Here is a 56,621-nt window from a genome sequence, read left to right on the forward strand (position 1 = left end):
AGCGACAGCAGTCCACGAACAAGGCCCCGGAGGTCCGTCACCGCACCCACAACAAACCCAGCCCGCCGCAGGCGCAACGGCGAACAACAACCGCGGCGCCGCAGACAGCTACGTGCGCGGCGCCGCAAAGCGCAACGGCGAACAACACCCGCGGCGGGACGGCCAGGTACGTGGGAGGCGCAGCAGACGGGTACGTGGGAGTCAAACAGCCCGAAGCGCCGCCGCGAGGGCTTCCGCTCCTTCCTCCGCCTCGGCCACCGTCAATGTCATCGGGGGAGCGATCCGGAGTGCCGCGCCGCCCTGGCCGCCCTTGCCGATCAGGAGGCCGCGTTCGCGGGCGGCCTCCAGGACCTGGGTGGCGGCTTCCGGGGACGGGACGTCCGTGCCGGGGCGGACCAGCTCGATGCCGATCATGAGGCCCCGGCCGCGTACCTCGCGTACCACGTCGAGGCCGGCCGCGACCGCCCGTAGGCGCTCGATGAGCAGGCCGCCGACCCGCCGGGCGTTGCCCTGGAGGTCGTGTTCGAGGAGGTAGGTGAGGTTGGCCAGGCCGGCGGCCATCGTCACGGGGCTGCCGCCGAAGGTGGAGATGGAGTTGGCGGGCAGCGCGTTCATCACCTCGGCGCGGGCCACCACCCCGCCGATGGACATGCCGTTGCCGATGCCCTTGGCGAACGTGAGCAGGTCCGGCGGGCCGTTGTCCGCGTGGGCCTGCCAGCCCCAGAAGTGGTCGCCGGTGCGGCCCCAGCCGGTCTGCACCTCGTCGCTGATCCAGAGGATGCCGTGCCGGTCGAGGACCTCGCGGAAGGCCGCGAAAAGGCCGTCCGGCGGTGCGGTGAAGCCGCCGACGCCCTGGACCGGTTCGGCGATCAGCGCGGCGACGCCGCCGGCGGTCTGCTGGAGCATGTCCTCCAGGTCGGCGACGCAGGCCGCGATGTACGCCCGGTCGTCCAGGCCGGCGTACGGGCCGCGGCTGCGCACCCCGCCGTGGACGTAGAGCGTCTGGAGGGGCGAGAGGCTGGTCGGTGACCAGCTGGTGTTCCCGGTGACGCCGACGGTCGAGAAGGACCGGCCGTGGTAGCTGTTGCGCATCGCCAGGATCTGGTTGGAGCGGCGGTGGTTGGTGGCCAGCAGGAGGGCGGCGTCGTTGGCCTCGGTTCCCGAGGTGGTGAAGAAGACCCGGGCGTCGGGGATGCCGGAGAGCGCCGCGATCCGCTCCGCCAGCTCGATCATGGGCCGGGAGAGGTAGAGCGTCGAGGTGTGGATGATGCGGCCGGCCTGCTCGCTGACGGCCTTGGTGACCTCGGGCAGCGCGTGGGCCGTCATGGTGGTGAGGATGCCGCCGAAGAAGTCGAGGTAGCGGTTGCCCTCGGCGTCCCAGACGTACCGGCCCTCGCCGTGGGTGAGTTCGAGGGGCCGCTCGTAGTAGAGGCTGAGCCAGGAGGGCAGCACGGCCCGGTGGCGGGCGTGCAGTTCCGTCGCGTCATGGGGGTGGTGGGTCACGGCTGCACCAGCCCGTCGTACGCGTCGGGGCGGCGGTCGCGGTAGAACGCCCACTGCTGGCGGACCTCGTCGATCAAGGCGAAGTCCAGGTCGCGGACGACCAGTTCCTCCTTGGAGTCGCTGGCGACCTCGCCGACGAACCGGCCGCGGGGGTCGACGAAGTAGCTGGTGCCGTAGAAGTCGTTGTCGCCGTACTCCTCGACGCCGACCCGGTTGATCGCCGCGACGAAGTACTCGTTGGCGACGGCGGCCGCGGGCTGCTCCAGCTTCCACAGGTAGGCGGACAGGCCGCGGGAGGTGGCGGAGGGGTTGTAGACCAGCTGGGCGCCGTTGAGGCCCAACTGCCGCCAGCCCTCCGGGAAGTGGCGGTCGTAGCAGATGTAGACCCCGACCTTGCCCACGGCGGTGTCGAAGACCGGCCAGCCGGCGTTGCCCGGTTTGAAGTAGTACTTCTCCCAGAAGCCCTTGACCTGCGGGATGTGGTGCTTGCGGTAGCTGCCGAGAAACGTGCCGTCGGCGTCGATGACGGCCGCGGTGTTGTAGTAGAAGCCGGACTGCTCGACCTCTAAGACCGGGACGACGATGACCATGCCGGTCTCCCGGGCGAGGTCCTGCATCCGCCGTACGGTCGGGCCGTCGGGCACCGGTTCGGCCCAGCGGTAGTGCTCCGGCTCCTGGACCTGGCAGAAGTACGGAGCGTTGAAGACCTCCTGGAAGCCGATCACCTTCGCGCCCTGCGCGGCCGCCGCCCTGGCGTGTTCCTCGTGCTTCGCGATCATCGATTCGGTGTCGCCGGTCCAGGTCGCCTGGACCAGTGCGGCACGCACAACATCGGCCATGAGCTGCTCCCTTTGTCCTAAGTCAGCCTGCAGCCCACGCGGGATCTACGCGTGTGGAGGTGACCGTAGGCCCCGCCATGGGCGCTGGCAAGACCATCTCCAGCGTGGCGCGTCCGCGGCGGATCGGCGATTTCGACAGGCAACCTTGCAAGTTTGCCTGTTGATCTCTTACGGTGGAGGCATGCCGGACAAGGAACAGGAACGGCTCGCGACGGACCTGCGGGCGACTCTCTCCCAGCTGATGCGACATCTGCGCATCGCTTCGTCGGACGGCGAGTTCACGCCCTCGCAACGCGCGGTGCTCTCCCGGATCGAGACCGACGGTCCGGCCACGATCGCGGCGCTGGCCCGCGCCGAGCTGGTCCGGCCGCAGTCGATGCGGCTGACCGTCGGCGCGCTGGAGGAGCGGGGGATCCTGGCCCGCAGCCCGCATCCGACGGACGGCCGCCAGGTGGTCTTCTCGCTCACCGAGGAGGGCCGCCGGCTGATCGACGCGGTGCGCCGGGCCAAGCACAACTGGCTCGCCGTGGCCATCGCCGACCGGCTGACCCCGCAGGAGCAGCAGACCCTGACCGAGGCGACCGGGCTGATACGCCGGCTGATGCAGCAATGAGCGACTCCGCCGCCGGGGAAGGGGCCGGCGCCCGCTCGGTGGCCGCGCCGGGCCGCTCCGCCGGGCCCGCGCGACCCGAGGACCGGGCCTTCGGCGCCCGGCTGATGACGCCGCTGCTGCTCGGCTCGCTGCTCAACCCCGTCAATTCGACGATGATCGCCACGTCGTTGGTGGCCATCGGCCAGGACTTCCACGTCGGCGCCGGGGACACCGCCTGGCTCGTCTCTGCGCTCTACCTCTCCAGCGCGGTGGGCCAGCCCTGCATGGGGCGGCTGGCCGACCGGATCGGCCCGCGCCGGGTGTTCGTCGCCGGGACGCTGGCCGTCTGCGCGGCGGGGCTCATCGGGGCGCTGGCGACCGGTTTCACCCTGCTGATCGTCTCCCGGGCCGTGCTCGGCATCGGTACCGCGGCGGCCTATCCCGCCGCGATGGCCCTGCTGCGCGCCGAGTCCCGCCGGCTGGGCCGGCCCACGCCCCGGTACGTCCTGGGCCGGCTGTCGCTGGCCGCGCTGGGCAGTGCGGCGGTCGGGCCCACGCTCGGCGGGCTGCTGGTCGCCACGGCGGGCTGGCGCGCGGTGTTCGCGGTCAACGTCCCGCTGGCGCTGCTGGCCGGGGCGGGGGCGCTGGCCTGGTTGCCGGCGGACGGCCGGCGGGGTGGTGCGCGGGGCGAGGAACGGGGCGGCAACGGTGACCGGAGCGCCGTCGTCGGGAGCGCCGGGTCCGGCGCCGGTTCGCTCGACCCGCTGGGCATCGCCCTGTTCGCCACCGCGCTGACCTGCGCGATGTTCTTCCTGTTGCGGCTGCAGGACCCGCAGTGGCTGCTGCTGGCGCCGACCGCCGTCCTGGGCGCCGTCCTGGTGTGGTGGCAGCTGCGCCGTCCGGAGCCGTTCATCGATCTGCGGATGCTCGCCCGCAACCGCGCGCTGGTGCTGACGTATCTGCGGCAGGGCCTGACGTACCTGGTCGTCTACTGCGTGCTCTACGGCTTCAGCCAGTGGCTGGAGGAGGCGCACGGCTACTCGTCCTTCCACGCCGGGCTGGTCATGCTGCCGATGTCCGGCACGGCCGCGGTCTGCGCGCTCGTGGGTGCCCGGACGAAGGGCATCCGCGCGCCGCTGACCGTCGCCGCGGGCTGTCTCACCGCCGGCAGCGCGGTCTTCCTGCTGCTCCACGGGACCAGCCCGCTGCTGGTGCTGCTGTGCGCGGGGGCGCTCTTCGGCATCCCGCAGGGCCTGGCCTCGACCGGCAACCAGGCGGCGGTCTACGCCCAGGCCCCGGCCGACGGCGTGGGCGCGGCGGCCGGGCTGCAGCGCACCGCCCAGTACCTCGGCGCGATCACCGCCGCGGGCCTGATCGGGCTGCTCTACGGGCAGCAGGCCGCGGACCCCGGGCTGCACCGGATCGCGCTGATCGGCGTGGTCCTGGGCCTGTTGCTGATCGTCCTGACCGTCGCCGACCGGACGCTGCGCCGGGGCGCCTCCCCGGCCGACGGCTGAATCCGGCCACCGGTCACGCGCCTCACCGGCGCCCCATCAACCTCATCGATGTCCTCAGCCCCTCCCCACACAAGGAGCGTCATGCCCGTCACCACTCTCGACCCGAAGACCGCCCTGGTCCTGATCGACCTGCAGAAGGGGATCACCGGGCTGCCCACCGTGCCGGTTCCCGCCGCCGATGTCGTCGGGCGGGCCGCCCGGCTGGCCGCCGCATTCCGCGCCCGGGACCTGCCGGTCGTCCTGGTGAACGTCACCGGGGGCGCGCCCGGCCGTACGGAGTTCCCGTCGGCCGGCGGCACGCCGCCGGCCGACTGGGCGGAGCTGGTGCCCGAACTGGACCGGCAGCCCGGCGACCTCACCGTCAGCAAGCAGCGGTGGGGCGCCTTCCACGGCACCGGGCTGGACCAGGAGCTGCGCGACCGCGCGGTGACCCAGATCGTGCTGGCCGGCATCGCCACCAGCATCGGCGTGGAGTCCACCGCCCGCGCCGCGCACGAGCACGGCTACCACGTCACCCTCGTCACCGACGCCATGGCGGACCTGGACGAGGCGGCGCACCGCAACAGCCTGGAGAAGGTCTTCCCGCGGCTGGGCGAGACCGGCACCACCGAGGCGGTCCTCACGCTCCTCGGCTGACCACCGCGCCGTCGATCCGGGCCGGGTGAGCGGGCGGCCGGTGCTCGTACCAGCGCAGTTCGGCTTCGAGCTGGGCGGCCAGCGAGATCAGGCGCGGCTCGCCGTGGGCCGGGCCGAGGAGCTGGGCGCCCAGCGGCAGGCCGTCCGCGCTGAACCCGGCCGGGACGCTCACGCCCGGCCAGCCGAGGACGTTCCACGGCCAGGCGTACGGGCAGGCCGCGATCATGGCTTGATCCGTGCGCCAGCCGCTCATCTTGGCGAGGGTGCCGATGCGCGGCGGCGGGGTCGCCGTGGTGGGCGTCAGCAGCACGTCGTAGGGGCCGAACAGGGCGCCGATGCGCTGCTGTTGGCGTCTTTCGGCGGCCCGGGCGCGGCGCAGTACGGGCCCGCTCAGCAGCCGGCCCAGCCGCGCCGACCCGCGCGTGCGGCGGTCCAGCAGGGAGCGGTCGGGGACCCGGGCGGCCCACTCCCCCACCCCGACCGTGGCCCGCGGGACGAAGGCCAGGCCCACCAGCCCGTAGTCCGGCTCGGCCTCCTCGACGAAGTGGCCGAGCCGGGCCAGGGTGCGGGCGACGTCGGTGACCGCCGCCCGGACGTCGGGATGCAGCGGCTTGCGGGTGAAGGTGGTGGCCGCCTTCCAGGACAGCGCGATCCGCAGCCGGCCCGGGTCGCGGCGGACCGCTTCGTGGGCCGCGATGGCGGGCGGGCGGTGCAGGTCGCCGGCGTGGTTGCCGGCGGCCACGTCCAGCAGCAGCGCCGCGTCCTCGACCGTACGGGCGAGCGGGCCGATGCCGGTGATGCCCTGGAACGCCTCGGGGTCCGGCCAGGTGGAGATGCGGCCGCGCTGGGGTTTGATGCCGACGAGGTGGGACCAGGCGGCGGGGATCCGTACCGAGCCGGCGCCGTCGGTGCCGAGTGCGGCCGCCACCAGGCCGGCGGCGACCGCGGCGGCCGAGCCGCCGGAGGAACCGCCCGGGGTGTGCGCGAGGTTCCAGGGGTTGCAGGTGTTGCCGAAGGCCGGGCCCTCGGTGAACGGCCACTGCCCCAGTTCGCAGGCGTTGGTCTTGCCGACGATGACCGCGCCTGCCGCGCGCAGCCGCCGGACCACCTCCGAGTCGCGTTCCTTCGGCGGGAATTCACCGGCGCAGCCGAAGGCGGTGGGTTCGCCCGCCACGTCGGTGTCGTCCTTGACGGCGACCGGCACGCCGAGCAGCGGCAGCCGCTCGCCGGCGGCGAGTCTGCGGTCGGCCTCGGCGGCCTCCGTGAGCGCCGCCTCGGCGCGTACCCGCCGGAAGGCGTTGACGGTGCCCTGGGTGGCCTCGATGCGCTCCAGGGAGCGCCGGACCAGCGCGGTGGAGGTCACGCTGCCGTCGGCCAGCGCCCGGGACTGCTCGGCGAGTCCCTCCAGTTCCCCGGCCGCGGTCGCGGTGTGCCGGTCCGGGGCTCCGGTCGCACTGTCCTGGCTCTCGTCAACGCTCACGCTGCGTGCCCTCCCTGGGACCGCCCATTCGAACGAACGGTCCCAGGAGGCTAATCGGCGTGGCCGTGCCCATCAACGCCGCCGCGCGGGACGGTACATCGACGACACACGGACGGCACACAGCGGCCGCGGGACGGGGGTGACGTGACGTTCCGGACATCCGGCGGGCGTCGCGGGCGGTGGCGTACGACGGGCCGACGGCGGGCCGGCCAAGCCGTTCCGCGGCCGTCCGGCGCCCCGCCCTCGAACGCACGGCCGGGCAGCCGCTACGCTCCCCGGCCATGGATGACACCCTGCTGCTCCTGACCGTGGCGGCCGCGGCCCTCGTCGTGGGGCTGGTGGCGGGCTGGGCCGGCCAGACGGCCGCGGCCCGCCGGAAGCTGGCCCGCGAACAGAGCTTCTTCGGGCTGCCGGGCGGTTCGGAGTGCGTACTGGTCACCCACCGCGACAGCTCCTCGCCGCACTGGTCCATCCCGCGGCATGACGCGCTGGCGCTGCTGGGGCTGGCCGCGGTGATCGAGAACTGCGGTGCGCACCCGGAGGTGGCCCCGCACGACACCGGGCTCCAGGGGTTCGGGGCGCGCACCGAGTTCTGCGTCGGCGATCCCACCGCGCACCGCCGGCTGGCGGCCCATGTGGCCAGTCTGCTGCCGGGGGTCGCGGTGCACCCGGGCGACGAGTCCGGGGCCGGCCGGGGCACCTTCACCATCGGCGGTACGGCGTACCGGGTGGAGCCGGGGGCGGTGGAGTACGTGCTGCTGGCCCGGCTGACGGCGGGTGAGGGCGGCCGTCCGGTGTTCCTGGCGGCCGGGCAGCGTCCGGTCACCCACCGGGCCGCGGTCCGCCATCTCGTCCGCAATCGGGCCCGGCTGGCCCGCCGGCACGGTGCCGACGGTCAGTTCTGCCTGCTGCTGAAGGTGGTCAACTCGCAGGCGTACGGGCCGGACGTGGTCGAGCTGGTCGCGGACGTCACCAAGGCCGCGACCGCGCCGGCGGAGCCGAAGGGGCATCGGGCGGCGGCCTGAGCGCGGTACGGCGGTCGGCCGGAGCGCGGTGCTTTGCCGGGAATTGTCCGGCTGGTCTGCGAAGCTCGTCGGCATGATCGCATCTCTCCGTTCGCCCTTCCTGCACTGGACGACGGTGGTGCCGGTGCTGGCGGTGGTGCTGCTCGGCCTGACGTGGGGGCGGTCGCTGCCGCCGCCGCTGGTCGGGCTGGTGTCGTACTTCCTGGCCGCCGCGGTGCTGTCCGCGGTGCACCATGCGGAGGTGATCGCGCACCGGGTGGGCGAGCCGTTCGGGTCACTGGTGCTGGCGGTCGCGGTGACCGTCATCGAGGTGGCGCTGATCGTCACGTTGATGGTGGACGGCGGGGAGAAGAGCGCCGCGCTGGCCCGGGACACCGTCTTCGCGGCGGTGATGATCACCTGCAACGGGATCGTCGGGCTGTGCCTGCTGGTCGGTTCGCTCCGGCGCAGGGTGGCCGTCTTCAACGCCGAGGGGACCGGGGCGGCGCTGGCGACGGTCGCGACGGTGGCCGGGCTGAGCCTGGTGCTGCCGACGTTCACCACGACCACGCCGGGCCCGCGGTTCTCCACCCCGCAGCTGGTCTTCGCGGCGCTGGCCGCGCTGGTGCTCTACGGGTTGTTCGTGGCCACCCAGACGGTCCGGCACCGGGACTACTTCCTGCCGGTGACCCCGTCCGGCGAGGTGATCGACACCGAGGACCACGCCGACCCGCCGACCGCGCGGGCCGCGCTGGTCAGCCTGGGCCTGCTGGCGCTGGGCCTGATCGCGGTGGTCGGGCTGGCCAAGGGCGTCTCGCCGGCCATCGAGTCCGGGGTGGCCGCGGCCGGTCTGCCGTCGTCGGTCGTGGGCATCGTCATCGCGCTGCTGGTGCTGCTGCCGGAGACCATCGCGGCGGTCCGCGCGGCCGGCCGCGACCGGGTGCAGACGAGCCTGAACCTCGGCCTCGGCTCGGCGATGGCCAGCATCGGCCTGACCATCCCCGTGGTCGCGCTGGCCACGGTCTGGCTGCCGGTGCCGCTGGTCCTGGGCCTCGGCGCCAGCCACATGGTGCTGCTCGCGCTGACCGTGATCGTGGGCACCCTGACGGTCGTCCCCGGCCGCGCCACCCCGCTGCAGGGCGGCGTCCACCTCACCCTGCTGGCCGCCTACATCGTGCTGGCGGTCAGCCCGTAGAACCGTCCCGGCGCCCCTGCTTCGGGGCTCCCTGGGCGAGCGGCGGCCCCGCGCCCGTAGGCCCGTGGGACGAACGCCCCGCGCCGGCCAGCCGATCGGGTACGGAACCCGCCGCCCCCGGTGTCGCTCCCGCTCACGCGGAAACCCGCGTGAGAGCACATGAAGGATGTCATCGGACCATCACATCAACACGAGGCGGAGGTTGCTTCAGGCCGCGCTCGCAGTGGGCGCGCTCTCCGCCGGGCGCTTCTTCTTCCCTCCCGCGGACGGCACGCCGGGGGCGGCCGGGGGCCGGCCGGACCGGCACCGGCCGCCGCCCCACGACGCCTCCCGCCGCCCCGACCCGGCGAGCACCTCGGAGGCCTACCGGCTCCGCCCCATGGCCGGTGAGACCTCGCTCTCCGGACCGGGGGCCTCCCCGCCGCACCCGAACGTCGCCTACACGCTGGGCACCGACCGGCGGGAGATCTTCCTGACCTTCGACGACGGCCCGCACCCGCACTACACCCCGGAGATCCTGCGGATCCTGCGCCGCAACGAGGCCCGGGCGACCTTCTTCGTCATCGGGGAGAACGCCGACGCCTTCCCGGAGCTGCTGCAGGACATCGCCGACGACGGCCATGCCGTCGGCAACCACACCTGGACCCATCCGCAGCTCACCAAGCTGGCGCCGGGCGCGGTACGCAGTGAACTCAGCCGCACCAGCAGCCTGATCGACGACGTCCTGGGCAGCGCCCCGAACCTGGCCCGGGCCCCGTACGGTGTCTGGGACGATCCCTCGCTGAGCATCTGCAACGAGCTGGGCATGTCGCCGGTCGGCTGGGCGATCGATTCGCGGGACTGGACGACCCCGGGGGTGGACAGCATCGTCGACGCGGTCATGGAGGAGATGCGGCCGGGCGCCATCGTGCTCTCGCACGACGGCGGCGGCGAGCGCGGCCAGACCGTCGATGCGCTGGACCGGTACCTGCCGCGTCTGATGGACGACGGTTACCGGCCGGCCCGCATCGAACCGTGAGCCGCGCGGACGCAGGCGCGGACCGCAGCCGGGGCCGACGGCCAGGGGCGGCGACCGGCGGCGGCATCGGCCCCGTCACCGAACAATCACAAACAGGTACCAATGGGTGAGAACGGTCACTCCTCAGCGCATTGCTCACCCCTATGGTTTATCGTTCAATTGGAAGCGGCGCCGAGCGCGCCCTCCCCCAAGCTGCCCCGGCCGAATTCCCCCGTTCGGCCGGGGCTTCCCCTTTTCCGGGCTCACCTCAGGTGCGAGGCCCCTCCGCCGGGCTCACCTCAGGTGCGAAGCACCGTTCACGTCCAGGACAGCGCCCGAGGACCAGACCGCCTCCGGCGAGGCGAGGTAGTGGACGGCCGACGCCACGTCCAGGGGCGCGGCCACCCGCCCGAACGGGCTCTGCTGCCGCACCTCCTCCGTCAGCCGGTCCGCGACCCGCTCGGTGGTCACGAACCCCGGCGCCACCGACGCCACCGCGATCCCGTACGGGGCGAGGTGCACCGCCAGCGACTGGCCCATCGCGTGCAGCGCCGCCTTCGTCGCGCCGTACGCCGGATGGTCCGGCTCGCCGCGGTACGCGCCGCGCGAGCCGATGTTGACGATCCGGCCCTCCACCTCGCGCTCGATCATGTTCCGCGCCGCGCAGTAGCTCACGTGCGCCGCGCCGAGCAGGTTGACGTCCACGATCCGCCGCCAGGCCCGCTGCCAGTCCTCGAACGAGGTGCGGTCCAGCGGATGCGCCTGGTTCGCCGCGGCGTTGTTGACCAGTACGTCGACGCCGCCCAGCCCCTCCACGGCGGCCGCGACCACCGCCTCGGCCCCCTCCGGCGTGCTCACGTCCCCGTGCACCAGCACGTGCCCGCTCCCCGCCAGCCCGGCGAAGGCCTCCTCCGCCGCCTCCCGCCGGGACGCGTAGTGCAGCGCGACCCGGTCCCCGCCCGCGGCGAACCGCTCGGCAACCGCCCGCCCGATCCCCCGCGAGGCTCCCGTGACCAGCACTCCCCGGCTCATCGACACCCCTCCGTCGCTTCCGTCGCCCGCTCGGCCCACGCCTCTCGGCATACCGCAAACGATCTTAAGGAACGAGGGGGGCCGGCGGTGGCCGGGGTCGTCCGCGCCTCGGGGCAGCACCACCGCCGCGGGAGCCCCCTACAGTCACCCCATGCCGTTCGATCACAACGACCACTACCACCGCCTGCTGCTACGGCAGCTGCCCCCGCACTGCCGTACGGCCCTCGACGTGGGGTGCGGCACGGGGCGGTTCGCGCGGCGGCTGGCCGGGCGGGGCATCGACGTCCACGCGGTCGATCCGTCGGCCGAGACGCTCGCCCGGGCCCGCGCCGCGACCGCGGAAACGCCCGGCGGACCGCCGGTGCGCTACCAGCAGGCGGACGCGGCCCGGCTCCAACTCCCGCCCGGCCATTACGACTTCATCTCCTGCCTGGCGAGCCTGCACCACATGCCCTTCGAGACGGTGAGCACACTGCGGGCGGCGCTCGCGCCCGGTGGTGTCCTGGCCGTCCTCGGCTGCTATCCGGAGCGGTCGCCGGCCGACTACGCCTGGAGTCTGGCCGCCGTTCCGGCGAACGCCGCCGCCCGGCTCGCCGTGGGCGCGGTGGAGGCGGTCCGGCCGTCCGGTGCCGCGGATCCGGTGCGGGCGCCGACCGCCCCGCCGACCGTGCCGCTCCCCCGGATCCGTCAGCAGGCCGCGGAGCTGCTCCCCGGGTGCCGCATCCGACGGCTGCTCTTCTGGCGCTATCTGCTGGTCTTCCGCCGGCCCGACAGCTGATCCGGCCGGCCGCCGGAGGGCCCCGCTCGGACCGCCCGGCGTCGATCTGCGAACCCCCGCCCGGCGGCCGATGATCGAACCATGGCCCCCACCACCGGGCGCGGCCCGGCCCCGTACCCCGTGATCGAGCCGATGCTGGCCTCGGTCGGGCCGCTGCCCGCTCCGCACGAGGAGGCGGCCTGGGCGTTCGAGGCCAAATGGGACGGCGCGCGGTGCATCATCAGCACCCCGGGCGACGGCACGATCCGACTGGTCACCCGGGCGGGCAACGACGCCACGGCGACGTACCCGGAGCTGGCGCCGCTCGGGGAGCAGCTGCGGGGCCGGATCGCGGTGCTGGACGGTGAGGTCGTGGTCCTCGATGCGCGCGGCCGGCCGGACTTCGGGCTGCTGCAGCGCCGGATGGGCGTGACCAATCCGCGCCGCACCGCCCGGCTGGCCATGGAGCACCCGGTCCACCTGGTCCTCTTCGACCTCATGTATCTGGAGGGGTCGCTGCTGGGCGCGCCGTATGTCGAACGCCGCACCGCGCTGGCCGGGCTGGGGCTGCGCGGCCCCAACTGGTCGGTGCCCGGCTATGTGGAGGGTCACGGTCAGCAGGCCTGGGAGGCCTCGCTGCAGGGCGGTCTCGAAGGCGTGGTGGCCAAGCGGCTCACCTCGGTGTACCTGCCCGGGGTCCGGTCACCCGAGTGGCGCAAGACCAAGCATCTGGAGACCCTCGACGTGGTCATCGGCGGCTGGCTGGAGGGCCACGGCACGCTGGCCGGACTGCCCGGGTCCGTGCTCGCTGGGGTGGCGGAACCGTCCGGGCTGCGGTACGTCGGTTCGGTCGGCTCGGGACTGTCCGACCGGGAGCGCCACGAACTGGCGCAGTACCTGGGGGTGATCCCGCTCGACCGCTCCCCGTTCGTCAACCCGGTGGACGCGTCGGGCGCCCACTGGGCCGAGCCCCGGCTCGTCGCCGAGATCGCCTTCAGCGGCTGGACCTCGGCCGGCCGGCTACGCCACCCGATCTGGCACCGACTGCGGCCGGACTTGACGCACTTGGGGTGAGGCGGGGGGGAAGGGGAGGGGTGTGGGGGTGGGCGGGGTGTGGGAGCAGTGGGTGTGGGAGTGGGGGGAGTGGGGCGAGTGGGGGGCAGGGACGGCTGCCCCGTAGCGCCGTTACGGACGACGGAACCTCAGCCCGTCACGGGTGGCAGAAGGTCGCCTCGGTGATCGAGCCGCCGGCGTTCTCGTCGTCCGAGCCGAGGACGCCCTGGTGGGACTTCGGCAGACAGGCCAGCGCCTCTATCTTGTGCCCGGAGAAGGTGGCGAGCCGCTTCGGTGCGTCGGACACCTTCAGCCGGACGGCGCCGTGCTTGCCGACGGAGAGGCGCCCGGCGGCGTAGAGCGCGGAGTCGAACGGCCCGTCGTCGCCCGGGTCCGAGGTGGACGACACGGTGAGCGCACCATCGGCGGAGAGCTTCACGTCGGAGATCTGCCGGACGTCCTTCTTCGGGTACGGTGCCCGGAATTTCGCGGAATCCCGGGAGCCGAATGCGTTGGTGGCCGGGTTCCATTCCGCCGCGGTGAGTTTCCCGGGGTGATCATCGCTTCCCCGGTCCGCCCAGACCGCGGCTATTTTCCCGTGTCCGACGGCGGCCAGCGCAAATCCTTCGTAGTTTCCGTCAGGCGAGACGCCGGGCAGCCGGAAGGTGCGCAGTACGCGGACGGTGGTGTTCTCGCGGCGGATGCGGTACGCCGTTCCGTCGCTCGCCAGGGCCACGTACTCATGGGCCCGGCCCGGTACGGCGTCGATCGCCTCCAGGTCGACGGGCAGGGTGCCGCGCCAGGTCACGGGGGTCACCCGGGGTGCGGCGCCGGGGCGGTAGGCGACCGCGACCAGGCGGTTCTCGCCGGGCTTCTTGTTGTCGCGGACGGCGAGGGTGTCCACCGTGTCGCCGTGCCGGCCGTCGACCACGATGCCGCTGAGACCGGCCGTGATGCCGTCCCCGACGCGCTGCCAGCCCTGCGCCGCGCCGGCGGTCGCGGACGGTGCCAGGAATGCGGCGCCCACCAGGGCGACGCTGAATGCTTTCTTGATCATCGGGCGATGGTAGGCAGCGCTCCGGGGCACTGAACAGGTCCCGTAGGACACCTCTCTTACATTCCATCCCGCATTTCTCCTACATTCCATCCGGCATTCCGGAGGAATTCCACCGCAAGACACCCGAGCTGCCATAAGGCGCACGACCGGTCGTAAGGCACGCGGTTTGCGGTACGGCGCACGGCTTGCCGTCCAGCGCACGGCCCGGGTCCCCGCCATGAGGTCCGGGCCCCGAGGGCACACGATGGAGAACACGAGGGGCACGCAATGGCCCGGGGGTCCGCGCCACCGCAGACGGAAGGAGCCGATGATGCCCGGCAAGCACAAGGGAAGTGGCAACGACAGCGGGAACAGCAACGGCAACGGCAACGGCAACGGCAACGGCAAGAACGACAGCAATGCCGCGTACGGCAGCAAGCCCTTCAAGCGTTCCAAGAGCCACTTCGCCGACCGTGTCACGGCGGACGGCCGCGACGGGTGGCCGGTCGAGGCCGGCCGCTACCGCCTGGTGGTCAGCCGCGCCTGCCCGTGGGCGAGCCGCGCCGTGGTCTCCCGTCGGCTGCTCGGGCTGGAGGACGCACTCTCGCTCGCCATCGCCGACCCCATCCAGGACGACCGCAGCTGGCGCTTCACCCTGGACCCGGACGGCCGCGACCCCGTGCTGGGCATCCGCTACCTCAGCGAGGCGTACGACGCCCGCGAGAAGGACTACCCCGGCGGGGTCAGCGTGCCCGCCGTCGTGGACATCCCCAGCGGCCAGCTGGTCACCAACGACTTCCAGCAGATCACCCTGGACTTCGCCACCGAATGGACGGCACTGCACCGGCCCGGCGCGCCCGACCTGTATCCGGAGCCGTTGCGCGAGGAGATCGACGTGGTCATGGCGGGCGTCTACCGCGACGTCAACAACGGGGTCTACCGGGCCGGATTCGCCACCGGGCAGAGCGAGTACGAGTCCGCCTTCCACGATCTCTTCCGGCGCCTGGACCTGCTGTCCGAGCGGCTTTCGGACCGTCGCTACCTCGTGGGCGACACGATCACTGAGGCCGACATCCGGCTGTTCACCACCCTGGTCCGCTTCGACGCCGTCTACCACGGCCACTTCAAGTGCAACGGGTTCAAGCTGGCCGAGGACCCGGTGCTGTGGGCGTACGCCAAGGATCTCTTCCAGACCCCGGGCTTCGGCGACACCGTCGACTTCCACCACATCAAGCAGCACTACTACCGGGTGCACACGGGCATCAATCCGGCCGGCCTGGTCCCGGTAGGGCCGGACCTGTCCGGCTGGCTGACCCCGCACCACCGCGAGGAGTTGGGCGGCCGGCCGTTCGGCGACGGCACGCCGCCGGGCCCGGTGCCGCCGGCCGAGGAAGTGCCGCCCACCGGCCGCCCCGAGCCACTGCACTGACCGCGGGGTCTGCCGACCGGCCCGACCGTCGCGCCCACGCCCGGCCGCCGCGCCGTGCCGTGCCGTGCCGTGAGACGCTGAAACAAACAGGACCCGGGCGCAGATTCATGGACAGACATCGCAGACGGGGTGGACGGGGCAGGCAGGGACAGGTGGACCGCCAGGGTCAGCCACAGACATCAGTCAGAGACATCAGTCTGTGGCGTCACACAGAGACGTCACACAGAGACACTCAGGCAGAGACACAGGGACAGACGGGACTCCACAGTCAGCCGAGGAGTGAGTCCGATGAGGATGGTCCTGAAGGCCCGGATACCGACCGAGGCGGGCAACGCGGTACTCAGGAACGGCACCCTGTTGAAGATCATGGAGGCGGCGTACGCCGCCCTGCAGCCGGAGGCGGCGTACTTCACCCTCGAAGACGGCGAGCGCGCCTGCTTCTTCTATTTCGACATGCAGCAGTCCTCCCAGATGCCGCCGGTGCTCGAATCGTTCTTCATGGACCTGAACGCGAAAGTTTCGCTCCAGCCAGTGATGAACGCCGACGATCTCCACACCGGTCTCGGGGACATGATGAGCGGTACGTGAGCCGAGGGGCGATGAGCGCCACCTGAGCGGAGAGGTCGGGCACCACCTGAGCGGAGGGGTCGGGCGCCGCCTGAGCTGACGAGGCGGGGCGGCACCTGGACCGAGGGGCCGGGCGACACTTGGGCCGAGGGGTCGGGGCGGCGCCCGCGCCGAGAGGTCGGGGCGGCGCCCGGCGACCGTTCCGACGGCGCCAGCTTCCCCACCCGTCCTGGCTGTCCCGGCCGGCCCGGCTGTCGTGGCTGGCCCGGCCGGTCCATCTGCCCTGACCACCCCGGCCGTCCCCACCCGCCCGGTCGTCCCCACCCATCCTGGCCGTGCTGGCCGTGCTGGTCGTCCTGGCCGTGCTGGTCGTCCGACCGCCCGCTCACTCCACCGGACCGCTGTCCTCCGGTACGCCCCGGGCCAGCCCGGCCAGGACGTCGAGCGCCTCGGCCAGGGCGTCGAGCGACGGGGAGGCGAGCGCCAGGCGTACAGCGTTGGGGGCGTGCCCCGTGCCGACGGCGAACGCTCCAGCCGGGGTGACGGCGATCCCGCGACGCGCGGCAGCCGCGACGAAGGTGTCGGCCCGCCACGGTTCCGGCAGGTCCCACCAGCAGTGGTACGCCTGCGGATCGGCCCGGATACGGAAGTCGGCCAACCGCTCGGCGACGATCCCTTGGCGCTCGGCCGCATCGGCGCGCTTTGCGTCCTCCAAGGCCGCCGCGGTGCCATCGACCATCCAGCCGGTCGCTGCCTCCAGCGCAAAGCGGGACGCGGTCCAAGTCCCCGACCGGAGGGCGGCCGCCAGTTCGCGGGTGAGGCCCTCGGGCGCCGTGAGGAAACCGAGCGACAGGCCGGGCGCCAGCCGCTTGGACAGGCTGTCGATCACCACGGTGCGCTCGGGCGCCAGGGCCGCCAGCGGCGGAAGGTCGGGGCGAAGAAACCCGTAGATCGCATCCTCAACGATCCGCAGATCCAACTCGCCGGCCATGTCAGCCAGTTCACGTCGCCGCTGGTCGGGCATCGTGATGCCGAGCGGGTTGTGCAACGCCGGCTGAAGGTAGACGGCGCGCAGCGGGGCGGCGGCCCGGACCGCTGCGGGCGTCAGACCGTGCTCGTCCATGGCGAGCGGGACGAGGGTGACGCCCAGCCGGGCCGCGATCCCCTTGACCACGGGATACGTCAGCGCTTCGACGCCCAGCCGTTCGCCGGCCGGCACCAGCGCGGCGATCGCGGCGGCCACGGCCTGTCGCCCGTTGCCCGCGAAGAGCAACTGGCCGGGTTCCGGGGCCCAGTCGGCCCGGACGAGATGGGCGGCGGCGGCCTGCCGCGCCGCGGCCGTACCGGCCGGGCCCACCGGGCGGAGCGCGGCCGCCAGGGCGTCGGGACGTACCAGGCGTTCGAGGCTCTTGGCGAGCAGCGCGGGATGCTCGGGCAGCACCGGGAAGTTGAGTTCCAGGTCGATCCGGGCCTCCGCCGGCTCGGCCAGGGCAGCTTCGGCGCGCGGTGCGGCGGTACGGACGTAGGTACCGCGGCCGACCTCCCCGACGGTCAGGCCGCGCCGACCCAGTTCGCGGTACACCCGGGCCGCGGTGGAACTGGCGATCCGCCGATCCCGGGCGAACCGCCGCAACGGCGGCAACCGGTCCCCCGGCCGCAGCCGCCCCGCCGCAATATCCGCCGCCAACCCATCGGCCAGCACTCGATAGTCGTCCATCCTCACCTTTCCCCGCTCCCCGTCTTCCCGGCTTCTCGCCTCCCTGGCCCCGGAGTTCAGCTCCGGTCCCCGGCGCTCGGCGCGCCCGCCCACCCTCGCTCTCGCTCTCGCCGCCCGTCCTCGCCGCCGCCCTGCCACGACAACATCGCGACATTGACACAGCGCAGACCACACAGCACGGGCGGCACAGCACGCAGGACATTGCACCGAGCACATTATCCCTATTGCGCCGAGTAATTGCACCTCATAGCATCGAGCACGTCACATTGAACGCGGAGGGGATGTCCACCATGGGATCGGTCGTCATAGGCGAAATCACCGTCGGCTACGAGGATGCGGGCGACCGGGAGGAGGGCCACCGGAACGAGAGCGGCGGCGAGCCGCTGGTGCTCATCCACGGGCACCCCTTCGACCGCTCCATGTGGCGACCGCAGATCGCCCACTTCAGCCAAGCCGGCCGACGGGTGATCGCCCCGGATCTGCGGGGCTACGGCGAGAGTTCGGTCGTTCCGGGCATTACCCCGCTGGAGACCTTCGCCCGCGATATCGCCGGGCTGCTCGACCACCTGGGCATCGAGCGCTGCGTACTGGGTGGGCTCTCCATGGGCGGCCAGATCGTCATGGAGTGCTACCGCCTCTTCCCCGAGCGGATCCGCGGTGTGGTGCTCGCCGACACCTTCGCGGCGCCCGAGACCGACGAGGGCAAGGCAGGCCGCCGGGCGATGGCCGAGCGCCTGCTGCGCGAGGGGATGGCCGGCTATGCGCAGGAGGTGCTCGACAAGATGATTGCACCGAGCACCATCGAATCCCGGCCGGAGGTCGCCGCACACGTCCTGGGCATGATGACCGGCACTCCGCCCGAGGGCGCAGCGGCCGCCCTGCGCGGCCGCGCCGAGCGCCCCGACTACCGGGAGCTGCTCACAGGGATGTCCGTACCGGCATTGGTGGTCGTCGGCACGGAGGACGCCTACACCCCCGTGAGCGACGCCCGCGACCTGCACCAGCGCATCCCGGACAGCACCCTGGCAATCATCCCCGAGGCAGCCCACATGCCGAACCTGGAGCGGGAGGACGACTTCAACGCCGCCCTGTCCACCTTCCTGACCACCCTTCCCGCCCCCACCAGCAGGTAGGACATCCACCCCGCCGCCCCTTCCGTATCTCCCGCTCTTTCCGCACCTCTCACATGTCCGCTCTTGCGGCGTGCGGCTCAGTGGCACCGTTGCCCAGCAGCTGCGGGGCCCCTACTGCGTCACCCGCCGCGGCCGGTCAGTGGTACCTCAAGGGGTGAGGGCGAACACGCCGTTGAGCCGCCGCCCCGTTCCGGGCTCCCGTCAGGCCGGGACGATACGGCGAGTCACAGCTCGCGCCGACCCCAAGTACGCTTCCCGGAACGGAAGTTCATCCCCATAGGACAAGTCGCCACTGGACGGCGGCGGTTCGCCACTTCCCCCCAGCGGCGGTCGGCTCCCCGGGGCGGGCGCATGCGCATAACTCCCCAGGCCATAGCGCCGGCCACGGCGGTGGTGTGGCGGCTCGGGTGGTCGGGGTAGCGCACGATCGGCGCGTCGATGAGGGTGCCGATGAGGGTCAAGTCGAAGCCCGGAGCGTTCGTCGGGGCGTTGGGGTGGTGAGGTACGGATGCTGGACGTCCATCATGGACAGCCGCGCCCCGGCCGTGGCGGGGCAAGGGCGGCCCCAGATGCCGGTGCCGAGCACGAACAGATCGACCGGCAGCAGTGCGTCCGCCGCGCCGGTACGGTACGCACCCCAACGAGCCACCCGCACCCGACGGTACGCGGTCCACCTCCAGCACCTGCACGGGCGTACGCCAGCGGAAACGGACACCGGACCCCCACGGCGGTCACCAGGAGGCGGATCAGGCCCATCGGTCAGCGGCCGCCGCCGCAGGGACGGTACAGCCCGCCGATCGCCCGCTCGACGTCGACCAGCGCGGGCGCAAGCACCACCGCCTCCGCCACCGCCACCGCCACCGCCACGCCCAGCGCTTCACTGCCCAGCCGGCAGCCGTGCTCGACGTCCTGATAAACCGCCGCCAACCGATCCTGGTTGGCCACCCTTCACGGCAGCCGACTTGCCAGAACGCGGACGCTTCGGCGGCAGCCCACACCTCCCGGTACATGGCCACGCCGCACTTCGCCAATACGGCCAGCTCCTCGGTCGCGCTCAAGCCGCGTCAGCTGGTTCGCCCCACCGACGCCGGCCTTTGCCTGCTCGCCTTCGCCTGCTGGCCCGGATGGGACCTCACACCGCCTGGCGCACCCTCCCATACGCCAGCAACGCCCGGTGCGGCAGCACCAGGCCACCCTCCCCGTCCATGAACTCCTCGGCCAGCAGGGCGAAGTGTCGCCGAACGCGCTCGACCCCCTCCACCCCCTGACTGGTAACGACCCGCCCAATCGTGGCCACCCCCGCCGCCGGCCCCTGCCACCACTCCTCCGCCGTCGTGCGGTGATCCCAAGCCAGCGAACGGCACCCCGCCTCGGTCAGCCCCGCCTCGGTCAGCAGCGCCGTGAGTCCCTCCTCCGTACGCGGGAAGTCGTCCTCTGGCGCGAGCGCGGGCACATCGGCCGGCCGGGGCACTCCGGCTGCCGCCGCGGCCCGCCCGAGCAGCGCCTGCCCGGACGCCGCGGGCACGGCCCAGACCGTGAGCGCGATCCGGCCGCCCGGCCGGGTCACCCGACGCAGCTCCGCAAGCGCCACCCGCGGCCGCCCCACATGATTGAGTACGAAGTTGCCCACCACTGCGTCGAACTGATCGCACATGAAAGGCAGTTGGGGCACCGCGGCAATGCATACGGAAGCATCCGGAACGCCCTGAGCAGCACGCCTAGCCATCCCGGGTTCGGAATCCAACGCCACCACCTGCGCACCCCGCGCACCCGCCGCCGCAGCGACCACCCCTGGGCCTGTCCCCACGTCGAGCACCCGCACGCCCTGCCCCACCCCAGCAGCCTCGAGCAGTGCGGGCACCGGATACGCGCACAGCCTGCCGAACCCTGCCTCGTAGGCGGCCACGCTCCCCTCCCAGGCCCTCCGCTCACTCACATCGAACGGCGTCTGAGCCCGCGCCGCCCCACCCACCTCAGCCGCCTTCACGACCCACTCCTCCCCAACTCTCCGCCACCGACTGTCGCCCCATCCTCAGCTCCCCCGCCCCGCCCCGCCCCGCCCCCAGACTCGCACCAATGCGCAACGGCCAACTAGGGTCCGCCTTCCAACGGATCTTGGCCAGAGCAGGAGTGATGCGAATGTGGCCGCTGCTTCGTAGGAGGTCACGGTCTTCGCGTATCGGTGGCGATATCGCGGAAGCTCTTGAGCTGGTTGAAGCAGCGTCCGACGCGGTTGTGCCTGCGGTAGGCCTCCCGGTTGAAGCCTGGTGGCCGACCGCCGAGGCGCCCGCGATGGTGCCGGTGCCGCTGCTGGTCGGTTTTCTCGGGGATCGTGTGCGCGATGCCGCGTCGCCGCAGATAACCACGGAAGCCGCGAGAGCTGTAAGCCTCGTCCGCGATCACGTGGTGAGGTCGGCGGCGCGGCCGGGCGAGAGGGCGGTCCTGCCGTCGCAGGCGAGGTGGACTTTCGTTGTCAGTCCTCCTCGGGAACGGCCGAGGGCGTGATCGTCCGGTTCGCCCGGCCGGTGCCGCCCCCTCTTCGGCCGGTGGCGGCGTGCTGGTGGGCGCGGACGATGGTGGAGCCGACCTGGGCCAGCCAGTCGATGTCACTGAAGGCGTCCGCCTGTTCCCGAATCTGCTGCAAAGCCCGCAGGAACACGCCGCCGAACGCATAGACAGAGCCTGATGGAAATCCCAGGATGTCTCCATCTCCCACCCTATGCGCCACTTCAGTGGCTTCTGTGCGCAACCTTTTCGCAATGCGAGTGGTCCTCCGAGAGGCGCAGGTGTGCGCATGTACGCATATAAGCATGCGCACTCACGCATCCATGCGTCATGCCCCGCCTGCGCATGACGAACGTCAAGCTGTGCCGCCCCGGCGGCACTTGGGATGATCTGAGAGGTCTGCTGGATGAAGATTCTCCATGCCCTGACGGCCGCCGCAGCGGCTGCCGTGTTAGCGCCCGTCGCCGTACTGGCCACGCCCGCCGCCGCGTTCGCAACGGAGCCGGTGTCCGAGGCCGGTCTCCGCACGCCCGCCTCTCCCGACTTACCCGATGCCGCAACGCCGGCGGGCCGGTTAGCGGATTCCGCAACGAGCGGCGGCGGAACGGGTAACCCGGACGAGTCGCGGCGCCCGGGCGAAGCCGCTGCCGGTGGCTCGGCATCCCAGGACCGTGACGGGTCCGCACGTCCCGACCCGGGGAAGCCGCCGAAAGCCGCCGGGACCGTCGAAGGGACCACTGAGAAGACCACCAGCGCGGGTGGTGCCACCGGTGGAGGCAAGGACGCCGGTGATTCCGGTGTTGCGGGTCAGTCCTGTGCGTTCGAGTCCGACCAGTTGCACGTGGCCGTCCACGGGCTGCCGTCCCAGCTGACCGCGGGCGGCGCCGGGACCCCCTTCTCCATGACGCTCACCAACACCACCGGCAAGCCCCTGGGGGAGGTCCAGCCCTTCCTGCTCGTATCCTCCGCCGAGGATGTCGACCGGCCGTACTGGGAGCTGGAGACCGAGTACCGCGACGCCAAGACGGGGCGGTGGAAGACCTTCCATGACGCGGAGCCCGACGACCTGTTCGGCTTCTTTGCCGTCGGTCCGCGCAGCACCATCACGCTCCAACTGCGCACCCGCGTGGTCAAGGACGCCAAGCCCGGCGCCGGGTACGCACTCGCCGCCGGCGACTACCGCAACCGCGACGGTTCCTGTGGTTCGGCCAAGGAAGCCTGGTACGACTTCACCATCCTCCCCGCGGGCACGAAGCCGACCCAGCCCCCGACCACCGAGCCGAGCGAGCCGGGCAAGCCGGGTGGCACGGCCGGGTCCAGCCACAGCGCCGCGTCCGGCGGCGGTACGAGCGGTCCCGATTCCACCGGCGGCCTCGGCCCGCAGGGCAGCGCCCAGCTCGCCGCGACCGGCTCCTCGTCCGCGCTCCCGGCGATCGCTCTCGCCGGCGGAGCCGCGATGGTGGTCGGCGCGGGTGCGGTCATCGGCGTGCGCCGCCGGAAGGGCGTGGCCGGTCCGGGCGCCACGGACGTCACCGCGTAAGCCCAACCATTTCTCCAAGAACCTGACAACCCAAGAATCCACGGCCTTGGAACTCAATGACGCTGGAAACAAAGGTTCCAAAGGGCCCGAAGAACCGAAAAGAGATCTTCATGAAACTGCGCCGCGCCCTGTCGGTCTCGGCCGCGACGGCCGCCCTACTCCCCATGGCGGTGGCCGCCGCGCCCGCCTCCCAGGCGGCCCCTGCCGCGAAAATCCCGACGTGCTACGACCTAGACACCGCCTACGGGCAGTACCACGACAACACCTTCGTGGGCCGCTCCTTCGGCATACCCAAATCGATCACTCTCGGCACTCACTGGACGAGCTACACCGCCACGCTCACCAACGCCTCGGCGAAGGAGCTGAAGTCCTTCGAACTCAGCGCCAAGCTGGGCAGTTATGTCTACAACGAGGGCGAGCGCGACCTCAGCCCGTACGGCGATCTGCAGTACTGGGACACCTCGCAGCACGCCTGGAAGACGCTGCGCCAGGCCGGTGGAAACGCCCGCGGCACCATCCCCGGCCCGAAGACGCTGAAGCCCCGCGACTCCGTCCACGTGCAGCTGCGGTTCAGGGTGAGTAAAGACCTCCCCCTGGACCAGGCGTACGACGCGTTCACCGGCCTCACCGGCACCTTCGTCGACCGCTACCGCAACATGGACTGCACGGCCCACGGCGACGCCGTCGGCGCTTTCTCCCCCCGCAAGGGCTGAAACCTGCGGGGAAGGCTGCCGCCGTCGCGGCCCGGCGGCGGCAGCCCCCTACGGGGCTCATAGCGCTCCGGCAAGTCACGCCACAAGAGGCCGATACGGATCTTGTAAACCATCCCATTGACGACCTGGCGGCCTGCCACCCGAGGCCATCCGGCGACGGCTCTCGGCATCTGCGGGACAAGCAACTCCCGCTCTCCGCCAATGAGTTCATGATGACGTACCACCCCACCGCACTCCCCCACTCGGTGATCCTTGAAGACTGACCTGGTCCCGGCCAGCTCAACGTGGCTCACCGAGGCCAGACGACGTCCGACCCACACCAACTCACCTCCATGCGGCTGGACTCGCTCGATGCGGCCTGCCCCGGCCGAACACGACTGGACCCCACTGGACGCCACTGGACACGACTGGACACGGCCCGACGCCGCCCAAATTCGACCCGATCCGCCTTGCCCTCCAACTCGCATCCGGCGTCGCCCTACGCACCCCGAGGTGGCCCGGCGCCGGGGTCGGCCAGGCACCTCGACGTGGCCGAACTCGGCCCGCCAAGGCCGCAGCCAGCTCGGCCCGCCCCGCACGGACTCAGCCACGGGCCAGACAGACCCGACCCAGGCCGGGTCGGGCCAAGCCAGGGCACGCCAGGCCAGGACACGCCAGGCCAGGCAGTAGCGACCCCCGGCCGACCTAGGGTTCACCCCAACTCGCCTCGCCTCAGCCGGAGTCGGGCGGGCCCCACTCAGACCCACCCCAACTCAGGCCCGACTCGCCCCCGACCCACCCCCGACTCACCCTCGACCCAAGGCTGTTACCCACCCGTAACCTACCGATGGGTTACCTTCGGTAAGGGTCGGACTTTACTCTCCAGTCACCTCGGGCCGGGCGTATGCCCCCTCCTGTCCCAGACAGCGTGCGGTCGGCTCGCATCGAGATCTGGAGCAGAAGATGACCCCCTCCCGTACGACCCTGCGCGCCGCTATCGGCACCGTTTCGGCGGCAGTGCTGGCCACGACCGTGCTCACCGGCGCACCGGCCACCGCCCAGGCGGCGACCCCGGACGCCACCCCCGCGGCCACGGCGTCCGCAGGTTCCGCCTCCGTGCGGTTCGTCGACATCAAGGGCCAGGGCGGGATCACCCTCAAGGCCAACGTCTTCACGCCGGCCGGTGCGGACGGGACGCGGCAGTACCCGGTCATCGTGCTGCCCACCAGCTGGGCGATGCCGCAGATCGAGTACATGGCACAGGCCAAGAAGCTGGCGGACGCGGGATATGTGGTCGTCGGATACAACTCGCGCGGCTTCTGGCAGTCCGGCGGACAGATCGAGACCGCCGGACCGGAGGACATCGCCGACGCCTCGAAGGTCATCGACTGGGCGCTGGCGAACACCCCCACCGATCCGCAGAAGGTCGGTATGGGTGGGGTCTCCTACGGGGCCGGGATCAGTCTGCTGGCGGCTGCGTTCGACAAGCGGATCAAGGTGGTTGCAGCGCTCAGCGGCTGGGCCAACCTGATCGACTCGATCTACAGCGGACGGACCCAGCATCTGCAGGCGGCAGCGATGCTCGGCGGCGCTGGTGAGCTGACCGGGCGGCCCAGCGCCGAACTCCGTACCGTCCTCAAGGACTTCCTGGCCTCCAATCTCTCCAAGGAGAAGGATCTGATCGCCTGGGGGAAGAAGCGCTCCCCCGCCACCTACCTCGACCGGATCAATGCCAATGGCGCGGCGATCATGCTGGGCAACGCCTGGGGCGATTCGCTCTTCCCGCCCAACCAGTACGCCGACTTCTTCGACAAGCTCAAGGGGCCGAAGCGGCTGGAGTTCCGGCCCGGCGACCATGCGACCGCCGAGGCCCTCGGGTTGTTCGGGCTGCCCGACGACACCTGGACCGACACCAAGCGGTGGTTCGACCGCTACCTCAAGGGCGCCGACAACGGGATCGACAAGGAATCGCCGGTCCTGCTCAAGTCTCGTTCCACCGGGGCCTACGAGGGCTACAAGAGCTGGAAGGACGTGCCGTCTGCACACCAGAAGATCGCCCTGGACGGCAGCCGGCAGATCAATACCAACTGGGACTCCGGCGCCGACGGTGGCCTGATCTTCCTCTCCAGCATGCTGGACCAGTTCTTCCGGTTGCCGCCGATGGCCTCGATCCCGCTGCTGCCGCGCTCGCTGGCCGCCGTCTGGCAGTCCGAGCGCTACGAGACCGGGCAGCGGGTCCGCGGCACCACCCGGCTGCACACGACCGTCACCAGCACCGCCGAGAGCGGTACCGCGATCGCGTACCTCTACGACGTCGGCCCGCTGGGCATCGGCAGGTTGGTGACCCACGCGCCGTACACCTTCCACGGCAAGACGCCCGGGCAACCCTTCGGCGTGGACCTGGAGCTGTTCTCCACCGCCTACGACGTCCCGGCCGGGCACAAGCTGGCGGTGGTCGTGGACACCGTCGATCCGCTGTACATCGAGCACAATCCGTCCGGCGCCCAGCTGACGTTCTCCTCTCCCGCGGACGATCCCTCGTACATCTCCGTCCCGGTGCGCGACTAGGCACCGCGGCGGCGCCGGCCCCGGTTCGTCGGCACGTTGGGGAGAGCCGGGGCGGGCAGGGCGAGGGTCGCCGAGAGAGTGGGGAACGAGGGAGTGGGGATTGAGGGAACCGGCTGCGCCGGGCTGAGAGAAGGCAGTGAGCGTGTGCATGGTGGGGCCTCCCGAAGGGATGTCGTCTGACGGGCTGTTCGTGTCATCAACGGTTCCATGAACGCCGGCCCAGGTCATCGCACCACGGGTTGACCCCTCCTCAACCCCTGGTTCTCAACCCTTGGTTCTCGCCCAAGGTTCTCAACCCCGGTGGCCCCGCGGACCGGTCGTAGGACCCGGGGCGTACAGCGCAGGCCTGAGGCGGCGCGGGGTGGTGGTCGCTAGCCTCACCGCATGGCCACCACCCCACCGGCCCGCGACGCCGGGCAGCGGAAGCGCGATGCGCTCGCACGACTGAGGACGGACGAGGACGCCTGGATCTCCTCGGCGTCCGCCGACGGCACGCCCTACCTCGTGCCGTTGTCGTTCGTCTGGCACGACGAGCGGCTGGTGATGGCCACGAAGAAGAACAACCCGACGGCCCGCAACCTCCGGGCCAACGGTGCCTGCTGGGTGGCGCTGGGCCCCACCCGGGACGTGGTCCTCATCGAGAGCACGGCCGAGACCGTCGCCTCCGACGCGCTGCCCGACGACATGGGCAAGGCGTTCGCCGAGAAGCTCGGCTGGGATCCCCGCGGCCGGGAGGCCTGGGTGTTCCTCGCCTTCCGCCCGCGCCGGATCCTGGTCTGGCGCGAGGAGAACGAGCTCGCGGGGCGGGAGCTGATGCGGGACGGGGTGTGGCGGGTGTAGCACCGCGCGGCCGTGCGTCCGGGCCCGGGAGCGGCCGGTGGCATGATCGCCGGTATGGGAAATTCCGCCCCGAGCCCGCAGCAGCGGCCGCATCTGCCCACGACCGAGTCGGCCGTCACGGCCGTACGGGAAGTCGCCGAGGAGTACCGGCTCGAAGTGACCGTCACGGACGACATCGGTGCGGATGTGACCTCCCGGCGCACCTCCGCCGGGGCGTTCACCGTGCTGGACCCGGACGGCTCGCTGCCGCACGAGGCGTTCGTGGAGCTGGGCGGGGACCCGGCGGTCACCGTCCAGTTGTTCCCGGAGGACGATGCGAAGATCACCGTGGACGGGGTGGAGTTCGCGGATGTGCCGCGGGATGCGGTGCCGGCATTCCTGCGGTCCGTGTACGGCGGTCTGGCCCACGTCAAGACGCGGTTCTTCCCGCCGGGACAGTGGCTGGTCGTCCCGCTGCCCGGTGATGAGACGTACAAGGAGCTGATCTTGGGCGGGGCGCTCAGTCCCTGGCTCGCGCGCCACATCCGCTGACGGCGGCTCCTTGAAAGCCACGGATGGCTCCGTACGGCAACGGCCCGGAGGGACCACTAACGGCCCGAAGGCCCAGGGGAGAGCCCCCGCCTCGCCTCAAGGCGCCGGCCGCTGATGGTCGCCCGGCATGAGGTTCCCCGGTTCCGCGGCGGCCACCTCGACGGACTCGACCTTGGGGTTGCGCATCTGGCGCCGGGAGACCCAGTTGGCGAACCAGGAGAGCAGCATGCACATCCCGATGTAGATCGGCGCGATGATCATGACGACGGGGATGAACGGCAGGTCGTAGTCCAGGTTGGAGGCGATGAGCTTGCCGGCGTGCAGGAACTCCTCGTAGGTGATGAGGAATCCCAGCGAGGTGTCCTTGAGCGCGACGACCAGCTGGCTGATGATCGCCGGCAGCATCGCCCGGACCGCCTGCGGCACCAGCACGTACGTCATGACCTGCGTCTTTTGCATGCCGAGCGCGTAGGCGGCCTCGCCCTGGCCGCGCTCGACGGCGTTGATGCCGCTGCGGAAGACCTCGGCGAGGACCGAGCCGTTGTAGAGCGTCAGGCCGGCGACCAGGGCGGGCAGCGGCGCCACCTGGAGCGCCACGTAGATGAAGAAGATCATGACGAGCAGAGGCATCGCGCGGAAGAACTCCACGACCAGCGTGCACAGCCAGCGGATCGGCCGGTGGACGGAGAGCCGCCCGGCGGCGAGCACGGCACCGAAGGCCAACGACAGCACCGCGGCGAACCCGAAGGCCCGCAGCGTGTTGGCCAGTCCGGTCAGCAGGAGTTCCTGGATGCCGACGTAGGTGAAGGGGCTCCATTTCGCGGTGGTGAACTGGCCGGTGACGAAGAGCAGATAGAGGATCCAGCCGATCAGGGCGAGGATCACGCCCGTCCCGGCGAGTCCGTAGGCCCGGTGGCGGGTCCTGGCGCGGGGGCCGGGGACGTCGTACAGGGCATTGGCGGTCATCGGGCGACTCCGTAGTGCTTCTCCAGCACGTTGAAGATCGCGCTGATGGACAGGGTCACGATCAGGTAGCCGACGGCGATCCAGAAGAAGGTCCAGATGATGCTGTAGCCGAGCTCGTTGAGCGGTTTGTAGACGCCGAGGAGTTCGACGACGCTGAAGGCACCGGCGATCGCGCTGTTCTTGGCGAGCGCGATCAGCGTGGACCCGATGGGCGGGATGACGGAGCGGAACGCCTGCGGCAGGACGACGATGCCGAGGGTCTGCGGGAAGGTCATGCCGAGGCTGCGGGCCGCCTCGCCCTGTCCGGTCGGCACGGTGTTGATGCCGGAGCGGACCGCCTCGCAGATGAAGGCGGAGGTGTAGCAGCCGAGCGCCAGGATGGCGAAGAGCTTGAAGGGCAGGACCAGGCCGAACCGCGGCAGGCCCAGCACCACGGCGAAGAACAGCAGGGTCAGCGGCGTGTTGCGGAGCACCGTCACCCACGCGGTGCCGAAGGCCCGCAGCGAGCGGACCGGGGCGACCCGGAAGGCCGCCATGAGGAAGCCGAGGGCGAGCGCCAGCAGGGAGGCGTAGACGGTGAGTTCGACGGTGCCGAGCAGCCCCTCCGCGTAGAGGGAGAGGTTGTCGAGGAGAACGTTCATCGGTCGGTTCCTTGGCGGCTCAGGTCGCCGGGTAGCGGTCGATCGGGGGCGGCTCGGGGGCGGGCACCCCGGACAGGCCGAGGGTCGCGTCGTAGGCCTTCTTCCAGTTGCCGTTCTTCTCGTTTGCGGCGAGCGCGTCGTCCAGGGCGAAGCGCAGCGCGTTGTCGGCGCGCGGGACGCCGATGCCGTACGGCTCCTCGGAGAAGGGTTTGCCGACCACCTTGAGCTCGCGGGGGACCTTGGCGGCGTAGCCGAGCAGGATCGCGTCGTCGGTGGTGACCGCGTCGACCTGGAAGGTGAGCAGGTTGTCCACGCACACCGAGTAGGTGTCGTAGGCGACGAGGACGGCCTTGGGGTACTCGGACTGGATGCGCTGGTACGGGGTCGAGCCGGCCGCCGAGCAGACGCGTTTGCCGGCCAGGTCCTGCGGTCCGTGGATGTCGTGTTCGTCGGTGCGCACCAGCAGGGACTGGCCGGCCATGTAGTACGGGCCGGCGAAGCCGACCAGCTTCTTGCGCTTGTCGTTGATCGTGTAGGTGCCTACGTAGAGGTCGATCTGGCCGTTCTGCAGGGCTGTCTCGCGGTTGGCGGAGGCGATGGTCCGGAACTGGATGGTGCGGGGCGGGAATCCGAGGGCGGCGGACATCATCTTGGCGATCTCGATGTCGAAGCCCGTGTAGACGCCGGTGGCGGGGTCCTTCTCGCCGAGGTAGGGCTGGTCCTCCTTGACGCCGATGATGAGGTGGCCGCGGCGCTTGGCCGCCGCCCAGGTCGGGGAGGACGGCAGCCGGAAGTGCTTGGCGACCGGGTACCGGGGCAGTTCGCTGCCCTTGGGGCCCTTGACCGGTGGGCTGCCGGCCCGGCCGCAGCCCGCGAGGACCAGTGCGAGGACGCCCACTACGGCGAGCACGAGGACCGTGCGGGGTCGGGGCAGGCGGGCGGAGCGTCGGTATGCGGACTGGCGGTATGCGGACTGGCGGTATGCGGACTGTTGGTATGCGGACTGTCGGTACGGCATGGCGGCACCCCCGTTCAGTGCTTGAGGATCTTGGAGAGGAAGTCCTTCGCCCGCTCGCTGCGCGGGGCGGTGAAGAATTCCTCGGGGGTGCGGTCCTCGACGATGCGGCCGTCGGCCATGAACACCACGCGGTTGGCGGCGGACCGGGCGAAGCCCATCTCGTGGGTGACCACGACCATGGTCATGCCCTCCCGGGCGAGCTGCCGCATGACCTCCAGCACCTCGTTGATCATCTCCGGGTCGAGTGCGGAGGTCGGCTCGTCGAAGAGCAGCGCCTTGGGGTCCATGGCGAGCGCGCGGGCGATGGCGACGCGCTGTTGCTGGCCGCCGGAGAGCTGCGCGGGATATTTGTCGGCCTGGGAGACCAGCCCGACCCGGTCCAGGAGCTCACGGGCGCGCCGCGCGGCCTCGTCCTTCCGCTTCTTCCGGACCTTGACGGGGGCCAGCATGATGTTGTCGAGCACGGTCCTGTGGGCGAAGAGGTTGAACGACTGGAAGACCATGCCGACCTCGGCGCGCAGCTGGGCGAGCGCCCGGCCCTCTTCGGGCAGCGGTCTGCCGTCGAGTTCGATCGTGCCCGATTCGATGGTTTCCAGGCGGTTGATGGCCCGGCACAGGGTGGACTTCCCGGACCCGGAAGGCCCGATGACCACGACCACCTCCCCACGGTCGACGGTGAGGTCGATGTCCTGGAGGACGTGCAGTTTTCCGTAGTGCTTGTTGACCCCGCGCAGTTCAATCAGCGCCTCACCGGCCATGTCCGACCTGCCCACTCTCATCCGTACAGCGGAGAGCCCGCAAACTACCGGGGAGATTGAGGCGGTACGCCCTGACACGCACGCCCAGCCGGGTTCGAGGGGATAAATCGGGTAAGTCGGTCTGGTGGTGTTCCGGGTCTGGTGGTGCCCTCTTTGGTGGTGCCCGCGCCGGCGGGGACGAGGACCAGTGCGACGGGTGCCGGGCCTGCCGGTCAGCTCTCCGCGGCCTCGGCGTACACCTGGGAGAGTTCCGGCGCGCCGTCGTCGGCCCACTGGTGGCCGGCCGCCACGACGTCGATCTCGCGCCCGGACGCCAGCCGGACCACCGGCTGCCCGTCCGGCCAGACGTGCCAGACCGCGCCGCGGACGGTACGCACCAGTACGGTGCCGAGGTACAGGCCCGCGTCGTTGCCGAGCCAGGGCGCCACCTCGGGGTCGTCCCGCCAGACCGGCTGAAGCTGGTCCAGCCGCTCCAACGAGCGTACGGAGTCGTCGAGTTCGACGCCCGCGGTGGCGGCGTGGGACCGCAGCAGCTCGCACTCGGACAGCAGCTCGATGACGCTCTCCGGGTCGGCGCGCACCGACTCCGCGAGCGGCACGGACCGGCGGGCCGGCGGTCGCTTGCGCCACTTGTCCAAGAAAGACATGTTCATGGTGTGCAGGGTCCCACCCCACCTGTGGTCGGGGCCACAGGCGCGCGGCGTGCCCCGGCGCCGTACGCCACCTTGACGCGCCCCCGTCGGCTCCCTACCTTCAGTGCGCCCGGAGCGGATCTGCGGCCGGAGGGGACACGGACCGATGCGCCTACGCCGATGGGGCACCGCCCTGACACTGCTGCTCCTGATCACCGCGCTGCCGGGCACCGCGCTCGCGCCGGCGGCCGCGGCAACCACGGCGCCGACGGCGCCCCGCCCGCTGCCCCGGCTCTTCGACAACACGGCGGTGAGCGACAACTCCCGCCCCGTTGCGGCCGATTTCGACGGTACGGGCCGCTCGCTGTCCGCGCAGGACCTGGCGGCGGCCGGCTGGTCGCCGGGGAGCGTACTGACCCTCGACGGCGCACGACTCCGCCTGCCGCGCAGCGCGGCCGGGACGCCGGACAACGTACGGGCCGCCGGCCAGGCGGTCGCGGTGCGCGGCCGGGGTGATGCGCTGACCTACCTGGTGGCCGGAACGGGTGGCCAGGTGGCCGGCCGCGGAACCGTCCACTACCGGGACGGCTCGCACAGCGCCTACGAACTCATCGCTCCCGATTGGCGCTCCGGTCCGCTGAGCACCAAGGCGGTGGCGCTGCCGCACGTCAACGGCCCGGACGGGCAGTCGGCCGGTCCGGCGCGGCTCTACGCGGTGACCGTACCGCTGCGGCCGGGGCGGGAGGTGGCGTCGGTGGTGCTGCCGCCCGCGCCCCCGGCCGAGGCCGCCCTGCACGTCTTCGCGCTGTCGGTACGGGACACCGGGCGCGGCCGCACCGGGAGTTGGGCGGCGAGTACGACCGGCTACCGCGCCGTCGGCCCCTTGCAGGACCGTACGGTGCGGCTGGTCGTCCACAGCGGCGCGGGCGGGCCACGGGCGCGGATCCGGATCGCCAACACCTTCGCGGCGGCACCGGTCGCCATCGGGGCGGCGAGCATCGCGGTGCGCGGTACGGGGGCGGCGGCCGACGGCCGGCCCGTGGCGCTGACCTTCCGGGGGCGGGCCGGGGCCCGGATACCGGCCGGCGCGGAACTGTTCAGCGATCCCGCGGCCTTCACCGTCCCCGCGGACACCGATCTGCTGGTGAGCCTGCATCTGCCCGGGACGGTGACCGCGGCGCCGGTGCACCAGGAGGCGGCCCAGCTCTCGTACGTGAGCGCCGACGGCAGCGGCGACCGCACCCGGGACACGGACGGCGGCGCCTACCCGCAGACCATCGCCTTCTGGCCGTTCCTGACCGGTCTGGAGACCGACGGCGGGCCCGGCTCGATCGTCGCGCTGGGCGATTCGATCACCGACGGGGTGAAGTCGACGAGCGGGGCCAACCGCCGCTGGCCGGACGTCCTCGCCCGCCGCTTCGGGGCCCAGCACGCGCTGCCCCGTTACGGCGTGCTCAACCACGGCATCTCGGCGAACCGCATCGTCACCGACCGCTATCAGGGCGACGGGGTGAGCACGGACACCGGAGGGGTGAGCGCCCAGCACCGGCTGGAACGGGACGTGTTGGCCCAGGCGGGGGCGCGGACCGTGGTGGTCTTCGAGGGCATCAACGACGTGCGCTGGGGCACCCCGGCCGAGGACGTCATCGCCGGTCTGCGGGCGCTGGCCCGGCGGGCGCACGAGCGGGGGCTGCGGGCGGTCGCGGCAACCCTCACGCCGTGCGGGGGCTACCCCGACTGCACCCCGGCCGCGGAAGCCCGCCGTCAGGCCGTCAACGCCTTCCTGCGCGACGGCGCCGGGCAGGGTGCCTTCGACGCGACCCTGGACTTCGACGCCGTACTGCGCGACCCGGCCGCTCCGGCCCGCATGCGCCCCGCCTACGACAGCGGCGACCATCTCCACCCGGGCGACGCGGGGCTGCGCGCGCTGGGTGAGTCGATCGAGCTGAGGACGCTCGTGCCCTGAGCGGCCTCGAACCGGTGGTCCGTCACGCCCCCACGGACTGTACGTCCAGGTCCACCACGACCGGGGCGTGGTCCGAGCCGCCCTTGCCCTTGCGCTCCTCGCGGTCGACGTAGGCGTCGGAGACGGCTTTGGCGAAGGGGGCGTTGCCGTAGACGAGGTCGATGCGCATACCGCGGTTCTTGGGGAACGCGAGCTGGCGGTAGTCCCAGTAGGTGTACGGGCGGTCGTACTTGAGGGGGCGCGGGACGACGTCCGACAGGCCGGCCTCGCGGAGGGCCTGGAGGGCGGCGCGCTCGGCGGGGGTGACATGGGTGGAGCCGACGAAGACGGCGGGGTCCCAGACGTCCTCGTCCGTGGGGGCGACGTTGTAGTCCCCGAGGACCGCGAACGGGCGGTCGCCCGCCGCGTCCTCGGCGACCGCGGTCTTCAGGGCCTCGAACCAGCCGAGCTTGTAGGTGTAGTGCGCATGGTCGACCTCGCGGCCGTTGGGGACGTAGACCGACCAGACCCGGGCCGCGCCGCAGGTCGCCGAGATGGCCCGGGGCTCCTCCACGCCGTCGTACTGCGGCCCGCCGGGGAGGCCGATGACGACGTCCTCCAGCCCGACCTTGGAGAGCACGGCCACGCCGTTCCACCTGCCGTTGGCGTTGACCGCGGCCTCATAGCCGAGCTCGCGGAGCTGCTCGTACGGGAACTGCTCGGCGGTGCACTTGGTCTCCTGGAGGCACAGCACGTCCGTGCCGGAGCTCTCCAGCCAGGCCAGCAGCCGCGGCAGGCGGGCGGTGATCGAATTGACGTTCCAGGTCGCGATGCGCATGTCTGCAAACCTACCGCCCGCCACTGACAGCCCGGGTCCGGTCCCGGCCCGGTCCCGGCCCGGGCTCGGCTCGGGCCCGCTCGGCGGGGCCCGGACGCGGGGGAAGCGGGCCTGTCAGGGCCGGGCCTGTGGGGGCCAGCCTGGGGGAGCCAGCCTTTGGGACCCAGCCTTTGGGGCATCGGCCGCCCGGGATTCAGCCCACGGGCGGTTCAGCCCACTGCGGTCAGCCCACCGCGGTTCAGCCCACGGCGGTGTGGCTGCCGGGGGTGAGCCGGCCGTGGTCCGTACCGCCGAGCTTGTCGATCATGGAGTCGTAGATCGGGCGGGCGTGGTCCTGGAGCAGGCTGTCGTGGATGTCGATGGCCCGCCGGGGCGCGACCTCGCGGACGTAATCGATCACTTCGGCAACCTTGTTCCAGGGCGCGTGGACGGGCAGCAGCAGGGTGTCGACCGTACGCCCCTCGGGGACCGTGAGCGCGTCGCCGGGGTGGAACACCGCGCCGCCGTCGAGGAGGTAGCCGACGTTGGTGACCCGCGGGATGTCGGGGTGGATCACGGCGTGCAGCTGGCCGTGCACCTCGACCTCGAAGCCGGCCGCGGTGAAGGTGTCGCCCTCGCCGACGGTGTGGACGCGGCCCGGGAAGGCGGCCGAGAGCTGCTCGGCGACGCTGGCGAGGGTCCAGATCTCGGCGCCGGGGTTGGCCTCCATACCCGCCCGCAGTCGGTCCTCGTGGAAGTGATCCATGTGCTCGTGGGTGACCAGGATCGCGTCCGCGCCGACGGCCGCGTCCTCCTCGCTGAAGACACCCGGGTCGATCACGAGCGTCTGCCCGTCCTTCTCCAGCCGGACGCAGGCATGGGTCTTCTTGGTGAGTTCCATGCCTGCCATCTTGCCGCGCCGGGGAGCGAGCGGGGCCCCGGCGTGCTCCCTCGGCTCACGTCTCCCTGGCTCCCGCCTCTCCGGGTCACGTCTCCCCGGCTCACGTCTCTGACACGCGCGCGCCCGTGTCACCTGACCCGCCCACCCCCCGAAGGGGAGTGGGCGGCGGGGAAAAACCAAGGCGCGGGTGGGCGGCGGGGAGGGGGGCGATCAGGCAGTGCAGCCGACAAGGGGTGCGGGCGCGGCGCGCCCCGCAACAAGAGGTCCCGGGAGGCACCGCCGGCAAGAGGGGTGGCGAGGGCTGGGGCGCCCCGACGACACGAGCCGCAGACGATGCGCCCGGCACCAAGAGGACCCGGACGCGCTTCACCACCCACAAGACGACCGCACGCCGTGCACTCGCCCACAAGACGACCGCACGCCGTCCACCCGCCCACAAGACGACCGCACGCCGTCCACCCGCCCACAAGACGACCGCACGCCGTCCACCCGCCCACAAGAGGCCCAGGCGGCGACCCCCGGCCCAAGGAGGCGACGAAGGCCCGCGGCCCCCGCTCCCCTTAGCCCTCCGGTGTCGTTTCCTCGCGGATTACTTGCTGGGCGACCGCGAAGGCCGAGTTGGCGGCCGGGACACCGCAGTAGATGGCGGTGTGGAGGAGGACTTCCTTGATCTCCGACGGGGTGAGGCCGTTGCGGAGGGCTGCCCGGGTGTGCAGGGCCAGCTCTTCCTTGTGGCCGCGGGCGGTCAGTGCGGTGAGCGTGATGATGCTGCGGGTGCGGCGGTCCAGGCCCGGGCGGGTCCAGGTCTCGCCCCAGGCGTAGCGGGTGATGAAGTCCTGGAAGTCGCCGGTGAAGTCGTCGGCGGCGGCCTGGGCGCGATCGACGTGGGCGTCGCCGAGGACCTCCCGGCGGACCTTGAGTCCCGCCTCGTACGTGCCACCGCGGTCCTGATCGGGCTGGGCGAGGCCGGACTCTATGGCGGCGGGGGGCGCCTGCGGGGGCGGCGGAGGTGCGATCTGCGGCTTGGGGGCGGCGGCGCCGATGGCCGCCTGTCCGCCGGGGCCGGGCTTGTCGTGCCAGGCGTTGGTGAAGTGCCGGATGAGCAGCTCGGTGACGGCCGCGGGCTGCTCGACGGGCGCCAGGTGGGAGGTGCCGGGGACCAGGGCCAGGCTCGCGTCGGGTATGCCGGCGACCAGGGTGCGGGCGTCGGTGGTCGGGGTGACCTGGTCCTCGGAGCCGACGACGACGAGCGTGGGAACGCCGACCCGGCCGAGCGAGGAGCGCACGTCGTAGGAGGCCAGCGCCTCGCAGGCGGCGATGTAGCAGCCGGGGTCGGTGGTCCGCACCATCTGCACGGCCCATTCGACGATGGCGGGCTGAGCGCCGGCGAAGCCCTGGGTGAACCAGTGCTCGGGGGCGGTGCGGGCGATCGGGTCGAGTCCGTTGGTGCGGATGACGACGCCGCGCTGCCGCCAGGCGTCGGCGGTTCCGTAGCGCGGTGAGGAGGACACCAGTGCCAGGGAGGTGACGCGGTACGGGCGGGTGAGCGCCAGCTGGGTGCCGATGGCGCCGCCGATGTTGCAGCCGGCGTAGCCGAAGCGGTCCACGCCGAGGCCGTCGAGCGTGGCGATCAGCCGGTCGGCCAGCTCGGCGACGGAGGGCGCCGCGTGGGCGGGGGAACCGCCGTGTCCGGGCAGGTCGAAACGGATGACCCGCCACTGGCGGGTCAGCTCGGGGATCTGCCGGTCCCACATGTGCCATGTGGTACCCAGCGCGGCACCGAGGACGAGTACGGGGGCGTCGTCTGGACCATCAATCCGGTGCTGCAGGGTCTTCTCACTCACCCGACCACGCTACCCACTCCGTGACGCGATCCTGACACCCGGGTCAGGAAGAGCCGTCGAAGCGGGGCCGCGGAGCGCGTCTGGAGGCGGGATCTTCGCAGGTCAGAGGCTCCCCGTGGAGACTTCGTGGACGACCGGTGGCCCGACTCGTCGTAGCTCACCCATGATCCGCCGGTACGGATCCGGCGCCGCCTTGCTCGTGATCAGGACCGGGGACTTCTGGCCCAGAGAAGCGGCGTTGCGGGGTGTGCGTCGACAGCTCGCTCACGCCCTGCGCGCTCTCAAATCTCACAGACGCCCCCATGACGTACCCGCGCCGGTGGGCGGCCAGTAGGGCGAGGAGACCAGGTCACGGCTGAGGGTGAAGAAGTCGTCGTTGCCGGGACGGGTCTTTGGGTAGACAAAGACCTGCCAGTCTGCCGCCGTGGTGTAACGCATGTTGGGATGCGGAGTCCCACGAGCCTGCAGCGGCATTCGCGGGTGCGTCACACCGAAGTCGCCGAAGTCAGGCACTTCTCCACGCCACTGGTCGCGAACCTGCTTCCAGAGAAGCGCATCTTCCCTCACTACCGGCGTTGCTCGTCCGCGCGGGAAATTCGTCAGATTGACCGGGAAGGCACCAGCAGCCACGCACTCATGGCGCCAAGGCCACTGCGTCATGTGCTTGAGCGTGTCCAGCACCTCAACTGCCAGTGCTGTCCTTCCGTCCCGAGAATGCACAGGCCCAGCGTCAATGATCAGATCTATTTCCTCCGGCGCAGCGCGGAGTGTGCGGAGCATCTCGCGGACTCGTTCATCGTCCGGACGGCATTCTTGTGCGTCACGAGCCGACGAGATGCGTAGACAACCGCCCTGCTGGTGCCACGCCATCACCGCACGAACCTCGGCGAGCGTCTCGTCGGTATCAGTACCCCTGAAGACCGGGCACATCGCGACCTGTCGCCAGCTCAGCGACTCGCCGACCCGCACCATCGGACCGCCCGCATCGCCCTTGAGTACCTGCGCTGCCGGCAAGGTTCCGCAGTCGACCGTGAGGACCATTCCATTCGGAACATCTTCCATGGCACGGTCACAGAAGGTCTCCAGGAGATCCCGAACGTCGCAGTCGGGCACGACCTCCATCACCGGACGAATCTGGGACTGCACCTCCGCCGACGCATGCCCCAGTGCCAGAAACTCCCCCGCCTTGCCCTTGAGAATTGGAACGTAGGCCACCGGCTCCCCCAAGCACAGCACGCACTCAACCAGTTGAAGTACCAACCACTCTTCTCAGAATGACGCATCGTTCCCAGACTCGACAGAGTCTCGAATCAGCCATCCCGGCTCAAAGTGCGACGAACACCGCGAGGTCGGCCCCATCCCGTGCCCCGGAGCAAACAACGCGGCAGCGAAAAATGGTGTGCGGGGCCGACGGAACCGGGTAATGTCCTTGTCATGTTCTTCCAGACGCCGATTTACGAGTGAGAGCGTGATGGGCCCCTGCTGACGTCCTTCGGCGTCGCCGCGCCCGTCCCCCACCGATGAATCCGTAGATCACTTCACATCATTCCGGGAGAACCCGTGAGCAAGAACATCAACAACCCCGTGGGCATGGGCGGCGGCCAGCGCAAGAGGCTGTCCCGCGCCGAACGCCAGAACAACGGTCCGCACCGCAACCTCGACCGCCAGGGTGCCGCCGACCAGAAGGCGGAGCTGGTGCGCAAGATGCGCGAGAAGGCCAGCGCAGCCGAGGGCGCCGGTGATACGGGCGACGACACCGCACAGGGCTGACGCACCGCCGCCGCAGGGCGGCACCGCACGAGGCAGGGCCCGGACCCCGACGCGCGGTTCGGGCCCTGCTGCCGTACCGGGCGCGGCCGGTCCCGCTCAGCTCTGGCCGACCACCCGGGGCAGCCGCAGATTCAGCAGCCCCGTCACCGCCACCACCCCGAGTTGCACCAGCAGCGTCCCCACCAGTGCGTTCCCCGTGCCTAGCCCGGGCGACACCGCCAGCAAAAGCGTGCCGAGCGTCGCCACCCCACAGCCGGCGAGACTGCTGCGCGGTCACCATCATCCCGCTGCCCACCCCCGCCCGGCCCACCGGAGAGCACGATCCGCAGCAGCACCGGGTGCTGGAAGCCGTGGCCAGCCCGGCCAGCAGCAGACTGGGGAGCAGGTCCACGAACCCCAGGGTTGATGATGCTTTCCGCGCTTCCGGTCGCCGAACTGCGCGGTCAGGCGGATGCACTCGCCCGGGAGATCCGCGAGGCCGATGTGCCTGTCCAGCGTACGCACTGGGAGGTCGATCTGCTGGACTGAGCAGTCCAGCTGGCTGGGACGATATGGCGCGGGTAGCAGCTTCGGAGGCGCGCACCCACCGAGGGCTGGCGGCTTTCCAGCCCATTCCTGGCGAGTGATGAGCAACGCGGGAGTTCGACTCCCATCAACAGTGCAGCTCAGCACCGCGTACAGGTAAACGTGCACATTGCACAGCACCACGTGCAGATCCGAGGCGGCGAGTGCGGCTTCGGGGTCTTCTCACATCGCAGCACCACGGAGAACGACGATCTACGGCGGATATGTTGGCGATTTTGGTGGCGCTCCAGTCATCCATCGTGAATGAGACTTTCCGCGAAAGCCAGGTCGTTTGAGAACGCTGACCACAGTCGGTCTCAAACAACCTGGTAACCGCGCAGGTCAGCAACCCACCACACGCAAGACACCTCCACGGGACGGCAGTTCGCGCCTGTACCTCGTTCGCGTGGCAACCCGACGCCTGGAAGGCCATCGCCGTGCCGGGAACAGCCAGGCGGGTCGGCGCGGTTGCATCGACCGAGGGACCGGCGCCGCACGGGCGGGGAACACGGAGACCACAAGGTCGTCCGCCCCACCAGGATCCGGTCCCAGGATCGCGGTACACCCGCCGCGCACTCGGAACAAGACGTATTTCTGCAGGAGGACTGTTTTATGACTGACCGGCCCTTGACGCTCATGGCAGTGCACGCCCACCCCGACGACGAGGCCACCGGAACCGGAGGGGTCCTGGCGCGGTACGCGGCGGAGGGCATCCGCACGGTTCTCGTGACGTGTACCGACGGCGGTTGCGGTGACGGGCCAGGGGGTGCCAAGCCGGGCGATCCCGGACACGATCCGGCGGCCGTCGCCTTGATGCGCCGTCAAGAACTTGAGGCGAGCTGTGACGTCCTGAAGGTCAGCGATCTGGAAATGCTGGACTATGCCGACTCCGGGATGATCGGCTGGCCCAGCAACGACGCCCCCGGATCCTTCTGGCAGACCCCCGTGGAGGAAGGCGCCGCCCGACTCGCGGAACTCATGCGGCACTACCGACCCGATGTGGTCGTCACCTACGACGAGAACGGCTTCTACGGCCACCCCGACCACATCCAGGCCCACCGCATCACGATGGCGGCGCTGGAGATGACCGCGCTGACCCCGAAGGTGTACTGGACGACGATGCCCCGCTCGATGATGCAGCGGTTCGGGGAGACCATGCGCGAGTTTCAGGAGGACATGCCGGAGCCGGATCCTGCCGAGGCCGCCGCGATAGCCGAGATCGGCCTCCCCGACGATGAGATCACCACGTGGGTGGACACCACCGCATTCAGCGGTCAGAAGTTCGATGCCCTGGCCGCGCACGCCAGTCAGGGCGAGAACATCTTCTTCCTCAAGATGGGCAAGGAGGGACACATCCGGAGGCTTGTCCACGCGAGTTCCGCTCCGGCAGACCGGCATCCAGCCACTCGCCGGCCGCGTCAACACGTGCTCGCGCTAGCGGGGTTGGCCCCGGGGGTCCGGATCGTGCTCCTCGTGATCCTGCTCCCCGCTCGCGCGGAGATGGGCGCCCCGGTATAGCCCTACAAGCATCCGCGCCACCTGGGACGGAGCGGGGAGCGGGGAGGATGCTTCCAGCGCGTTGGGGTTCTCGCGTCCGCCGCGCACAGACGCCCCGCCGGAGCGTTCCGGCGGGGCGTCTCGTCTCACGTGCTCTCACACGCGTCTCACAGACTGTGTGGACGCCCCCGGACTACAGGGCTCCGACATGGACTTGGGAGCCATTTCCTGCTTCGGCTGGACGCCCCAGGACGCGGGTTACGACCTGTGCCATGTGGTACCCAGCGCGGCACCGAGGACGAGTACGGGGGCGTCGTCTGGACCGTCGATCCGGTGCTGCAGGGTCTTCTCACTCACCCGACCACGCCACCCACTCCGTGACGCGATCCTGAAAAAAACCCGGGTCAGGAAGAGCCTTCACAGCATGGCCGCGAAGCGCGCCTCGAGGCGAGATCTTCGCAGGTCAGAGCCTCACCGTGGAGACTTCGTGGACGGCCGGTGGCCCGACTCGTCGTAGCTCACCATGGTCCGCCGGTACGGATACGTTGCCTTGCTCGCGATCCCGGCCGGGGTCTTCCGGCCCGGAGAAGCGGCGTTGCGGGGTGTGCGTCGACAGCTCGCTCACGCCCTGCGCGCTCTCAAATCTCACCGCGACCCGGATCACTCTGGCGCTCGGGACCCTCTGGGTCGCCTGCACGGTGATCGGCGTGCAGGCGGCCGGCGTGCCGGTGGCCGCAGAAAGCACAGCCGGAGTCATACAGAACCGGGCGCAGCAGGTGCAGGCGAACCTGGCGGACGAGCAGGCGTTCGCAAAGGAGGCCGGCGCCGACGCGTTCCGCGACACCCCGGGCGACTGACTGCTGACCGGGCTGCGCGGCTAGGACGTCATCTTCACCCTGCCCGCTTACGGACCCCAGCCCGGTTCCGGCGCGCCCCGGCCCGGTTCCGGCGCGCCCCGGCCCGCCTCATGACCGCTCGTAGTTGGTGCCTCGGTGGCAGTACAGCTGGAAGCCAGGCCCACGCGCTGAGCCATGCGCCGGCGCGGCCGCTGCACGTCCGATCACCATGGAGGTGCTGCGATGACCGGCGAACATGGGAATTGGGTATTGCGGCAGCATCCTCGTCTGTGAGTGAGGGTGCGTGAGAGCGGGCAGATGACGAAGCGGTCAGCTGTTCCCGACCGGCTGCGCTTTGCCACGCGGTGCGCTTGATGTGCTCGGTGCGCTCGATGTGCTCGGTGCGCTCGATGTGCTCGGTTCGCTCGGTGGGCGGTGTCGTTCCGGTGGTCCCTTGCGCATGAGGGCGGTCAGGGCGGGTGAAGTGAGCGCCGTGGCGGTCAGGGCCATCAGGACGAGCATGGTGTAGAGCTCGGGACCTATGAGGCGCAGGTCCAATCCGGCGGTCAGCACGATGAGTTCGGTGAGGCCGCGGCAGTTCATCAGGGCGCCGAGCGAGAGCGCGCCGCGCCAGTCCGAGCCGCAGGCACGCGCCGCGAGGGCGGTGCCGCCCCATTTGGTGGCGGTCGCCACGAGCAGGATGACGCCGCACCACAGCCAGGGGGCCGGGTGCGGTCCGAGGGTGCCGATGTCGATCCGCAGGCCCGTGCTGATGAAGAAGAGCGGAAGGAGGAAGGGGACGGCGAACTGCGACATTCCCTGGGCGACCTGGTGAACTGAGGGGGAATCCCGAGGCGTGGCGGCGCCGAAGAGGAAGGCACCGACGACCGCATGGACGCCGATCCGGTCAGTGGCCAGAGCCGCCAGGCACAGGCAGCAGGTGACGAGTGCGAAGGTGGCGGCGGCTCCGGTGCGCCGCAGGACGCGGGCGAGCAGCGGGCGTACGACGCGGAGCAGCAATGCCGCGAAGGCGACGGTGAGGAGGACCGTGCGCAGGACGGCACCGAGCGAGGTGTTGCGGGCGAGGGCGGTGACCAGGGCCAGCAACGACCATGCCAGCACGTCGTCGACGGCAGCGCAGGTCAGGGACAGGGCGCCCAGGCGGGTGCCGGTCAGACCGCGGTCGGCGAGGATGCGCGCCAGGACCGGGAAGGCGGTGATGCTCAGTGCCACCCCCAGGAAGAGGGCGAACGGGAGGCGGTCGGCGGTCTCGGGTGCGTAGTGGCCGTAGAGGGCGAGGGCGAGCAGGGCGCCGCACACCAGCGGGACGGCGAGGCCGGTCAGGGCGACCGTGAGGGCGGTGCGGCGCTCGCCGCGTACCACTTCCGGATCCAGTTCCCGGCCGAGCAGGAACATGAAGCACAGCAGGCCGAGCTGGCCCAGGGAGTCCAGGACGGGGGCGAGGCCGGGTGGGAAGAGCGCGGCCGTCGCCGCCGGGCAGGCACGGCCGAGCACGGAGGGGCCGAGCAGGATGCCGGCGGCGATCTCGCCGATGACGGGGGGTTGGCCCAGGCGTTTGCACACCGCTCCCCCCGCCCAGCATGCGGTGAGCACGAGGGGCAGGGAGAGCAGCAGCGCCGGCAGGATCGGCGGTGCGGTCACAGGCTCAGCATCTCCTGAGGCGCGGCGTGGATGAGCTCAGCGATCCGCTCAGGGGTCAGACCCGCCCAATGGAAGATTTTCTGATTCCACGTCAGCCACGACGCGATGTCCATCTGGGACGGCTGGCCGAGGTCCGAGCTGTAGACGACCCTCGGGAGGAGGGACAGGACGTCGGCGAAGTCGGCCCAGTCCTGATATTCGAGCAGGTAGGTGAGCGCGGTCTGCTCGGTCCACACCTGTTCGGCAGCGGCCACCTCGACGAGGTCCTTGTAGGTCAGCCCGGTCATCGGGTTGGCGGGCTGGTTGAGCATCAGGCGGGGCAGGTCCAGCCGCACGGCCTCGTCGACCAGCAGCCGCACCTCGTGTCCGTCGGCGTGGCCGGTGGAGATGACCACCGGCAGATCGCGGGCGGCGCGCAGGAGTTCACGGACCTCCGGGCGCAGCGTTCCGCGGTCGTCGGTGACGGTCAGCGGGCGCTGGCCGTCGGCGAGGAGCGGGTGGGAGGGGGTACGGGTCAGCCGGCTGCGGTGGCTGCGACCGGTGACCGTGGGGAGGTGGACGATCAGCCGCAGCCCGCTGTCGTCACCGTGCTGGATGACGGCCTGTTCCACGGCCCGCGGGTCGAACCCGCCCGCGAGGTCGTTGAGGACGATCGAGCCGGAGACGGGCAGCCCCTGCTGGCGGGCCTCCCATGCCTGGGCGGCGGTCGAGCCGAGATGGTTCTTGAGGACCACCCAGCCACCGTGCTCGGCATAGATCGCGCCGGCGGTGGCGGCGGTGTGGCGGCGCAGATACGCGTCCGGGCCGACGTGGTAATGGACGTCGATGAACCGCGCGTCCCTCGGGGCCGGTGGCGTGGGCCGCGCGGCGGCCGGTTCCTGTGCGGTGATCGCCTCGGTGGACAGCTCTGCGGCCGGGCCCTGAGCTGGGGTGGTCCCCTCGGCGGACTCAGCGGTCGCCATGCTCGCCCCCGTCCTCCCACGGACGCGCGTAGCCGAAGCGGGCGCGGGCCTCGTCCAGCCGGCTGCCGCCGAGCGCGGCTTCCCGGATACGGGACTCGGTGCGTTCCACGGCCTCGGCGCGGCGGACGACCTCCTCGACGAGAGCGGCCGGGATGCGCAGCGCGCCGTTGTCGTCGGCGACGATCCAGTCGCCCGGGGCGACGGTGGTACCGGCGATGTCCACCTCGACGCCCGTACGGTCCAGCACCACCCGGTTCTTGCCGCTGACCATGGTCACATCGGTGCTGAACAGCGGGTATCCGGCGGATCGGCTCTCCTTCACATCGCGCACCGAGCCGTGCACGACAGTGCCGGAGATGTCGCGGTGCAGGGCCACGGAACTGAGCAGGGAGCCCCAGTTGGTGCAGGTGCGGCTGCCGGCGTTGTCCACGACGACGACCGAGCCGGCCGGCACGTCGTCGATGTAGTTGGCGGCGTTGTGAAAGGTGGTGGCGTCGTCGATGGCGCGGTAGCGGACGGTGAAGGCGGGTCCGCAGGCGACGGTGCCGGGGGTGCGCGGCCGGATGCCGGGCAGCACGCACGGCGGGGTGCGCATGCTGTCCATGGCGTCGGAGAGGGCGGCGGTGTCCAGACGGGACAGACGCTCACGCAACGCCTCGGTGGGCACCGGGGTATCGGTGGCGGTGGTCATGCGGATTCCTCCGTGAGCGTGCGGCGGCCGGTGAGGTGCCGGGCGAGGGACCAGGCAGCGAACTCGGTAGCGTAAGTGGCGACTTCGGGCCCGCGGTTGGGGACCGTCAGGGTGCTGGTGTGCTCGCCGGTCTCGTCCTGGACGGTGCAGGTGAGCGCGAGCGTGCCGGTGTGGGTCGTACGGTCCCCGCCGTCCCAGACGCCGGACAGGGCGACATCGAGCGCGCCCGAGCCGTCGGCGGTGGCGCGTTCGCGGGCCACTTCGGAGGCGAAGAGGCCCTCGGTGAGCCGGTCGTCGACGGTCAGGACGAGGGCGTGCTCGTCCAGGAGCTCGGCCAGTTCCTGGACCGCGGTGCGGTCCCGGTCGGTGACGATGTGGTCGGCGAGCGCCGCGTCCAGGCGTTTGGCCAGGTCGTCGGCGGCTTCGGGCGGGCAGCCGAGCCGGATGTCGACGTACGGGTAGTGCCAGCGGTAGGCGGGCTTCACCGGTACTCCGCTGTCCCGTACGAGGTCGTCGACCAGGGCTGCCGCGTCCGCCTCGATGATGCCGAGCGTGCGGCGGAAGACGGTGGTCACCTCGGGCGGCTCGGGGAGGTGCGGCAGGCCGCCGCGCAGCACGGACTCCAGCATCGGCAGGCATTCGCGGGGCGGGCCGGGGAGCATGATCACGGTGCTGCCCTGGGCCTCGGTGCGGCAGCCCCAGGCGGTGCCGTTGGTGTTCGGCAGCAGGTCGGCTCCCGCGGCGAACAGCGCCTGACGGCGGTTGTCGTCGTGGATGGCGACGCCGAAGCGGGTGAGGCGTGCCACGACGCCCTGCCATGCCTCCTCCCGGTGCTCCAGCGGGCGTCCCAGCGCGCGGGCCACGGCACTGCGGGTCACGTCGTCGGAGGTGGGGCCGAGTCCGCCCATCACCACGATGACGTCGTCGCGGCCGAGGGAGGGCCGGATGGCGTCGGCGATGGTCGCCTCGTCGTCGCCGATGGTGTGGCGGACGCGGACCGGGATGCCGCGCTCGCCGAGCATCCGGGAGGCGTTGCCCGCGTTGGAGTCCTCCAGGTCGCCGCGGAGCAGTTCGTCGCCGATGGTGATGATCGCGGCGGTGGGGGTGTGCGGGACCTCTCGGCAGGCGTCGATGACCGCCTGGGCCGCTTCGGTGGTGTTGGCGGCGCCGCCCAGGTCGTAGGTGACCCGGTCGCGGCGGCGGGTGACATGCCGTACGGCGTCCTGGATGCTGCCGGCCTCGTCCTTGAAGCCGAGGTGCTCCAGCATCAGGGCGATGGTGAGGAACGCCGCGGCGGGGTTGGCGCGTCCGCGCCCGGCCATGGCCGGGGCGCTGCCGTGCACCGGCTCGAAGTAGTTGCCGGCCTCGCCGATGTTGGCGCTGGGCGCCAGGCCCAGTCCGCCCATCACGCCGCCGCCGAGGTCGGAGAGGATGTCGCCGAACATGTTCTCGGCGACGATCACGCCGAAACGCTCCGGGCGGCGCGCCATCCACAGGGCGACCGCGTCCACGTTGAGGACCTCGAAGGGAATCTCCGGGTAGTCGGAGCCGATCGCTTCCAGTCGCTCCAGGACGTATGCGCTGCTCTGCCGAAGGACGTTGGGCTTGTCGGCGAGGGTGATCCGCTCGTAGCCGTGGCCCCGGGCGGTCTCGAAGGCGAAGCGCAGGATGCGGTCCAGGCCGTGCGAGGTCTGCAGCCGGATGCTTGCGGTGGAGCCGGCGCGGCCGCTGCGGCGGACGTTGGGGTGTTCGGCGACCAGCGGCCACATCTCGTCCGGTACGTGGTTCCAGTCCAGGCCGGCGTACAGGCCCTCGGTGTTCTCCCGGACCACGCAGAAGCGGTACGGCGTGCCACCGCCGAGGTAGTTCTCGACCGGCCGCAGATTGGCGAACAGGTCCAGGCGCTGGCGGAGTTGAATGATCGGCGAGATGTACTGCGGAGCGCGTTCGCGGAGTTCGGGCGCCAGTTCCGCAAGTGCCTCGCGGCGCGGCTTGCTGGTGGTGGCGCCGAGCAGGACGGCGTCGCTGCGGTCGATCAGATCCCAGGTGCGGTCGGGGACGGGGGTGCCCTCGGCGCGCCAGCACTCCCAGCCGATGTCACCGAATTCCAGGTCGATGGGCAGGCCGAGGGCCTCGATCACCGGCAGTGCGGCGTCCAGGACCTCCGGTCCGATGCCGTCGCCGGGCAGGACTGCGACGGTCTTGCGGTTCATGACTCTTCAGCTCCCAGGAAGCGGGCGACGGCGTCTCGGGTGAGGGCCGGTTGGTCGGCGTGCGGGCGCATTCCGGCCTGCGGGATGCCCACCAGGTGGTGCCGCGGGCGGGGGCCGGTGGCCAGGTGCTTGGCCTGGACGAGCAGCGACTGTTCGCCGTACACGTGCAGCAGTGGTCCGGGGAAGTCCCGCACGGGCTCCCGGGCGTCGGCGTCGTGCAGCAGCCGCAGTCCGGTGGACAGTCGCCGTCCCGCCGCGGCTTGATCCGGCGCGGGGCCTGGTGCGGCCGCCGGTTCGGTCCGCTGCCGCGGTACGCTCCCGGGCTCCCGGGCCGGGCCGCTGACGACCTCTTCGAGGAGGTGCAGTGCCGTGGACAGGCCGTGGGTGCCGACGGCGGCGGCGATCCGCTCCAGTTCGGTGTTCAGCTCGTCGTCGGCGACGGTCGGGCCGGAGAGCAGCAACACCTTGGAGTGATGGGTCCACTCGTGGGTGAGCAGGGCCTGGACGACGGCGCCGCCCAGGGCGTTGCCGGCCAGCAGGTCGGGGCCGTCGGTGCCGGAGGCGAGGTGGGCCGCCCAGCGGTCCACGAGAGCCTTCAGGTCGTCGCCCTCGCACAGTAAGGAGAGGGTGTCGTAGATCGTGATCCGGTGGCCCGAGGCGAGCAGCGGCTCCGCGACCTGCTGGAAGAAGGCGCCATGGTCCCAGCGGGGCATGACGGGGGCGAGGACGACCGCATGCCGCGGTGCGTCGGGCTCGCCCAGAACTGCGGCGGCCGGAGCCGGCGCGGCGTCGCGCACCGGCTCCGGATGCGGGGGACGCGACGTCACCGGGCGCCCGCCGCGGTGAGCTCGCGGGCCGCCGAGAAGGCGTCGCCGATCCGGTCCACGGGGAGCTTGGCGCGCTCCTCCACGGAGAGGTCGAAGTGGCCCAGCACCAGGTCGGGCAGCGGCAGGGAAGGCGTGGCCTGCGCGATCTCGGACTCCATGCGGTGGGCGAGGTTGAGGATCCGGCCGAGGTCGTACCCACCGTCGGCAGGACGGCTGTGCCGGCCGAGGTAGGCCAGCCACTGCTCGGTGACCAGATTGCCCGGGCCCTTGCCCATGCCCAGGACCGAGGAGTCGATCCAGGTGGCGCCCGCGTCCACGGCGGCGATCGCGTTGGCCAGCGCCAGGCCGAGGTTGTTGTGGGCGTGCAGTCCGATGGCCGCATCGGTCACCGAGCGGACCAGGGTGACCAGTTGGGAGACCTCGCGCGGCAGCATGCTGCCGTTGGAGTCGGCGAGGTACACGACGTCGGCGCCGGCGTCGCCGGACAGCGCGGCGAGGTCGACAAGTCTTCGCCGGTCGAGCTGGCTGACCCGGGTGATGTTGACGGTGGTGGTGAAGCCGAGGTCAGCGGCCTGGGCGAGCAGGGCAAGCCCCGGCTCGGGCGCACCGGAGGGCAGGCAGAACCGTACGAGGCGGATGCCGGCCTCGTACATGCGCGACAGGTCCTCGGAGGTGATGTTCTTCGGGTGCAGGATCATGCAGAGGCGGTCGGGCGAGACGACCTCGGCGACCGCACGGATGTAGTCGTCCGCACCCACGCCGGTCCGGCCGATGCCGGGCTGCGGTTTGAACGAACCGTTGCGGTAGCCGATCTCGACCCACTCCATGCCGGCCGCGACGCTCTCCCGGGCGTGGTGCAGCGCGTAGTCGAGCGGGAAGTCGAAGTTGTTGCGGTAGCCACCGTCGCGCAGCGTCACATCAAGATTGACGATCATTACCCCTCCATATATGGCGCAGGCAGTCGGCGGGGTGACAGCAGACGTGCGCGTCCGTCGCGATGCGACGGACCGATGAGAATTGCGCACTTTTGTTGAGCGGGACCCCCCTAAGAACCCCGCACCACCCCGTTAGCGAACTCCACGGACCAGAAAGGCCACACTGTTCCTTCGGTGAAGCACCGGGGTGTGGCGGCGCCGGGAGTCCGACGGCGCTAAACCTACCGCACGCTTTCAGTCGAACTCTAATGGCCGGGTAAAAATTCGCCGGGAGGTGGTGTACACACACCCGACAACATCCATTAACCCCTGCTCTTTCATTGCGGCCGGCGGCTTTGCCGAAGGTCGCCCGCGACCTTCCGGCGAACCTGCGCACTGGTCGCCGCAAGCACTTCCAGGCGTTCCGGATCTGCGGTTTCTCGCACGGCGAGAAACATGCGGATGGTGATGGGCTCCCCCTCCAGGGGCAGCAGCGCGATCCGGCGGGAGGAGACGGTATGGGCCACCGTCGGGTACATCAGCGTCCAGGCGGGCGCACCCGCGCCGATCTCGGCGAGGGTGTCCTGAAGTCCGGTGGAGGACGGGCCGAGGGGCGGTTCGAAGCCCGCCTTGCGGCAGGCGGAGAGGACCGTGTCGAACAGCACGGGGTTGTCGGCGCGGGAGGCCATGCGCAAGGGCAGCCCGGCGAGGCCGGCCAGGTCCAGCACGTCGCGCCGGGCCAGCGGGTGCGAGGCGGGCAGGGCGACCACCAGCGGGTCGTGCCAAAGAGCGAGAAGCCGCAGGCCGGGGGCGCTGTCGATACCGCGGATGAAGGCCGCGTCCAGGCGCCCGGCACGCACCTCTTCCAGGCGGGTACGGGCGTCGAGCGTCTGGAATTCGAAGCGGGTGCCGGCGCCGCGGCCGGGCAAGGCGTCCAGGAAGTCGTCCAGGCGTCCCCCCAGCGCGGAGCTGATGCCGATGCGGAAGGTGGCCTCGCTCTGCGTGGCCAGCCTCCTGGCCTTTGCGGCGAAGACGTCCAGCGCCTTCAGCAGTTCCCGCCCCTCGGGCAGCAGTGCCCGCCCGACCGGCGTGAGGGTGACGGTGCGACTGGAGCGATCGAAGAGCTGGGTGTGCAATTCCCGCTCCAGTCGGCGCACCTGCTGACTGACGGCGGGCTGGCCTATGTGCAATCGCTCGGCCGCCCGGCCGAAATGCAGCTCTTCGGCGACCGCAACGAAGTACTGAATCTGACGCAGTTCCACAGGACCCCCCGATTCCCAGAGCGATCCCATTGTTGAAAGCAAAACATTTAGTTGCTGGGGATCGCCCGCACGGCGAATCCTCGCATACCGACGAGCGGCGCCACCACCGGATGGGGCCGCTCGTCGGATCGGGCACTACGAAAGGAGTCCGTGGAGTTTTACCCAGACACTTTTCGGACGATTGTTTACTCGGCAGTAGCTCCCTGCAATTCCGCGGCGGGCTGCGCGGCGCTCCGCATTTCACGGCCGGCCCGCTCCTGCCGCCTGGCCAGCGACAGGAACAGTGCAAAGGCCGCGATTCCCACCACTGAGGCACTCAGGACGAACCACCCCAGGGCGAACAGGTCGCCGGCCGGCAGCCGGCTGGAGACGAAGATCCCCAGCGAGGCCGCGAGCAGCTGGAGCGCGCCCATGAGGCCGGAGGCGGAGCCGGCGGTCGAGCGGAAGGTCGTCACCCCCGCGCTCATCGACAGCGGCAGCAGGAAGCCGTTGCCGTACGTCATCACCGGCATGAAGACCAGCACCAGCAGGCCCCAGGGCGCGCCGGCCCCGCTCAGACCCAGCCCCAGCATCATCAGCGCTCCGACGAGGAAGAACCCGTGGCCCATCCACAGAAGCTGGTTGATGGGCCGCTTGCGCACCAGCGTGCGCGAGGTCAGGTTGCCCGCGACGTAGGCGATCGAGACCGTGATGTAGCAGTAGCTGGTGGTCTCGGTGGCCAGGCCCATCTTCTCGAAGACCAGCGGGGAGGCGGCCAGGTAACCGAAGTAACCGCCGTACGCCACCCCCAGGTTGACGGTGTAGGCCCAGAACAGCGGACGGGTCAGCAGCTTGGGGTAGCCCTTGAGCGTGGCGCCCAGGTGCTTGCTGCGCCGCTCCGGCGGCAGGCTCTCCGGAATGGAGGTGACCATCACGATCAGCGTCGCCAACCCGATCAGCGCGGTCACCACGAACGGGGCCCGCCACGAGACATAGGTGGTCAGATATCCGCCGACCAGAGGGGCTATGGACGGGGAGACGCCCACGATCGGCATGACCGTGGCGAACATCCGGGCCGCGTCCTTCTCCTCGTACAGGTCACTGATCACGGCCCGGCCGAGCACCATGCCCGATCCCGCGCCCAGCGCCTGAAGGAGCCGACCGGCACCGAACACCTCGACCGTGGGTGCCACCGCGCACAGCAGGGACGCCACGACGAACAGTCCGAGACCGGAGACGATGACGCGCTTTCGGCCGTACGCGTCCGAGATCGGCCCGTAGACCGCCTGCGAGACCGCGATGCCGATCATGAAGGCGCTGAACGTCCATTGCACGGACGCGACCGGGGTGCCGAAGGCGTGCGCGGTGGCCGGCACGCCCGGCAGGTTGATGTCGGAGGCGAACAGGCCGCCGGCGTTCAGCGAGCACAGGACGGCGAGCAACAGCGCGTAGGGCGTGCGTGTTGATGCGGTCTTCATGGCAACGGGACAACTTCCTTGGTCGAGGGTGAGCGGCTGAGGACTCACCTGGTGGGGGTCGGTGCCTGGGCGATCTCCGCCCCGGCCAGCCGCCCGAATGTCAGCGCCCGCAGCACCGAAGTGGCCCCCGGATAGCGGCTGTAGTAGAGCCCGGCGGTCTCACCGATGGCGTACAGGCCCTGGACGGGCTCGCCCTGCTCGGTCAGCACGCGCGAGCGGGTGTCGGTGCGCAGCCCGCCGAAGGTGAAGGTGATGGCGCAGTGCACCGGCCAGGCCATGTACGGCCCGGTGTCCAGCTCCACGGCCCAGTTGGACTTCGGCGGCACGAGGCCGACGGTGTGCTTGCCGTCCAGCCGTGTCGGATCGAAGGGAGTGGGCCGGCAGGCGTCGTTGTACCGGGCCACGGTCCAGCTCAGCTCGTCGGGCGCGATGTCCAGCGTGCAGGCCAGCTCGTCGATGGTCGGCGCGGTGATCGGGTCCTTGTCCGTGAGCAACGACCGCTCGTGTCCCTCGATCTGCAGCAGCTTGGCGTCGCAGATCAGGTACGCGGACTGCCGGGCCTCCCGCCAGATGCGGTACGCGACGTCCTCGAAGGTGTTGTCGGGGGTGTCCGCCCCCTCGTCCAGGAAGCGCCGCCCGTCCGCGTTGACGAGGATCCCGTACGGGTAGGCCATGATGAGCGCCTCGGCCTGGTGGCTGCGCGGATCGACGGGCTCGCCGTGGAAACGGTCGTACTGGCCGCTGCGGGCGGCTCCCACCGCCACCGCCATCTCGATGCCCTCGCCCTTGTTGTTCTCACCGCCGGGCGCGATCGGCCGCAACCCGCCGCCGGTGGGCCCCACATGGCGTTCCAGCAGCTCCGGGTTCCCCTGGAATCCGCCGCACGCCAGCACGACCCGCCGGGCTGCGATGTGCCGCAACCTGCCGTCCTCCTGTACGTGTACGCCGTTGACCCCGCCGAAGACGTCGGTGCTCAGCGCCGTGGCGCGGGCCCCGTAGGCGATCGAGCCGCCGAGCCGCTCCAGCGACGTGGCGAGCTTGTCCACCAGGCTGGCGCCGCCGCCGGCGGGCATCAACCGGGGGCCGCGCGCGGTGACGAAGTAGGTCGGCCGGGTCTCGAACTCCACGCCGTGCCGGTCGGCGAGCCAGCGCACGGTGGGCTCCGCGTTCCGGCTCAGCGCCGCGATGTGGTCGGCGTCCGACTGCCCCTCGCTCAGCTCGTGCATCCGGCTCTCGAAGTCCTCCGCCGGCGTGCCGTCGGCGGTGAGCCGGAGGAACGAACCGGTCCAGGTGGTGTTCCCGCCACGGTTGTAGCGGCTGGACCGCTCCAGGACCAGGACCCGGCTGCCGGGGGCGTTCTCGGCGAAGCTGACCGCGGTCGCCAGGCCGCCCGCACCACATCCCACCACCAGCAGATCCAGGGGACCCGAGGCAGCGGCTGCGGCGGCGGACGACGGTACGGCGGTGTCAAGCGCGTCGCTCACGGCGGCTCATCAACTCCTGTTCTGATGTGGGGAGAACCGGCGGCCGGACGGCCGGGAGCCGGCGGTGCGGCCGTTTCCGGGCCGGACCCGGGGGTGATCCGGCCCGGAAACGGCGCCAGGGAGTGGGTCCGTCCGCAGGCCGTGGTTCCTGCGGACGGACCCTGTGGTCAGCGCTTGGCGGCGCGGGCGGCGAGCGTGTCGCCACCGATCGACCAGCTGTCGGTGGCGATCTCCTGCACGGTCACCCACACGCTCTCCGGCTTGCTGCCGGTGGCCTTCACATAGGCGTCGGTCAGCTCACGGACCAGCTCCGCCTTCTGCTCGGCGGTCTTACCAGGGGTCTGCTGCACGTGGATGAGAGGCATGGATGTCTCCGGGGGTCGTGACGGAACTGGTGACGTACGGTCCCTGGGCCGAGAGGCGCCGGGGAACCGCCGTGCACCCAGTCCAGCACCGGGCCGGTGGCCGTCCAAGACGCAATCCGATCTGGCACCGATCACGAATCGTGATGCCTCCGGGCGGCCGCTCTCCGCTCCGCGCCGGCCCGGCTCACGCGGCTCCTGCTCGCGCACCGCGCTCGTCCGTTGCGTGACGGAGGACGGCCGCAGGGTCATGCGGCACCTCGTCCAGTTCCCGCCCCGCCGTCTCCCGGCCCTTCAGGCCGATGGCGACGGTCGCCAAGGCCATCGGCACGGCGGCGCACAGCCCGATGATCCGCATGCCGGGGTAGTGCGCCAGCAGCAGGCCGATCAGCGGCGGGGCGAAGAGCCCGCCGGCCTTGCTGCAGGCCGCGGTGAACCCGCTCGCCGCGCCCCGTACGTCGGTCGGGTAGATCTCGGCGGCATACGGGGCCAGCGTGGCGACCGCCCCACTGGTGCCGATGAGCAGCAGGGCGAGGAAAACGTAGACGGCCGGACCGGTGCCGGCGCGGCCGGTGGCGGCGAGGCCCAGCAGAGCCAGCACGGTGACCACGCCGGAGAGGACCATGGTGCGGCGGCTGCTCCATCGGGCATAGAGATACGCCACCAGGACGGTGCCGGGGACGGCCAGGAGCGAGGAGAGGGGCAGCACGCCGCCGGCGGCCTTGCCCAGGAGCGTGGGCAGGAAGGTCATGAAGCCCCAGTTGACGATGGACCAGGAGAGCGCATAGCTGCCGACGACCAGGGTCTTGGCGAGCGCCCCGCGCCCGAAGAGAGGCGCCACCGTGCCCTGGTGCCGCGGGAGTTCGGCCGGCGGGTGGTCCCCGTCGGCCAGCACCATCCGGTAGTCGGCCAGGATCCGTTCGGCCTCGGCGACCCGGCCGTAGCGCACCAGGAAGCGCGGGGACTCGGGAATCCACCGGTTCATCACGATGATGGCGACGGCGAACGGGAAGTGCACCAGCCACATGATGCGCCAGCCGAAGACCGGGATCAGGACGGCGGCCAGCGCGCTGGTGAAGAAGTACGCGGCGACCGTGGCCAGGCCCGCCTGGAGCACCATGACGATGCTGCGCTGACGGGCCGGCACCGACTCCGCCATCAGCGCGTACACGATGGGCAGCAGCCCGCCGGCCGCCATCCCCATCACCAGGCACATGAAGAGGTTCCACTCGAAGGTGGGCATCACGGCACACACGGTGGTCGTGATGAACATCAGGGAGGACAGGAGGATGGTGGCCCGGCGCCCGAGGCGGTCGGCGAGCCAACCCCAGACCAGCGAACCGACGATGGTGCCGGCCAGCGCCACCACCGGCAGCGCGGCCGCCTCAGCGGCGCTGATTCCGTACTCCTCGCGCATTCCCGGGATGATGAACGCGAGCGTGGCGGGCTTCATCACGTCGATGACCAGGGCCAGCGAGAGTGCCGCGATCAGCCGCCGGTGGGCGGGGCTGAGCCGGTCCTCGGGGCCGGGCTCCACGCGGTAGCGGCCGGCCGCGGAAGTGCCCTCGTCCGAGGGCCGGTGCCGGACCAGCCCGATGACCGCGGCGACCAGTCCCACCACCAGCAGGACCATGCCGGCGATCATCTCGGGTGAACTGCCCATTCCCATCCCGGCCATGCGGTAGTGCATCGTGCGCATGGCGAAGAACATCGGCAGGTGCAGGCCGACCCCCACGCAGGAGAGGACCACACCGGTCCAGAACCACCAGGGCCGGGCGATGCCGGCGCTGTTGTTGTCCGTACGAGCCATGACGATCTGCCTTCCCGGTCGCCGTCAGCGGCCCGTTGCGGGGGCGGTGGCCCGCAGTGATCCGAGGTGCCGGTGCCACAGGTGGTTCGGGTCGGCCTCGACCTCACGCAGCACCTCCCGCATCCTGCCGAGCGCCGCCGGTTCCTCCGCGTCGTACACATCGCCCTGGAGCATCTTCAGGACGTCGACGCGGTAGCGCGGGTCCTGGACGAAGGCGGTGAAGAGGATGTTGAGGCGGTAGTAGATGGAGATGAACTCGTGCCAGTTGCGGACGGCCTTGCCCAGCTTGCCTTCGTACCTCGCGAACCGCTGCCGGGCGAAGTCCCCGGCCTCGTGCGCGGCGATGATGTCGCGCGCGGCCAGCCGGGCGCTGTTGAGGGCGACGCTGACGCCGCTGGAGAAGATCGGGTCCACGAAGCGGGCCGCATCGCCGACCAACAGCCAGCCGTCGCCGCACAGTTCGCGCATCGCATAGCTGTAGTCGCCCTCTGCCTTGAAGGGGCGGACCCGCCGGGCGGCGCGCAGTGCGCGGCCCAGTTCGGGGCGGGTGTCGATGGAGTCCCAGAAGAAGGCTTCCAGGTCGTTCGCGGCGGCTTCCTTGAAGCGGCTCTTCTGGGTGACGACGCCGATGCTGGTGATCGTGTCGGTGATGGGGATCTGCCACACCCAGGTGTCGGTGAGCGGCAGGAAGTGGACGAAGATGTAGTCCGCCCGGTCCTCGGTGCCGCTGACCGCCTGCCGGTCCAGCCCCTCGAACCAGGTGTGGACGGCGTACTGGTCGAAGACCGGGTCGGGCTCCTTGAGCTTCAGCTGCCGTCCGAGGTGGGTACCGCGGCCACTGGCGTCGACGACCATCCGGGCCGACAGCGACGACTCCTTGCCGCCCTCGCGGTAGGTGAGGTGCTTGATGTCGCCGTCCAGGTCGACCCGTTGTACGCGGGCGCCCTGGCGGACCTCTGCGCCCAGCTCGGAGGCGTGCTCCAGCAGCAGCTCGTCGAAGCGCCCCCGGTCCACGTGGTACGTGTGGTCCTGGTGGACCCCGGGCTGGTCGCGCTCGCTGAACTGGACGTCCGCCAGCCGGAATCCGCTGTGCAGGCCCTGGAATCCGAGCCGCGGGATCGAGTCGTCCACCGCCGCCGTCCATGCGGCTCCGAACTTGCGGGGGAAGCCCGCCTTCTCGACCTTCTCCAGAGCGCCTATCTCCGCCAGTACGGGTGTGGTGGCCGGCACCAGGGATTCGCCGACGTGCGGCCGCGGGAAATGTTCGGCTTCGAGTACGACGCAGGACAGACCTGCCTGCGCGAGATAGGACGCCATGGTCGACCCCGCGGGGCCGCCACCGATGATTCCGACGTCGTACAGGAAATCAGACACAGAGAGTCCTTTCACGGGTTGGCCGAAAATTAGCAGCCGGTCACGCCGATTAACAACCATTACTGAGAATTGATACCGAGCGCCGTCAACGCATCTGAAAACCCGGGGAATCGATCAGGGAACGTGATCGATTCATTGCGAATCGGGTGTGGTTCGGCCCTCTCTCCTGTGGTCAGCTAGCCGGGTCCGAACAGCCCGGCGGTACGAGAGGGTGCAGCGCAATGACCAAGGACGAGGCGGCCGACGTCGTC

At 71.1% G+C, this 56,621-nt stretch carries 52 protein-coding genes and 2 pseudogenes (1 of these 54 running past the window's edge); 22 read left to right on the plus strand and 32 right to left on the minus strand.

Features of this window, described 5'->3' with window-relative positions; translation table 11 throughout:
- Window positions 1-201: 201 nt before the first annotated feature.
- Window positions 202-1,503, minus strand: a complete 1,302-nt coding sequence (locus tag IG62_RS0129690; protein ID WP_030810013.1) for an aspartate aminotransferase family protein — start codon at window positions 1,501-1,503, stop codon at window positions 202-204.
- Entirely contained in the window at window positions 1,500-2,342 is an 843-nt protein-coding gene (locus tag IG62_RS0129695; RefSeq protein WP_030810017.1) for a nitrilase-related carbon-nitrogen hydrolase, read from the minus strand. The genes IG62_RS0129690 and IG62_RS0129695 overlap by 4 nt, the downstream gene beginning before the upstream one ends.
- Before the next feature lie 181 nt (window positions 2,343-2,523).
- Here IG62_RS0129695 and IG62_RS0129700 point away from each other — a divergent pair, with 181 nt between their 5' ends.
- The 3 genes from IG62_RS0129700 (at window position 2,524) to IG62_RS0129710 (ending at window position 5,087) form a co-directional block, all read left to right on the plus strand.
- On the plus strand, window positions 2,524-2,955 hold the full coding sequence (locus tag IG62_RS0129700; protein ID WP_030810253.1) for a MarR family winged helix-turn-helix transcriptional regulator: 432 nt from the start codon (window positions 2,524-2,526) through the stop codon (window positions 2,953-2,955).
- Window positions 2,952-4,451, plus strand: a complete 1,500-nt coding sequence (locus tag IG62_RS0129705) for an MFS transporter (RefSeq protein WP_037839616.1) — start codon at window positions 2,952-2,954, stop codon at window positions 4,449-4,451. The genes IG62_RS0129700 and IG62_RS0129705 overlap by 4 nt, the downstream gene beginning before the upstream one ends.
- Window positions 4,452-4,532: 81 nt before the next feature.
- Window positions 4,533-5,087, plus strand: coding sequence for an isochorismatase family protein (locus IG62_RS0129710; RefSeq protein ID WP_030810022.1), 555 nt, complete (start codon window positions 4,533-4,535; stop codon window positions 5,085-5,087).
- Here IG62_RS0129710 and IG62_RS0129715 read toward each other — a convergent pair.
- Window positions 5,071-6,567, minus strand: a complete 1,497-nt coding sequence (locus IG62_RS0129715; protein WP_030810025.1) for an amidase — start codon at window positions 6,565-6,567, stop codon at window positions 5,071-5,073. The two genes, IG62_RS0129710 and IG62_RS0129715, sit on opposite strands and share 17 nt — an antisense overlap.
- A 281-nt stretch (window positions 6,568-6,848) precedes the next feature.
- Here IG62_RS0129715 and IG62_RS0129720 point away from each other — a divergent pair, with 281 nt between their 5' ends.
- From IG62_RS0129720 to IG62_RS0129730, 3 genes are all read left to right on the plus strand, one after another.
- On the plus strand, window positions 6,849-7,592 hold the full coding sequence (locus tag IG62_RS0129720) for a hypothetical protein (protein ID WP_030810028.1): 744 nt from the start codon (window positions 6,849-6,851) through the stop codon (window positions 7,590-7,592).
- A 73-nt stretch (window positions 7,593-7,665) separates the two neighbouring features.
- A complete protein-coding gene (locus IG62_RS0129725; RefSeq protein ID WP_030810031.1) occupies window positions 7,666-8,766 on the plus strand; it encodes a calcium:proton antiporter in 1,101 nt (366 codons plus the stop codon).
- A 166-nt stretch (window positions 8,767-8,932) separates the two neighbouring features.
- Entirely contained in the window at window positions 8,933-9,784 is an 852-nt protein-coding gene (locus IG62_RS0129730) for a polysaccharide deacetylase family protein (RefSeq protein ID WP_030810034.1), read from the plus strand.
- Between the two features lie 273 nt (window positions 9,785-10,057).
- Here the strand turns inward: IG62_RS0129730 and IG62_RS0129735 are convergent, their stop codons facing one another.
- Entirely contained in the window at window positions 10,058-10,795 is a 738-nt protein-coding gene (locus IG62_RS0129735) for an SDR family NAD(P)-dependent oxidoreductase (protein WP_030810037.1), read from the minus strand.
- A gap of 151 nt (window positions 10,796-10,946) precedes the next feature.
- Here IG62_RS0129735 and IG62_RS0129740 point away from each other — a divergent pair, with 151 nt between their 5' ends.
- The gene (locus IG62_RS0129740; protein ID WP_030810040.1) at window positions 10,947-11,573 is read left to right on the plus strand and encodes a class I SAM-dependent methyltransferase; all 627 of its coding nucleotides are present in this window, start codon (window positions 10,947-10,949) and stop codon (window positions 11,571-11,573) included.
- An 81-nt stretch (window positions 11,574-11,654) separates the two neighbouring features.
- Window positions 11,655-12,626, plus strand: coding sequence for a non-homologous end-joining DNA ligase (gene ligD / locus IG62_RS0129745; RefSeq protein ID WP_030810043.1), 972 nt, complete (start codon window positions 11,655-11,657; stop codon window positions 12,624-12,626).
- Window positions 12,627-12,762: 136 nt separating this feature from the next.
- Here the strand turns inward: ligD and IG62_RS47435 are convergent, their stop codons facing one another.
- Window positions 12,763-13,662, minus strand: a complete 900-nt coding sequence (locus IG62_RS47435) for a hypothetical protein (protein WP_030810045.1) — start codon at window positions 13,660-13,662, stop codon at window positions 12,763-12,765.
- 310 nt (window positions 13,663-13,972) lie between these two features.
- Between IG62_RS47435 and IG62_RS0129755 the strand changes: the two genes are divergently transcribed.
- Entirely contained in the window at window positions 13,973-15,070 is a 1,098-nt protein-coding gene (locus tag IG62_RS0129755) for a glutathione S-transferase family protein (protein ID WP_051798778.1), read from the plus strand.
- Window positions 15,071-15,358: 288 nt separating this feature from the next.
- Window positions 15,359-15,658: a hypothetical protein gene (locus IG62_RS0129760; protein WP_030810051.1), complete on the plus strand. Its 300-nt coding sequence runs from the start codon at window positions 15,359-15,361 to the stop codon at window positions 15,656-15,658.
- A gap of 364 nt (window positions 15,659-16,022) precedes the next feature.
- On the opposite strand, the gene IG62_RS0129765 is transcribed toward IG62_RS0129760, so the two are convergent.
- A complete protein-coding gene (locus IG62_RS0129765; RefSeq protein ID WP_030810054.1) occupies window positions 16,023-17,354 on the minus strand; it encodes a PLP-dependent aminotransferase family protein in 1,332 nt (443 codons plus the stop codon).
- 290 nt (window positions 17,355-17,644) lie between these two features.
- Between IG62_RS0129765 and IG62_RS0129770 the strand changes: the two genes are divergently transcribed.
- Window positions 17,645-18,487, plus strand: a complete 843-nt coding sequence (locus IG62_RS0129770; RefSeq protein ID WP_030810057.1) for an alpha/beta fold hydrolase — start codon at window positions 17,645-17,647, stop codon at window positions 18,485-18,487.
- 759 nt (window positions 18,488-19,246) lie between these two features.
- Here IG62_RS0129770 and IG62_RS48010 read toward each other — a convergent pair.
- From IG62_RS48010 to IG62_RS47445, 4 genes are all read right to left on the minus strand, one after another.
- Window positions 19,247-19,432: a hypothetical protein gene (locus IG62_RS48010; protein WP_199812544.1), complete on the minus strand. Its 186-nt coding sequence runs from the start codon at window positions 19,430-19,432 to the stop codon at window positions 19,247-19,249.
- A gap of 187 nt (window positions 19,433-19,619) precedes the next feature.
- Window positions 19,620-20,474 carry a class I SAM-dependent methyltransferase gene (locus IG62_RS0129780; protein ID WP_420711131.1) on the minus strand — a complete coding sequence of 285 codons (855 nt, stop codon included), beginning with the start codon at window positions 20,472-20,474 and terminating at the stop codon, window positions 19,620-19,622.
- A 176-nt stretch (window positions 20,475-20,650) separates the two neighbouring features.
- Window positions 20,651-20,890, minus strand: coding sequence for a transposase (locus IG62_RS47440; protein ID WP_158795142.1), 240 nt, complete (start codon window positions 20,888-20,890; stop codon window positions 20,651-20,653).
- Window positions 20,891-20,960: 70 nt separating this feature from the next.
- Entirely contained in the window at window positions 20,961-21,131 is a 171-nt protein-coding gene (locus IG62_RS47445) for a hypothetical protein (RefSeq protein ID WP_158795143.1), read from the minus strand.
- Window positions 21,132-21,833: 702 nt separating this feature from the next.
- On the opposite strand from IG62_RS47445, the gene IG62_RS49165 reads away from it, so the two are divergent.
- The 5 genes from IG62_RS49165 (at window position 21,834) to IG62_RS0129810 (ending at window position 27,163) form a co-directional block, all read left to right on the plus strand.
- Window positions 21,834-22,532 carry an LPXTG cell wall anchor domain-containing protein gene (locus IG62_RS49165; protein ID WP_234326807.1) on the plus strand — a complete coding sequence of 233 codons (699 nt, stop codon included), beginning with the start codon at window positions 21,834-21,836 and terminating at the stop codon, window positions 22,530-22,532.
- A 110-nt stretch (window positions 22,533-22,642) separates the two neighbouring features.
- A complete protein-coding gene (locus tag IG62_RS0129795; protein ID WP_030810076.1) occupies window positions 22,643-23,245 on the plus strand; it encodes a hypothetical protein in 603 nt (200 codons plus the stop codon).
- Window positions 23,246-24,187: 942 nt separating this feature from the next.
- Window positions 24,188-25,792 (plus strand): CocE/NonD family hydrolase, encoded by a 1,605-nt coding sequence (locus tag IG62_RS0129800; RefSeq protein WP_030810080.1) that lies wholly within the window; start codon window positions 24,188-24,190, stop codon window positions 25,790-25,792.
- Between the two features lie 384 nt (window positions 25,793-26,176).
- Window positions 26,177-26,632 (plus strand): pyridoxamine 5'-phosphate oxidase family protein, encoded by a 456-nt coding sequence (locus IG62_RS0129805; protein ID WP_030810083.1) that lies wholly within the window; start codon window positions 26,177-26,179, stop codon window positions 26,630-26,632.
- Between the two features lie 54 nt (window positions 26,633-26,686).
- Window positions 26,687-27,163, plus strand: coding sequence for a hypothetical protein (locus IG62_RS0129810; protein WP_030810086.1), 477 nt, complete (start codon window positions 26,687-26,689; stop codon window positions 27,161-27,163).
- Between the two features lie 96 nt (window positions 27,164-27,259).
- On the opposite strand, the gene IG62_RS0129815 is transcribed toward IG62_RS0129810, so the two are convergent.
- The 5 genes from IG62_RS0129815 to IG62_RS0129835 form a co-directional block, all read right to left on the minus strand.
- Window positions 27,260-28,129, minus strand: a complete 870-nt coding sequence (locus IG62_RS0129815; RefSeq protein WP_030810088.1) for an amino acid ABC transporter permease — start codon at window positions 28,127-28,129, stop codon at window positions 27,260-27,262.
- Complete coding sequence (locus tag IG62_RS0129820; protein ID WP_030810091.1) at window positions 28,126-28,770, minus strand: amino acid ABC transporter permease; 645 nt, start codon at window positions 28,768-28,770, stop codon at window positions 28,126-28,128. Before IG62_RS0129820 ends, IG62_RS0129815 begins: the two co-directional genes overlap by 4 nt.
- Window positions 28,771-28,789: 19 nt before the next feature.
- Window positions 28,790-29,788, minus strand: a complete 999-nt coding sequence (locus IG62_RS0129825; RefSeq protein WP_078872327.1) for a glutamate ABC transporter substrate-binding protein — start codon at window positions 29,786-29,788, stop codon at window positions 28,790-28,792.
- 14 nt (window positions 29,789-29,802) lie between these two features.
- A complete protein-coding gene (locus tag IG62_RS0129830; protein ID WP_030810096.1) occupies window positions 29,803-30,546 on the minus strand; it encodes an amino acid ABC transporter ATP-binding protein in 744 nt (247 codons plus the stop codon).
- A gap of 212 nt (window positions 30,547-30,758) precedes the next feature.
- Window positions 30,759-31,199: a DUF6278 family protein gene (locus IG62_RS0129835; protein WP_030810099.1), complete on the minus strand. Its 441-nt coding sequence runs from the start codon at window positions 31,197-31,199 to the stop codon at window positions 30,759-30,761.
- Window positions 31,200-31,344: 145 nt separating this feature from the next.
- Here IG62_RS0129835 and IG62_RS0129840 point away from each other — a divergent pair, with 145 nt between their 5' ends.
- Window positions 31,345-33,144: an SGNH/GDSL hydrolase family protein gene (locus IG62_RS0129840; protein ID WP_030810102.1), complete on the plus strand. Its 1,800-nt coding sequence runs from the start codon at window positions 31,345-31,347 to the stop codon at window positions 33,142-33,144.
- A gap of 22 nt (window positions 33,145-33,166) precedes the next feature.
- Here the strand turns inward: IG62_RS0129840 and IG62_RS0129845 are convergent, their stop codons facing one another.
- The 4 genes from IG62_RS0129845 to IG62_RS0129860 all read right to left on the minus strand — a co-directional run bounded on the left by IG62_RS0129845 (window position 33,167) and on the right by IG62_RS0129860 (window position 37,900).
- The gene (locus IG62_RS0129845) at window positions 33,167-33,961 is read right to left on the minus strand and encodes an exodeoxyribonuclease III (protein ID WP_030810105.1); all 795 of its coding nucleotides are present in this window, start codon (window positions 33,959-33,961) and stop codon (window positions 33,167-33,169) included.
- 238 nt (window positions 33,962-34,199) lie between these two features.
- Complete coding sequence (locus IG62_RS0129850; protein WP_030810108.1) at window positions 34,200-34,841, minus strand: MBL fold metallo-hydrolase; 642 nt, start codon at window positions 34,839-34,841, stop codon at window positions 34,200-34,202.
- A gap of 560 nt (window positions 34,842-35,401) precedes the next feature.
- Window positions 35,402-36,685 (minus strand): 4-carboxymuconolactone decarboxylase, encoded by a 1,284-nt coding sequence (gene pcaC, locus IG62_RS0129855; RefSeq protein ID WP_030810111.1) that lies wholly within the window; start codon window positions 36,683-36,685, stop codon window positions 35,402-35,404.
- A gap of 288 nt (window positions 36,686-36,973) precedes the next feature.
- Window positions 36,974-37,900 (minus strand): beta family protein, encoded by a 927-nt coding sequence (locus IG62_RS0129860; protein ID WP_030810115.1) that lies wholly within the window; start codon window positions 37,898-37,900, stop codon window positions 36,974-36,976.
- A 345-nt stretch (window positions 37,901-38,245) separates the two neighbouring features.
- On the opposite strand from IG62_RS0129860, the gene IG62_RS0129865 reads away from it, so the two are divergent.
- The 3 genes and pseudogenes from IG62_RS0129865 to IG62_RS0129880 form a co-directional block, all read left to right on the plus strand.
- The gene (locus tag IG62_RS0129865) at window positions 38,246-38,455 is read left to right on the plus strand and encodes a DUF6243 family protein (RefSeq protein WP_030810118.1); all 210 of its coding nucleotides are present in this window, start codon (window positions 38,246-38,248) and stop codon (window positions 38,453-38,455) included.
- Window positions 38,456-38,860: 405 nt separating this feature from the next.
- Window positions 38,861-38,983 (plus strand): hypothetical protein, encoded by a 123-nt coding sequence (locus IG62_RS49680; protein ID WP_267887925.1) that lies wholly within the window; start codon window positions 38,861-38,863, stop codon window positions 38,981-38,983.
- Window positions 38,984-39,631: 648 nt separating this feature from the next.
- Window positions 39,632-40,366, plus strand: a pseudogene (locus IG62_RS0129880) (PIG-L family deacetylase); the annotation flags it as partial.
- A gap of 417 nt (window positions 40,367-40,783) precedes the next feature.
- On the opposite strand, the pseudogene IG62_RS49955 reads toward IG62_RS0129880, so the two are convergent.
- Window positions 40,784-40,873: pseudogene (locus IG62_RS49955) on the minus strand (3-oxoadipate enol-lactone hydrolase); the annotation flags it as partial.
- A gap of 245 nt (window positions 40,874-41,118) precedes the next feature.
- Between IG62_RS49955 and IG62_RS0129885 the strand changes: the two are divergent.
- Window positions 41,119-41,373, plus strand: coding sequence for a hypothetical protein (locus IG62_RS0129885; RefSeq protein ID WP_030810124.1), 255 nt, complete (start codon window positions 41,119-41,121; stop codon window positions 41,371-41,373).
- 309 nt (window positions 41,374-41,682) lie between these two features.
- On the opposite strand, the gene IG62_RS0129890 is transcribed toward IG62_RS0129885, so the two are convergent.
- The 12 genes from IG62_RS0129890 to IG62_RS0129945 form a co-directional block, all read right to left on the minus strand.
- Window positions 41,683-43,014, minus strand: coding sequence for a cation:proton antiporter (locus IG62_RS0129890; protein ID WP_063755408.1), 1,332 nt, complete (start codon window positions 43,012-43,014; stop codon window positions 41,683-41,685).
- Window positions 43,011-43,976, minus strand: a complete 966-nt coding sequence (locus IG62_RS0129895; protein WP_234326808.1) for a DUF6282 family protein — start codon at window positions 43,974-43,976, stop codon at window positions 43,011-43,013. Before IG62_RS0129895 ends, IG62_RS0129890 begins: the two co-directional genes overlap by 4 nt.
- Window positions 43,963-44,667: an RraA family protein gene (locus IG62_RS0129900; RefSeq protein WP_030810133.1), complete on the minus strand. Its 705-nt coding sequence runs from the start codon at window positions 44,665-44,667 to the stop codon at window positions 43,963-43,965. Before IG62_RS0129900 ends, IG62_RS0129895 begins: the two co-directional genes overlap by 14 nt.
- Window positions 44,664-46,880, minus strand: a complete 2,217-nt coding sequence (locus IG62_RS0129905) for an isocitrate/isopropylmalate family dehydrogenase (RefSeq protein ID WP_030810136.1) — start codon at window positions 46,878-46,880, stop codon at window positions 44,664-44,666. Before IG62_RS0129905 ends, IG62_RS0129900 begins: the two co-directional genes overlap by 4 nt.
- Window positions 46,877-47,707 (minus strand): alpha/beta hydrolase, encoded by an 831-nt coding sequence (locus IG62_RS0129910; protein WP_158795144.1) that lies wholly within the window; start codon window positions 47,705-47,707, stop codon window positions 46,877-46,879. Before IG62_RS0129910 ends, IG62_RS0129905 begins: the two co-directional genes overlap by 4 nt.
- Entirely contained in the window at window positions 47,704-48,642 is a 939-nt protein-coding gene (locus tag IG62_RS0129915; RefSeq protein WP_030810144.1) for a hypothetical protein, read from the minus strand. Before IG62_RS0129915 ends, IG62_RS0129910 begins: the two co-directional genes overlap by 4 nt.
- Window positions 48,643-48,959: 317 nt before the next feature.
- Window positions 48,960-49,883 (minus strand): LysR family transcriptional regulator, encoded by a 924-nt coding sequence (locus IG62_RS0129920; RefSeq protein WP_051798770.1) that lies wholly within the window; start codon window positions 49,881-49,883, stop codon window positions 48,960-48,962.
- A 185-nt stretch (window positions 49,884-50,068) separates the two neighbouring features.
- Entirely contained in the window at window positions 50,069-51,340 is a 1,272-nt protein-coding gene (locus IG62_RS0129925; protein ID WP_078872328.1) for a multidrug effflux MFS transporter, read from the minus strand.
- A gap of 44 nt (window positions 51,341-51,384) precedes the next feature.
- On the minus strand, window positions 51,385-52,824 hold the full coding sequence (locus IG62_RS0129930) for an FAD-binding protein (RefSeq protein ID WP_051798772.1): 1,440 nt from the start codon (window positions 52,822-52,824) through the stop codon (window positions 51,385-51,387).
- Between the two features lie 167 nt (window positions 52,825-52,991).
- A complete protein-coding gene (locus tag IG62_RS0129935) occupies window positions 52,992-53,189 on the minus strand; it encodes a tautomerase family protein (RefSeq protein WP_030413313.1) in 198 nt (65 codons plus the stop codon).
- A 184-nt stretch (window positions 53,190-53,373) separates the two neighbouring features.
- The gene (locus IG62_RS0129940) at window positions 53,374-54,996 is read right to left on the minus strand and encodes an MFS transporter (RefSeq protein WP_051798774.1); all 1,623 of its coding nucleotides are present in this window, start codon (window positions 54,994-54,996) and stop codon (window positions 53,374-53,376) included.
- A gap of 24 nt (window positions 54,997-55,020) precedes the next feature.
- Window positions 55,021-56,370 carry an NAD(P)/FAD-dependent oxidoreductase gene (locus IG62_RS0129945; RefSeq protein ID WP_030810159.1) on the minus strand — a complete coding sequence of 450 codons (1,350 nt, stop codon included), beginning with the start codon at window positions 56,368-56,370 and terminating at the stop codon, window positions 55,021-55,023.
- 221 nt (window positions 56,371-56,591) lie between these two features.
- On the opposite strand from IG62_RS0129945, the gene IG62_RS0129950 reads away from it, so the two are divergent.
- Window positions 56,592-56,621: the 5' portion of an acyl carrier protein gene (locus IG62_RS0129950; RefSeq protein ID WP_030810162.1), read on the plus strand. It continues 237 nt past the right edge of the window; 30 of the gene's 267 nt are visible here — the first part of the coding sequence; the start codon lies at window positions 56,592-56,594; its stop codon lies off the right edge, out of view.

Origin of the sequence: Streptomyces sp. NRRL S-337 (genome assembly GCF_000720175.1) — a bacterium.
GTDB classification, from domain to species: Bacteria; Actinomycetota; Actinomycetes; order Streptomycetales; family Streptomycetaceae; genus Streptomyces; species Streptomyces siderophoricus.

What these genes read in the sequence shown, in the direction of transcription:
- IG62_RS0129695 (WP_030810017.1), bottom strand. Translation starts at nt 2,342, where the DNA reads ATGGCCGATGTTGTGCGTGCCGCACTGGTCCAGGCGACCTGGACCGGC.
- IG62_RS0129700 (WP_030810253.1), top strand. Translation starts at nt 2,524, where the DNA reads ATGCCGGACAAGGAACAGGAACGGCTCGCGACGGACCTGCGGGCGACT.
- IG62_RS0129705 (WP_037839616.1), top strand. Translation starts at nt 2,952, where the DNA reads ATGAGCGACTCCGCCGCCGGGGAAGGGGCCGGCGCCCGCTCGGTGGCC.
- IG62_RS0129710 (WP_030810022.1), top strand. Translation starts at nt 4,533, where the DNA reads ATGCCCGTCACCACTCTCGACCCGAAGACCGCCCTGGTCCTGATCGAC.
- IG62_RS0129720 (WP_030810028.1), top strand. Translation starts at nt 6,849, where the DNA reads ATGGATGACACCCTGCTGCTCCTGACCGTGGCGGCCGCGGCCCTCGTC.
- IG62_RS0129725 (WP_030810031.1), top strand. Translation starts at nt 7,666, where the DNA reads ATGATCGCATCTCTCCGTTCGCCCTTCCTGCACTGGACGACGGTGGTG.
- IG62_RS0129730 (WP_030810034.1), top strand. Translation starts at nt 8,933, where the DNA reads ATGTCATCGGACCATCACATCAACACGAGGCGGAGGTTGCTTCAGGCC.
- IG62_RS0129735 (WP_030810037.1), bottom strand. Translation starts at nt 10,795, where the DNA reads ATGAGCCGGGGAGTGCTGGTCACGGGAGCCTCGCGGGGGATCGGGCGG.
- IG62_RS0129740 (WP_030810040.1), top strand. Translation starts at nt 10,947, where the DNA reads ATGCCGTTCGATCACAACGACCACTACCACCGCCTGCTGCTACGGCAG.
- ligD (WP_030810043.1), top strand. Translation starts at nt 11,655, where the DNA reads ATGGCCCCCACCACCGGGCGCGGCCCGGCCCCGTACCCCGTGATCGAG.
- IG62_RS47435 (WP_030810045.1), bottom strand. Translation starts at nt 13,662, where the DNA reads ATGATCAAGAAAGCATTCAGCGTCGCCCTGGTGGGCGCCGCATTCCTG.
- IG62_RS0129755 (WP_051798778.1), top strand. Translation starts at nt 13,973, where the DNA reads ATGCCCGGCAAGCACAAGGGAAGTGGCAACGACAGCGGGAACAGCAAC.
- IG62_RS0129760 (WP_030810051.1), top strand. Translation starts at nt 15,359, where the DNA reads ATGAGGATGGTCCTGAAGGCCCGGATACCGACCGAGGCGGGCAACGCG.
- IG62_RS0129765 (WP_030810054.1), bottom strand. Translation starts at nt 17,354, where the DNA reads ATGGACGACTATCGAGTGCTGGCCGATGGGTTGGCGGCGGATATTGCG.
- IG62_RS0129770 (WP_030810057.1), top strand. Translation starts at nt 17,645, where the DNA reads ATGGGATCGGTCGTCATAGGCGAAATCACCGTCGGCTACGAGGATGCG.
- IG62_RS0129795 (WP_030810076.1), top strand. Translation starts at nt 22,643, where the DNA reads ATGAAACTGCGCCGCGCCCTGTCGGTCTCGGCCGCGACGGCCGCCCTA.
- IG62_RS0129800 (WP_030810080.1), top strand. Translation starts at nt 24,188, where the DNA reads ATGACCCCCTCCCGTACGACCCTGCGCGCCGCTATCGGCACCGTTTCG.
- IG62_RS0129805 (WP_030810083.1), top strand. Translation starts at nt 26,177, where the DNA reads ATGGCCACCACCCCACCGGCCCGCGACGCCGGGCAGCGGAAGCGCGAT.
- IG62_RS0129810 (WP_030810086.1), top strand. Translation starts at nt 26,687, where the DNA reads ATGGGAAATTCCGCCCCGAGCCCGCAGCAGCGGCCGCATCTGCCCACG.
- IG62_RS0129815 (WP_030810088.1), bottom strand. Translation starts at nt 28,129, where the DNA reads ATGACCGCCAATGCCCTGTACGACGTCCCCGGCCCCCGCGCCAGGACC.
- IG62_RS0129820 (WP_030810091.1), bottom strand. Translation starts at nt 28,770, where the DNA reads ATGAACGTTCTCCTCGACAACCTCTCCCTCTACGCGGAGGGGCTGCTC.
- IG62_RS0129825 (WP_078872327.1), bottom strand. Translation starts at nt 29,788, where the DNA reads ATGCCGTACCGACAGTCCGCATACCAACAGTCCGCATACCGCCAGTCC.
- IG62_RS0129830 (WP_030810096.1), bottom strand. Translation starts at nt 30,546, where the DNA reads ATGGCCGGTGAGGCGCTGATTGAACTGCGCGGGGTCAACAAGCACTAC.
- IG62_RS0129835 (WP_030810099.1), bottom strand. Translation starts at nt 31,199, where the DNA reads ATGAACATGTCTTTCTTGGACAAGTGGCGCAAGCGACCGCCGGCCCGC.
- IG62_RS0129840 (WP_030810102.1), top strand. Translation starts at nt 31,345, where the DNA reads ATGCGCCTACGCCGATGGGGCACCGCCCTGACACTGCTGCTCCTGATC.
- IG62_RS0129845 (WP_030810105.1), bottom strand. Translation starts at nt 33,961, where the DNA reads ATGCGCATCGCGACCTGGAACGTCAATTCGATCACCGCCCGCCTGCCG.
- IG62_RS0129850 (WP_030810108.1), bottom strand. Translation starts at nt 34,841, where the DNA reads ATGGAACTCACCAAGAAGACCCATGCCTGCGTCCGGCTGGAGAAGGAC.
- IG62_RS49680 (WP_267887925.1), top strand. Translation starts at nt 38,861, where the DNA reads ATGATGCTTTCCGCGCTTCCGGTCGCCGAACTGCGCGGTCAGGCGGAT.
- IG62_RS0129895 (WP_234326808.1), bottom strand. Translation starts at nt 43,976, where the DNA reads ATGGCGACCGCTGAGTCCGCCGAGGGGACCACCCCAGCTCAGGGCCCG.
- IG62_RS0129900 (WP_030810133.1), bottom strand. Translation starts at nt 44,667, where the DNA reads ATGACCACCGCCACCGATACCCCGGTGCCCACCGAGGCGTTGCGTGAG.
- IG62_RS0129905 (WP_030810136.1), bottom strand. Translation starts at nt 46,880, where the DNA reads ATGAACCGCAAGACCGTCGCAGTCCTGCCCGGCGACGGCATCGGACCG.
- IG62_RS0129915 (WP_030810144.1), bottom strand. Translation starts at nt 48,642, where the DNA reads ATGATCGTCAATCTTGATGTGACGCTGCGCGACGGTGGCTACCGCAAC.
- IG62_RS0129925 (WP_078872328.1), bottom strand. Translation starts at nt 51,340, where the DNA reads ATGAAGACCGCATCAACACGCACGCCCTACGCGCTGTTGCTCGCCGTC.
- IG62_RS0129935 (WP_030413313.1), bottom strand. Translation starts at nt 53,189, where the DNA reads ATGCCTCTCATCCACGTGCAGCAGACCCCTGGTAAGACCGCCGAGCAG.
- IG62_RS0129940 (WP_051798774.1), bottom strand. Translation starts at nt 54,996, where the DNA reads ATGGCTCGTACGGACAACAACAGCGCCGGCATCGCCCGGCCCTGGTGG.